General features: G+C 41.3%; 36 protein-coding genes and 2 pseudogenes (1 of these 38 only partly in view). 3 read left to right on the plus strand and 35 right to left on the minus strand.

Features of this window, described 5'->3' with window-relative positions; translation table 11 throughout:
• From ACK4HU_RS06785 to ACK4HU_RS06820, 8 genes are all read right to left on the minus strand, one after another.
• Positions 1 to 447: the 5' portion of a 4-hydroxy-3-methylbut-2-enyl diphosphate reductase gene (locus ACK4HU_RS06785; RefSeq protein WP_409804646.1), read on the minus strand. 399 nt of this gene lie to the left of the window's left edge; 447 of the gene's 846 nt are visible here — the first part of the coding sequence; it begins with the start codon at positions 445 to 447; the stop codon falls past the left edge of the window.
• Positions 444 to 1,163 carry a lycopene cyclase domain-containing protein gene (locus tag ACK4HU_RS06790; RefSeq protein WP_409804647.1) on the minus strand — a complete coding sequence of 240 codons (720 nt, stop codon included), beginning with the start codon at positions 1,161 to 1,163 and terminating at the stop codon, positions 444 to 446. The genes ACK4HU_RS06785 and ACK4HU_RS06790 overlap by 4 nt, the downstream gene beginning before the upstream one ends.
• The gene (locus tag ACK4HU_RS06795) at positions 1,163 to 2,005 is read right to left on the minus strand and encodes a phytoene/squalene synthase family protein (protein ID WP_409804649.1); all 843 of its coding nucleotides are present in this window, start codon (positions 2,003 to 2,005) and stop codon (positions 1,163 to 1,165) included. Before ACK4HU_RS06795 ends, ACK4HU_RS06790 begins: the two co-directional genes overlap by 1 nt.
• A 21-nt stretch (positions 2,006 to 2,026) precedes the next feature.
• Positions 2,027 to 3,511 carry a phytoene desaturase family protein gene (locus tag ACK4HU_RS06800; RefSeq protein ID WP_409804652.1) on the minus strand — a complete coding sequence of 495 codons (1,485 nt, stop codon included), beginning with the start codon at positions 3,509 to 3,511 and terminating at the stop codon, positions 2,027 to 2,029.
• A 4-nt stretch (positions 3,512 to 3,515) separates the two neighbouring features.
• A complete protein-coding gene (locus ACK4HU_RS06805) occupies positions 3,516 to 4,028 on the minus strand; it encodes an RNA polymerase sigma factor (protein ID WP_409804654.1) in 513 nt (170 codons plus the stop codon).
• A 199-nt stretch (positions 4,029 to 4,227) separates the two neighbouring features.
• The gene (locus tag ACK4HU_RS06810) at positions 4,228 to 5,118 is read right to left on the minus strand and encodes a MerR family transcriptional regulator (protein ID WP_409804657.1); all 891 of its coding nucleotides are present in this window, start codon (positions 5,116 to 5,118) and stop codon (positions 4,228 to 4,230) included.
• Positions 5,115 to 5,561, minus strand: a complete 447-nt coding sequence (locus ACK4HU_RS06815; protein ID WP_409804659.1) for a sterol desaturase family protein — start codon at positions 5,559 to 5,561, stop codon at positions 5,115 to 5,117. The genes ACK4HU_RS06810 and ACK4HU_RS06815 overlap by 4 nt, the downstream gene beginning before the upstream one ends.
• Before the next feature lie 98 nt (positions 5,562 to 5,659).
• Complete coding sequence (locus tag ACK4HU_RS06820; protein WP_409804661.1) at positions 5,660 to 6,325, minus strand: carotenoid biosynthesis protein; 666 nt, start codon at positions 6,323 to 6,325, stop codon at positions 5,660 to 5,662.
• Positions 6,326 to 6,420: 95 nt separating this feature from the next.
• On the opposite strand from ACK4HU_RS06820, the gene ACK4HU_RS06825 reads away from it, so the two are divergent.
• The 3 genes from ACK4HU_RS06825 to ACK4HU_RS06835 all read left to right on the plus strand — a co-directional run bounded on the left by ACK4HU_RS06825 (position 6,421) and on the right by ACK4HU_RS06835 (position 7,639).
• Complete coding sequence (locus ACK4HU_RS06825) at positions 6,421 to 6,723, plus strand: DUF4286 family protein (RefSeq protein ID WP_409804663.1); 303 nt, start codon at positions 6,421 to 6,423, stop codon at positions 6,721 to 6,723.
• A gap of 2 nt (positions 6,724 to 6,725) precedes the next feature.
• Positions 6,726 to 7,190, plus strand: coding sequence for a TspO/MBR family protein (locus ACK4HU_RS06830; RefSeq protein WP_409804665.1), 465 nt, complete (start codon positions 6,726 to 6,728; stop codon positions 7,188 to 7,190).
• An 89-nt stretch (positions 7,191 to 7,279) separates the two neighbouring features.
• Positions 7,280 to 7,639, plus strand: a complete 360-nt coding sequence (locus ACK4HU_RS06835) for a hypothetical protein (protein WP_409804667.1) — start codon at positions 7,280 to 7,282, stop codon at positions 7,637 to 7,639.
• Positions 7,640 to 7,890: 251 nt separating this feature from the next.
• Here ACK4HU_RS06835 and ACK4HU_RS06840 read toward each other — a convergent pair whose 3' ends face one another.
• From ACK4HU_RS06840 to ACK4HU_RS06970, 27 genes and pseudogenes are all read right to left on the minus strand, one after another.
• Positions 7,891 to 11,520: an amidohydrolase family protein gene (locus tag ACK4HU_RS06840; protein WP_409804670.1), complete on the minus strand. Its 3,630-nt coding sequence runs from the start codon at positions 11,518 to 11,520 to the stop codon at positions 7,891 to 7,893.
• Positions 11,521 to 11,824: 304 nt separating this feature from the next.
• The gene (locus tag ACK4HU_RS06845) at positions 11,825 to 12,568 is read right to left on the minus strand and encodes a DUF6090 family protein (protein ID WP_409804673.1); all 744 of its coding nucleotides are present in this window, start codon (positions 12,566 to 12,568) and stop codon (positions 11,825 to 11,827) included.
• Between the two features lie 12 nt (positions 12,569 to 12,580).
• Positions 12,581 to 13,627 carry an adenylate/guanylate cyclase domain-containing protein gene (locus ACK4HU_RS06850; protein ID WP_409804676.1) on the minus strand — a complete coding sequence of 349 codons (1,047 nt, stop codon included), beginning with the start codon at positions 13,625 to 13,627 and terminating at the stop codon, positions 12,581 to 12,583.
• A gap of 1 nt (position 13,628) precedes the next feature.
• Positions 13,629 to 14,009 (minus strand): response regulator, encoded by a 381-nt coding sequence (locus ACK4HU_RS06855; protein WP_409804678.1) that lies wholly within the window; start codon positions 14,007 to 14,009, stop codon positions 13,629 to 13,631.
• Positions 14,010 to 14,025: 16 nt separating this feature from the next.
• On the minus strand, positions 14,026 to 15,351 hold the full coding sequence (locus ACK4HU_RS06860; RefSeq protein WP_409804681.1) for a sensor histidine kinase: 1,326 nt from the start codon (positions 15,349 to 15,351) through the stop codon (positions 14,026 to 14,028).
• Between the two features lie 38 nt (positions 15,352 to 15,389).
• Entirely contained in the window at positions 15,390 to 15,770 is a 381-nt protein-coding gene (locus ACK4HU_RS06865) for a response regulator (protein ID WP_409804684.1), read from the minus strand.
• 7 nt (positions 15,771 to 15,777) lie between these two features.
• Positions 15,778 to 19,032 (minus strand): ATP-binding protein, encoded by a 3,255-nt coding sequence (locus tag ACK4HU_RS06870; RefSeq protein ID WP_409804687.1) that lies wholly within the window; start codon positions 19,030 to 19,032, stop codon positions 15,778 to 15,780.
• 105 nt (positions 19,033 to 19,137) lie between these two features.
• Positions 19,138 to 20,916, minus strand: a complete 1,779-nt coding sequence (locus ACK4HU_RS06875; protein ID WP_409804690.1) for a patatin-like phospholipase family protein — start codon at positions 20,914 to 20,916, stop codon at positions 19,138 to 19,140.
• A 134-nt stretch (positions 20,917 to 21,050) separates the two neighbouring features.
• On the minus strand, positions 21,051 to 22,415 hold the full coding sequence (locus tag ACK4HU_RS06880; RefSeq protein ID WP_409804693.1) for a sensor histidine kinase: 1,365 nt from the start codon (positions 22,413 to 22,415) through the stop codon (positions 21,051 to 21,053).
• A gap of 63 nt (positions 22,416 to 22,478) precedes the next feature.
• Entirely contained in the window at positions 22,479 to 22,862 is a 384-nt protein-coding gene (locus ACK4HU_RS06885) for a response regulator (RefSeq protein ID WP_409804696.1), read from the minus strand.
• Between the two features lie 20 nt (positions 22,863 to 22,882).
• Entirely contained in the window at positions 22,883 to 25,138 is a 2,256-nt protein-coding gene (locus ACK4HU_RS06890) for an ATP-binding protein (RefSeq protein WP_409804698.1), read from the minus strand.
• Between the two features lie 107 nt (positions 25,139 to 25,245).
• A pseudogene (locus ACK4HU_RS06895) lies at positions 25,246 to 25,461 on the minus strand (sensor histidine kinase); the annotation flags it as partial.
• Positions 25,462 to 25,749: 288 nt separating this feature from the next.
• Positions 25,750 to 28,242 (minus strand): hypothetical protein, encoded by a 2,493-nt coding sequence (locus tag ACK4HU_RS06900; protein ID WP_409804701.1) that lies wholly within the window; start codon positions 28,240 to 28,242, stop codon positions 25,750 to 25,752.
• Positions 28,243 to 28,304: 62 nt separating this feature from the next.
• Positions 28,305 to 31,508 carry a CHAT domain-containing protein gene (locus ACK4HU_RS06905; protein ID WP_409804703.1) on the minus strand — a complete coding sequence of 1,068 codons (3,204 nt, stop codon included), beginning with the start codon at positions 31,506 to 31,508 and terminating at the stop codon, positions 28,305 to 28,307.
• On the minus strand, positions 31,505 to 32,245 hold the full coding sequence (locus tag ACK4HU_RS06910; protein ID WP_409804706.1) for a tetratricopeptide repeat protein: 741 nt from the start codon (positions 32,243 to 32,245) through the stop codon (positions 31,505 to 31,507). Before ACK4HU_RS06910 ends, ACK4HU_RS06905 begins: the two co-directional genes overlap by 4 nt.
• A complete protein-coding gene (locus ACK4HU_RS06915) occupies positions 32,242 to 32,814 on the minus strand; it encodes an RNA polymerase sigma factor (protein WP_409804709.1) in 573 nt (190 codons plus the stop codon). Before ACK4HU_RS06915 ends, ACK4HU_RS06910 begins: the two co-directional genes overlap by 4 nt.
• Before the next feature lie 109 nt (positions 32,815 to 32,923).
• Entirely contained in the window at positions 32,924 to 33,379 is a 456-nt protein-coding gene (locus ACK4HU_RS06920) for a hypothetical protein (protein WP_409804711.1), read from the minus strand.
• Between the two features lie 123 nt (positions 33,380 to 33,502).
• Positions 33,503 to 34,705 carry a serine hydrolase domain-containing protein gene (locus ACK4HU_RS06925; protein WP_409804714.1) on the minus strand — a complete coding sequence of 401 codons (1,203 nt, stop codon included), beginning with the start codon at positions 34,703 to 34,705 and terminating at the stop codon, positions 33,503 to 33,505.
• Positions 34,706 to 35,046: 341 nt separating this feature from the next.
• Positions 35,047 to 35,409 (minus strand): CHAT domain-containing protein, encoded by a 363-nt coding sequence (locus ACK4HU_RS06930; RefSeq protein ID WP_409804736.1) that lies wholly within the window; start codon positions 35,407 to 35,409, stop codon positions 35,047 to 35,049.
• A 95-nt stretch (positions 35,410 to 35,504) separates the two neighbouring features.
• Entirely contained in the window at positions 35,505 to 37,661 is a 2,157-nt protein-coding gene (locus ACK4HU_RS06935; RefSeq protein ID WP_409804716.1) for an ATP-binding protein, read from the minus strand.
• 2 nt (positions 37,662 to 37,663) lie between these two features.
• Entirely contained in the window at positions 37,664 to 37,852 is a 189-nt protein-coding gene (locus tag ACK4HU_RS06940; protein ID WP_409804719.1) for an ATP-binding protein, read from the minus strand.
• Positions 37,845 to 38,564 carry a DUF1016 N-terminal domain-containing protein gene (locus ACK4HU_RS06945; RefSeq protein ID WP_409804721.1) on the minus strand — a complete coding sequence of 240 codons (720 nt, stop codon included), beginning with the start codon at positions 38,562 to 38,564 and terminating at the stop codon, positions 37,845 to 37,847. Before ACK4HU_RS06945 ends, ACK4HU_RS06940 begins: the two co-directional genes overlap by 8 nt.
• Positions 38,565 to 38,574: 10 nt before the next feature.
• Positions 38,575 to 40,605, minus strand: coding sequence for an ATP-binding protein (locus ACK4HU_RS06950; protein ID WP_409804723.1), 2,031 nt, complete (start codon positions 40,603 to 40,605; stop codon positions 38,575 to 38,577).
• Positions 40,606 to 40,607: 2 nt separating this feature from the next.
• Positions 40,608 to 40,802, minus strand: a pseudogene (locus ACK4HU_RS06955) (sensor histidine kinase); the annotation flags it as partial.
• Positions 40,803 to 41,038: 236 nt separating this feature from the next.
• Positions 41,039 to 43,609: an ATP-binding protein gene (locus tag ACK4HU_RS06960; RefSeq protein ID WP_409804725.1), complete on the minus strand. Its 2,571-nt coding sequence runs from the start codon at positions 43,607 to 43,609 to the stop codon at positions 41,039 to 41,041.
• Positions 43,610 to 43,699: 90 nt separating this feature from the next.
• Positions 43,700 to 44,305, minus strand: coding sequence for a hypothetical protein (locus ACK4HU_RS06965; RefSeq protein WP_409804728.1), 606 nt, complete (start codon positions 44,303 to 44,305; stop codon positions 43,700 to 43,702).
• On the minus strand, positions 44,299 to 44,397 hold the full coding sequence (locus tag ACK4HU_RS06970) for a hypothetical protein (protein ID WP_409804739.1): 99 nt from the start codon (positions 44,395 to 44,397) through the stop codon (positions 44,299 to 44,301). The genes ACK4HU_RS06965 and ACK4HU_RS06970 overlap by 7 nt, the downstream gene beginning before the upstream one ends.
• Positions 44,398 to 44,436: the final 39 nt, after the last annotated feature.

A 44,436-nucleotide genomic window follows, 5' to 3' on the forward strand; every position in this document is an offset into this window, starting at 1 on the left:
CTCCGAAATGTCCTGAAAAACTACCGCTTTGTTGTTTGTCTGTCCAAGGAGTCCGATCACTTCCGCATGGCCGTGCTTGCCATAGATGTAGATCGTTTCGTCTTTGTCGAAGGAATTCTTGATCCTGTTTTGAAGTTTTAAGACCACAGGACAACTCGCATCGATCAAGGTTAAATTATTATTAATCGCCAATTCGTAGGTGGAAGGCGGTTCCCCGTGAGCTCGAATAAGGACCTTTTCATTTTTTAATCCAAGTAATTCTTCATGATCAATGATCTTGAGACCTTTACGAGTCAATCTGCTTACTTCCTCATCATTGTGCACGATGTCACCCAGACAAAATAAATATCCTTGCTCCTCCAAAATCTCTTCTGCCATTTCTATGGCATAGACTACACCGAAGCAAAAGCCCGAATGATCGTCAATTTTAACCTGGAGATTTTTCATAAGCTTTTAAACTTCTTTAGACTGGAATTGTTTTTTCGGCTTCGTAGGTACTCGAAGATACTGATATTCATGAGAAAGAGAGACATAGAATAAATAGTGTCTTCTATAGGCACGGTCCAAATCCGAATTCCAAGATTTTCCGCATTGTTGTAGATAACGACTGGTTCTTCCGTCATTCCACCTGTAAGCACACCATTACATAGCAATAGTGGAACCAAATGAACGAGATAGGCAAAAAGGAACCTCCCCAGATATTTATCATTGAAAATCAGGAAGTGGACCAAGAGAACCAATGCTCCAAACAAGAAGTTAACTGAGGTATACCATTTGTCCAAATGAAGTAGGCCCAGCCCAATCAGGAAAGGAATCATTACAAATATAAAAGGCTTGGCCAGAGGCAAGAAGTAGTCCTTTGGAAAGAAATAAATCAATACCTCATAGATAAAAACACAGGCGAAAGGAACCGTGATAAAAAACAGCCATTCCTCCAGTGGGAGGTCAAAGAAATAGATTCCCAACAAATAGGTTGGATTGAATTCCCAAACACCCATTTGTGTAAACCAATAATCCCAAATCAGGAAAAGTCCCCCGGTAATTGCAATCGCTGGGAAAAGGGCAAACCAATTGGATGAAAATTTGATTCGGCGTTCGAAAGATTGCGCCAAAGGGTATGATATCGCAAACAGATTTACGCCCAAATAGAGGTACTTTTCCATTAGGTGAGTCCGAGTTTGGATTCAAAATATGTTCCGACCAAAAGGGAGATTTTTTGAGAATTCGGTATTCGAATTCGCTTTTGGGTAATCGTCTCAGCTGGAAGTCCTTTGATCTTGTCAAAGAGTTTCTGATAATACAGATAAGCAACTTTCACCCCCAGTTTAGCGCATTTGGGCAGTTGCTCTATTCCAATGAGGGAATCGTTAAAGTCTTTTTGGATATCCTCTTCAATCAGGGTCTTGACAGTTTTGTCAAACTGATTAAAATCCACTCCTGGGAAGTACACTCTTCCACGCTCTTCGTAATCACTTTTGATATCTCTAAGGAAATTTACTTTCTGGAAGGCAGCACCCAATTTACAGGCAGGAACTTTGAGCTTTTGGTACATCGCTTCATCGCCGTCACAGAATACTCGAAGACACATTAGTCCTACTACTTCGGCAGACCCATAAATGTATTCATGGTATTTGGAGTCGTTGTATGTTTTGAAGTCAAGGTCCATTTCCATGCTATAAAGGAAAGCCTCGATCAAATCCAAATCAATTTTGTAACGGTTGACGATCAGTTGGAATGCATGAAGCACTGGATTGAGCGAAATGCGGGATTCGATTGCTTCGTAGGTATCTTTTTTGAAACGCTCCAAAAGCGCTTGCTTGTCATGATCATGGAAAGTATCTACAATCTCATCAGCATATCGGACGAATCCGTAAACCGCGTAGATCGGTAGGTGTAACTTCTTGTCAAGCGTCTTGATTCCAAGAGTAAAACTGGTACTGTAGCGCTGGGTGATGAGTCGACTACACTCCAAGGTCGTTTGGTCAAATAGCGCAATTGCATCCATTGCAGTAATATACCATTTTGTCTACAAATTGTTTTCTTTCATCACTTCCCTAGCCACTACTCCACCTGAAATGAGGGAAGGAGGAACACCGGGTCCCGGGACGGTCAACTGACCTGTATAATATAGATTTTTGACTTTTTTGTTCTTCAGTGCGGGTTTCAGGATCGCCGTTTGGAGTAGCGTGTTGGCCAAACCATAGGCATTCCCTTTGAACGCATGGTAATCAGACTTGAAATCGCTATGTGCATAGGATCGCTTGTAGATCACATGGCTGCGCACTTCCTGTCCGGTGATTTTCTCCAAACGATCCATGATAATATTATAATATTTCTCTCGCATCGCCTCGGAGTCTTCCAAGTCTGGTGCCAAAGGAATTAACAAAAACATATTTTCCATTCCTTCGGGAGCTACTGTTGGATCTGTCACAGAAGGAACAGAAGCATAGAAAAGTGGCTTATCGGGCCATCTGGGATTAGTATATATCGCATCAGCATGTGGGCCGAGTGGCTCATCAAAGAAAAGGTTATGGTGTCGGAGGTTTTTGAGGCGTTTGTCAATGCCGAGGTAAAAGAGCAAACTTGATGGTGCCATCACCCGCTTATCCCAGTATTTTTCAGAATAATTACTGTATTGAGGATCAAGCAAATGCTTGTCTACGTGATGGTAATCAGCCCCAGCGACAATAATATCCGCCTGAATAAGCTCACCCGATTTCAAACGAACGCTATTTGCGAGTCCGTTTTCAATTTCAATTTTTTCAACTTCTGAAGAATATCGGATTTTTACGCCTTTTTCCTCTGCCAAAGTGGCCATTCCTTTGATGATCTCATGCATACCTTTCTTTGGATACCAAGTCCCAAGGGCAATGTCGGCATAGTTCATCAAGCTGTAAAGTGCAGGAATATTTTGGGCGGTTTCCCCAAGGAAAAGCACAGGAAACTCCATCAGCCGGATGATTTTATCGTGGGTAAAAAACTTCCGGACATGCTTTGACATGGACTGAAAAATATCCATCCGAATCATGTCTACCAACAGGCCAGGAGAAGCAAATTCAAATATCGACCGACTTGGTTTCTTTACTAAATCGTGAATTCCGACTTGGTATTTATATTTTGCCTGAGCTAAAAATTTATCCAATTGAGCACCAGCACCTGATTCGATACCGTCTAGCATTTTCTTAAATGCCTTCAAATCAGCCGGAATATCCAATACATCATTTTCCCCATAGATCACAACATAGGATGGATCTAAGCGAATCAGATCGTAGTAGTCGGATGGTTTTTTTCCAAAGTGAGAGAAATAATCCTCAAACACGTCCGGCATCCAATACCAACTTGGGCCCATATCAAAAACAAACCCCTGATGTTCGAACTTGCGTGCTCGACCACCTGGGGAATCGTTCTTTTCAATCAGGGTAACTAAACAACTTGTAGTACTTGCGAGATGTGTGGCCGCTGAAAGTCCTGCAAAACCAGACCCTATAACTACCACATGTTTCTTTGGCATTGGATTAATTTTTATGCTTGTAGACCATCAAGTCTTCCTTGAGCAGTTTACGAGCAATATGAATCCTATTTTTAACAGTTCCAATTGGAATTTGAAGCTTATCCGCAATTTCGTGATACTTGAAACCACGGAAGTGCATCATGAAAGGTGTTTTGTAGACATCGTCCAACTTTTCAATTGCTTCATTGATATCATCCATGGTAAAGTTACCGAAGACACCATTTTCGATCAATGAATCGCTGGAGTTGATGTAGTGTAAATTATCTGTGGTATCAACAAAAGTGCCTCTTCTCACCATACGTTGGTAATTGGTGATGAAGGTGTTTTTCATGATAGTATACAGCCATGCTTTTAAGTTCGTGCCTTCGGTAAACTTGTCTTTGTTTGTGAAGGCTTTTACCATTGTGTCTTGCAAAAGATCATTTGCATCGTCCACATCTCTTGTCAACTTCATGGCAAAAGGTTTTAACGAGCTGGAGAGCTTGTTAAGTGAGTAGCTAAATTCTAGAGTCGTCATGGCTGTTTGTTTTTGTTGAATCAAATCTAGCAATGATTAAACAAAATCCAAACATAATGTTGAATTATTTTTCAAAAAGATTCAACAAAAAATCATTAATTTTTTCTTGAAGATAGAAAAACCTTCTAAAAAACGAAAAAAGGCATTTTTTGGGAAAAATGCCTTTGTTTAATTAAATCAATTTAATCTTAAACTATTTCTAATTATTTCTCAGGTTCAAATCATCGAGGAGTTCCTTGATGTCTCGGATGTAATTCATCAAGGTCATATTCTGAGGCATTTCGAAGTCTTGGCCGATAACTTGATATCCGGTGACAAGAATTTTTGTTTCTGAAAAACGAGCTGCTAGAGTATTCAAATATTCTTGAGCATACTCAGAAGACGGAGAGGTTGTAATAATGGTGAGCATATAATCCGGCTGATGGATCTTATACACAGCAAGCAAATCTTCATTAGGCGTATTTTGACCCAAGTAGATCACTTTATTTCCTTTGCTTTTAATCAGATAAGATGCAAAAAGAAGAGAAATCTCATGAAGTTCACCCTCTGGAAGAAACAAAAGAAACTTTTTTCCGTCACCGCTTGCCACTTGTCCATCGATGGCCACAATTAATTTTTGGCGGACGAGATTAGATATAAAATGCTCATGAGCAGGGTTTATAGCACCTGTCTGCCACAGTACGCCTATTTTGGACATGAAGGGATAAATGATATTCATCATAGTCTGCTCAAAACCCAGCTTCAAAATATTGGTCGAAAGCACTTTGTCAAAGCGCTCTTCGTCCATCTCGATCATGCAAATGGTCAGGGCGTGGATTTGATCATCGTGGGTAAGGGTACGTTCTGTTAGCTTCATCACTTCACCTCGCATCTCCTCCGATGCCATGGAAGCTATCTTGCTTATTTTATATCCGTTGTCATTAAGCAAAGCAACATTGAGAATGAGCTTGAGGTCATCATCATCATAAAAACGAATGTTGGTATCGGTTCGCTTCGGGTTCAGAAGATTATAGCGTTGTTCCCAAATTCGGAGGGTATGGGCTTTAATACCCGACAACTGTTCCAGATCCTTTATTGAATAAGTGCTCAATTTTCCTCGCTTTTAAAGAATTTTTTGGGGACTACAAATAAACCAAAAGATACAGCATCCTCTTTTTGGTTGGTTCGGTGGTGAGCTTGGTGAGCTTTGAAAATTCCTTTTAATAGGGAATTTTTCGGTCGATCAAACCATTTCAGCCGTCGGTGTACCAGAACATCATGTAGTACGAAGTAAAGTACTCCATAAAGGCTGATTCCCACGCCTATCCAAAAACGATAATCTAAACTGTCTACTCCTGTGAAGATCAAAATCAAAGCAATACTCCCAAACAATACAGAAAACAGATCATTCAGCTCAAAAAAGGTTTTCGAGGGCTGATGATGCGTTTTGTGAATCATCCAAAGAGGTCCATGCATTAGGTATTTATGAATAAACCAGCCGGAAAACTCCATGGCGGCAAATCCTAAAACTGTAAACCCTATTGCTGTGATCATTACCGAGACAACTTGATTTTAAATATTTTGTTAAAGAATTAATTGAAATCAGAAAGATATCTTGGAAACCGTCCAGCTCAATTTGAAATAAAATTTGCTCAAACCTCCAAAGTGAAGTTTAAAACTGCAAAGAAAATGATTAATGCCATTAGAAGAAATGCGGAAATCGGGTTTTCCTTTTCAAAATTGGCTTTACGGTATATCAGGTGAATTAGGAATGAAACTGCCACCCATCCCAGGTAATTTGTTGGGGGAATGGTGTCATATTTCCAAGCCCAGAAATCCAGTTCAACGGCTACAGGTTCGATGATGTAATCTAAAGAAGTCATCGCAATTGCACCAAGGAAAGCGGCATAGTAATCGTTTTTGATTTTGCGAAAGAGCGATCCGGTGAGATAACTCAGGATAAACCAATTCACACCTATAATGAGTGGAACGTCCCAAAGCTTCGGCCCCAATGTAGGTCCATAGACATAGTCACCGTAGAGATAGCCTGTATGGATCCCAATGATCTCCGATCCAAATCCTATCCAAAAAGCTGCGGCGGCATATATTGGAAAAGCATCTGTCCAACCTCTATGAAAAATCAATATTATTATTAAGGAAGACAATAACTGGGCTGGAGTCAAAGTCAAAAATAAATCTTGGTATTCGGGAATGCTGAGTCCAATGATCCCTACCAGGTGCAGTGCAACAATAACAATCTTAGCAATAATCAGTTTGGAGAACCGAGATTCGGCTTGGCTTGGTACTTGGTTAAGCATATTTAATGGACTAGTCGGCGATTCGTTTCGGGATTTTTAACTTTACAGTCCCATATTTGTTAGCCACAAAAGTAATAAAACCCAGCGCACTCATTATGATCCTCTACAATATTACCATAAACGTATCCCCAGACATTGAACAGGACTTTATTTTATGGATGAAAAGCACTCATATTCCAGAAGTGATGGATACGGGGATTTTTCATGAGCATAAGTTCTTTAGGTTAATTCATGATACCGACGACGGATCCACTAATTACTGCATCCAATATTTCACAGATAGTCTAAAGCTGATGATGGAGTATGAAAGCAAGCATGCAGCAGGGCTAAGGGCTAAAACCCAAGAACGCTATAAAGATAAAGCTATTGCTTTTCGTACCCTACTTGAAACTATCTGACCATGCCCAACTACCTTAAGTTGATTATCAGCTTGGCCCTGCCACAATTATTGGGCGGATTGGGTGCATTTTTCACACTCTCTTCGGTCAATAGTTGGTTTGTAATGCTCAATAAGCCAAGTTGGAATCCGCCGAGTTGGCTGTTTGGTCCGGTTTGGACCTTGCTTTATGTGCTCATGGGAATTGCTTGCTATCTGATTTGGAAAAGTGATCACCCTCAGAAAAAAGCATTGCTCAAGCTTTATACGGTACAATTAATTCTGAATGCACTTTGGTCACCGGCTTTCTTTGGAATGCAATCTCCATTTCTTGGACTTATGGTGATTATTCCACTTTGGATAGCGATTGTACTTTGTATTGTTCAGTTTAAAAAGGTTAGTCCGCTCGCATCAGGACTGATGGTACCCTACTTGTTATGGGTGACTTTTGCGACTGCGCTGAATACGACGATTTGGGTTATGAATTGAATCTGTAGATAAGCTTCCTGGAATTGAGATCTTTTTACAATTATAAAATCCCTTATCTTTAAATATAGGATTACCCAAAAAACACAAATATGAAACGGATGCTTTTTCTTATTCTTTTTGGAATATCTACCCTAGCAGAAGGCTTTTATCATGATCCGAAAAAAGTTGTGGATAGAATTAAAGTTAATAAAGGAAAAGAAATTTTACTTCCTCAAGGGGCAAAGCGAATTGGTAAACTCAAGCATAAAACTCCAACTTTGATTTTCTGTGCCAGGGAAGATAAAACAACTAAAACGGAGGATTCATTAGCGTTTTCTAAACGAAACCAAGTGACAATCATCGAATTTGATGGTGGTCATTTAGAGGGAATGAATGTTTTGAAAAAGAACGAGTATGGAGACGAATACTTAAAAACAATAATTGGGTTTCTTGATAAAAATGGAGTCTAAATTCAAATTCCAATTTCTTCTAAAATATCCCTCTTAGCAGAATTTTCTTTGAATTTTGTCAATTCTCAGCGTTGAGACTCTAGTTATACAAAGTCAATTTATGCCACTTTAAAAGCTTAGATTTGTTTGGACTTTTAGACTCATTACATTTTATAAAAAGTCTCACAGACGGCTCATATAAACTCAGATATTTTTCAAAAAAAATAACCCCCACCTATTTAGTGGAGGTTATCAATTCTGCGGATTTCTGCTTATTCCTTGATCGAAGTTGTAACCTTTGGAGCCTCTTTTGTCCAAGAACTTACATCCAATTTTCTAGGCGTTGGGAGGATTTCATCCAAGGTATTTCCGTCGTACACGCGGCCATTTTTCACCACATGTGAGATCGTATTGGTGTTTCGGATATTTTCCAGTGGATTTTTATCCATGATCACCAAGTCAGCCAATTTTCCGGTTTCGATACTTCCCAGTTCTTTGTCCAGTCCCAGTGATTCCGCACCAAGAATCGTGGCGACTCGCATCGCATCAAGATTGCTCATTCCTCCGCTTGCCACGGACCAGAGTTCCCAATGGTAACCCAAGCCTTGCAGCTGACCATGAGAACCTACACCGGCAAGCCCGCCTTGAGTGACGATTGAGTTTACTCCTTTTGCATGCTTTTCAAAGACATGATCTTCAGGTGAAAACCATCCACCCAGACCACCGACTCTTCGTCGGGCTTTGGAATTCATCTCATTGTATGGGGTGAATCGGTTAAGCTTTGGATCTTTGAGGGGGCTTTCTGTGATGTAGTAGTGGTTTTCTGCCCATGGGCCTCCGTAAGAAACCAGCAAAGTAGAGGTATAAGCCATTTTGCTCTCAGCAATCGTCTTGGTAACATCGGAATAGAGCGGATAAATGGGAATTGCATGCTCATGTCCTGGATAGCCATCAAACAGCTGTGTCATGTTCAGTTTGTAATCCAAACCACCCTCAGTCGTTGGCATCAGCTTTTGCTCATTAGCGGCCATGATGACCCACTGCCGATGCTGACGATTTCCTACAAGGTACATTTTGATGTACTGCGTGTTATAATATTTGCTGTACTGTTTCAATACACTTTTTGCCTGATCCAATGATTTTAGGTTATACATCCAAAAGCCCACACCAGGTCCTGTGGAATAGACTCGAGGTCCGGGAACCATACCCGCCTCGACCATGTCGCCATAGGTCAGCACGTCGGTAGTTGCAGTCTGAGGATCGCGAGTTGTCGTCACTCCGTAAGCGAGGTTAGCCGCATAGATCCAAACTGAGTTTTTGTGGAGGTTCCAAGTTGGCCACATGTGAGCGTGGGTATCAATGAATCCAGGCGTGATCGTTTTGCCGGAGGCGTCGATAACTTTGGCATTTCCGGCATCCAGAGTTCCTGTTGCTCCGACTGCTTTGATTCGGTTGTTTTCGATCAGGATGTCTCCATTTTCAATAACCTCTGAACCTTTCATCGTGACGATTCTGGCATTTTTCAAAAGAATGCTACCGCTTGGAGTATCTTTTGCGAAATAGACTTTTACCTGATGCTCGGCAGGTTTATAGGATTCTTTTTCCTTCAGCTCAGCTTTATAAATGCTATCAGCCTTTGCTTTTTCTTTATCAGCTTTGAAAAGCTCCTTGATACGTTCCTTTTCAGCTTTTGCCAAGGAATCAGCCAATTTCACGGCATCTGCACCTTTAGCTTTCAATGTGGAAACACTGTCTGCATCGGTAAGAACTTTAGCCTTTTTGGCAGATTTCACTGAATCTTCTACAAACTCAGCACGATCGAGGTCATAGACCCAATGCCCATTTCCGAGTGACCAGTGGACTTTTTTGCCATTCGCTTCCCAAGCCGGAAATTCCCCACCGATTTCGGTTAGTTGTCTTGATGGGAAATTGCTCGAAGCAGGATCCCCAACATTGATGGTTGGCACCTTACCGACGGTAGGGATGGTGACGACATAGACGTTGTTGTTAACTTTTGCCAAGGCCTTATTTCCAACCGGAGCCATCAAAATGGTACTCGCACTCGCAGGTGTCATCTGTGGTTCGCGGGAATTGGATCCTTCAGGCAGCATGCAATAGTTGACTGCATCTGCTGTGGAAACAGGCATTCCCATGACGTAACGAACCGTTGAAATTTCTTCCAAGCTTGCATGCCCGTGATCATCATGCGGATCTGCTGCTGAGCCAAAAGGTGTGATTCCTGTGATTTTGGCATAGACTTTCTCGTCTGTCCCGTCCCACCTCACACTTAATAGTGCTCCGCCTGGGCCGTTCAGGAAAACCCGTGTTGTGTCCTGAGTGAAGTGGGCATTTCCGTAGTTACCCGCGTTCATGATTTTTCGCAAAGCTCCACCTGAGGCTGGTATCCAAACCAATTCAGCTTCAGCCCCACTCACTCCCGGACCCTCAGCCTCCTGAAGCAATCGATTAGACCCTTTGAAAGCTGTAATTTTATTATTCGGCCCCCACTTTGGAGCCATGTATAAGGCCGATTCGCTTGTAAGTTTTGTGATAGCAGATTTGGAGCCTAATGATGCCTTGTAAAGATGTCCGCCGAGCTTTTCATCCCAGGTTGTGAATACGAGTTGAGTACCGTCAGGACTCCAAGTTGGCATCGCCTCAGTGAATGAATGAGTAGTGACACGGGTAGGATTACCATTAGGATAATCCATGACATATAACCTGTTCAACACGGTGAAAGCCAGTTTTTTTCCGTTTGGAGAAGGAACAGCATCCCGGATTTGGGTAGCAAGTTTTGCTGTGGTGTCTTTGATTTCATAGTTGAAATAGAGTCGAGGTCCCATTGCCAGTTTGACATCAGCTTCAAAAGGAATTTCCACTGCCGGACTTCCGTCTATGGCGAGTTTCCAGATTTTGCCTCCATAGGACGCAATTACAAATTTGCTGTCGGGAGTGAAAGCCATTGAGGGCAATACGCCTTGAGGAGCGATAGATTCCTGTTCGTCTCGTTGGACGGGATAGGCTAGCCAGTTTTCCTCACCGGTTTTCAGGTTTCTAAGGACCAATCCCGTTTTATCATCCCATCGGGAGCCGTAGACCATCCATTTGCCGTCTTTGCTAAGCGTCGGAGTAAATGCCGACCCATATCTGGAAGTGATGCTGCTGATTTCACCTTTGTCGAAATCATAGGTTCCGATTTGATACTGAGGCAAAAGCGCATTGTAGTTCCAAGCTCCAGTTCGGTGAGAGAAGTAGACTTTTTTTCCGTCAGGACTCACGAAAGGATCGATGGTTTTCATTTGGGCTGGATTTTCATTCAGCTGAATTCCTCCTCCGCCATCTTTGTGATACATCCAAAGTTTGGAAATTCTACGGCCTTTGGATACTACGATGTATTCACCATCCGGAGTCCAATGCGCTCCAGGCACGTCACCATTTTTGTCTTTTGTGACCTGTACGGTGTCTTTTTTCACTAAATCGATGTACCAAAGGTTGTCGTTTCCGGCACGGTCAGAGGTGAAGAGGATTTTATTTCCATCCGGAGAATACCTCGGATGCGTCTCATATGCGATCCCTGTAGTGATTGGGGTTGCTTTTCCACCTTCAATTGGGATGGTGTAAATGTCTCCCATCAAATCAAAGGCGATGGTCTTACCGTCCGGACTGATATCCACACTCATCCAAGTTCCTTCCTTGGTAGTGAATTTGACTTCCCGCTCTGGCTTTAGTGGGAGATCCTTGAATTTTGGGTAGTTTAAGCTGTCTTTTTTGACGCTATCGGCAATTACTTTGGACTCCTCGTTCAATGGAAGTAGGTCTCCATGGGATGAAGGAACCAAAGCTGCAAAGCTTACTGATACGCCTAAGGCCAGCAGCAGTGCAGGGTGGGCAAGTTTGATCATAGAATATTGGTTAGGGCAATTAAACTAATGGTAATCTTTGAGATTTTTCATCAAGCTGTAGATCTCGAGGAAAAATAGTTCGAGAGCGGACATTTTTTAGGGGGTATATAGAAAGGTTAAATTAATTTTTATAGATATACGGAATTCTGCCACTCAACAAATTAACTCCTTAAAATCGGATGGAAGACTGGAGACCGAAGACCGAAGAGAGCCTGAAATCAGAATTGAAGTCTGTTTCCGTTGGTTGGATTCATCCACTGGCAAAGAAGCGGATATTCATATTAATTTTTTGTGGAAGTGATTTTCATTCGGGTTTTTCCTTCAACTCTTCCTCGAGCAATTGAATGAGTTCATCCAGAGGACTTAGAAGACTTTCCAAGCGACTTTTTGTAACGAATGTGTTTCTTTTTTGAATTTGGATGAGATGTAAAAATTCATCTCGGTAGATAGCTTTTGGATCCGAGAATTTATTTTGAATAGTTTTTTCCCGGCCCTCTGGCGATAAGATAACTCGCTTTGTCAGTGCTTCAACCAACTTATCTTCTGTTTCTTCTGAATGACTTAAGTTTTCAAAAATCTTCTCACTTCTCGGGATCAAAAATTCATAGATCCCCGCCATTTTTGCCCGAATAGAGTCATTTGATATCTTATCGATTCCACCTGACTTGATGGATCCATAGGCTCCAGAGTTGTATTGGAAAAGTACTTCAAACCTTAGATTCGTAAAATATCTATTTAAAGTATCCAGATTTTCTTCCTTGTTTTCCAGCATTGAAAGGAGTCGGTTTGCCGCATTTTGCTTGATGGTTAAGCGAGGAATTTGGGAAGAAAAATACCTTCGATCCTTTTCTAAAGTAGACTTTAGCTCTTTGAGCATTTTTACTTCGTATTGTCTTGTTTTTCGCAGTTCATTCCAAGTATTGATTTGAAGTGCAATTAGGATTCCGATAACCACCAAAAAAATCTCGCCAACAGCATAAGCAAGGTATTGAGTTATTTTTTGCTGCTTGAGGAGTGATTGACGGATTTTTCGAAAAAGTGAAATCATATTAATCAATGATTAATCTTTCTTGCCCACTTCAAATACGATCACAGAATTGGCTTTGTTTTTTAGTGCCATTTCTCCTATTCGGTTGAAATTGAATTTATCCGGGATTTGGGTTTGGCAATGTTCCATAATTAAGATCTGTCCCGGATTGGCTTTTGCCTGAAGCCTCGCTGCCACATTCACGGTGTCTCCGATGACCGTGTAATCGAGGCGCTTTAGTGATTTCGAACCGATATTTCCAGAGACCATTTCTCCGGAGTTGATCCCAATGGACACACGGGGTTTGAAATGAGTGGCTTCTGAATATTCCGGGATAGCTTCCATCTTGTCACGAATAGCAATGCAGCTGGAAATGGTACGTTGGAGGTGGTCAGGTCCTTGGAAAACAGCCATCACTGCGTCACCGATGAACTTGTCCACACTGCCTTTTTCATCAATAATCTCACGGACCATTAGGTCAAAATATTCATTGAGTAAGCCAACTACCGTATTTGGAGCTTCATTTTCTGAGATTCTGGTAAATCCGCAAAGGTCAATAAAGGCGACCGTACCTTCGATGATTTCATTCTCCATCAAGGCAGATTCAATCTCCTTTCCTCCCATGAAATTCAGCACAGTTTCATCCACATACATTTTGAGGATGTCATTTTCTCTGATCGCTTTGATATTGGATTTGATCTGATTAATGTAGCTCAGCGTTTTTTCTACGGTAATTTCAAGATCCTGAAAATCCACCGGTTTGGTGACAAAGTCAAAAGCACCCAAGTTCATGGCTTTGCGGATATTTTCCATATCGCCATAAGCTGATATGATCACTGTTTTCAAAAGTGGGTTTTGTTCCTTGGTATTGGAAAGCAAGGTCAAGCCGTCCATCACGGGCATATTGATGTCACTGAGAATCATGTCCATATCCGGATGCTCCTTCAACGTGTCCAGTGCAAGCTGACCATTCAGCGCAAAAAACATTTCGTATTCCCCCGAACGAATTTTTTGTCTATACTTCTGGCGGAAGAGCATCTCCAAATCTTCCTCGTCATCCACTACCAGGATTTTTGCCATTCTATTTGTCGGTAAGCAATTCGGCTATTTCATTTTTGAGGGATTCAAAATCCACCGGTTTCGTGAAGAAACCTTTTGCTCCGGATTTGATCGCTTTGTTGTAATTGTCTTTGTCACCGTAAGCGGAAATCATGCTCACTTGGATATGAGGAAATCTATCTTTGATATTTTCCAAAAGCTCCAATCCACTCATCCCCGGCATATTGATATCGGAAAAAACATACACGACATCCGGTGAGCCCGATTGACCTAGGTAATCCAAGGCCTGTTGTCCAGAAAAAGCAAATTCAACCTCGAGTAGCTTACTCTTGATTTCTCTCCTGAATTTCTGCAAGAACATGATCTCCACATCCTGCTCGTCATCTACTATTAAAATTTTCATGCGAAAAAAGTTAAGTTTAAGTACTTGGTAACTCTATACTGAATTTGGTAAATTCTCCTACCCTTGATTCAAGTGCCAACGTGCCTAGATGGGATTTGATGATATCATGGGTGATACTCAGTCCTAATCCAGTTCCTTCGGTACCTTTCTTGGTGGTAAAAAAAGGCATTAAAAGTTTGTCACGTATCTCTTCCGGAACACCCGGTCCATTGTCTTCTACCTCTACCAAAACCCTGTTGGTTAAGTTTTTGGTTCGGATTACCAATTTAGCTTTATAATTTGATCCTACCATACTTATTTTGTCGCGCATGGCATCAAAAGCGTTTTTTGTCAAATTAAGTATCACTCGACTAAAGTCCTCAGCGTTCAAAGAAATTAGTCCAAGGCTTTCGTCCAAGTTCAATTGAATATCTACATTAATTGGGTTTTTGTTTGCACGCATTCCGTGAAAGGCCAAATTGGAATATTCTTGGATCAGTGCATTGAGATCTGTAGGTTCAACAGTACCTGTACCGCCCCGTGAATGCATCAGCATGGACTTGACAATGCTGTCAGCCCGCGAACCATGATGACGGATTTTTCCAAGATTGGATTTGACATCTTCCAGGAGATCTTTGATGTTTTCTCTTTCCAAACTGTCCGCTGTCTTGTCTAATTCTTCCTCGATTTCCTCAATGAAATCCTGACTGAGTTCGGAGAAGTTGTTGACGAAGTTTAGTGGGTTCTTGATTTCGTGAGCGATGCCCGCTGTCAGTTGACCCAAGGAAGCCAATTTTTCCTGCTGCAGGAGCTGGTCTTGGGTGTCTTTTATAGTTTGAATGGCAGCATCAAGTGCCTCATTTTTTTGTATTAAGTCTGCTGTTTTTTCCTCGACCAGTTTTTGAAGGGCTTCGTTTTTTTTGACCAGTTCATTTCTATGCCAAGTGTCTCCCTCCGAATCCACAGCTTGTGAGCCATGCCAGTGAACCAATTTCCATTGATCGCCAAAATATTCAAACACGTTACTAAATCGTAAGGGAAGAACGTTTTCTTCGCCTCCCATATTCATGGTGATGGTGAGGTCATGTGAAAAAAAGGCGGCATTTTCCTCCGCAAAAATCCGCCGGTGGATGAGTTGGGTCTCAAATCGAATGTCTAAATCTTTTGATTGTTCCTGTTGATCTTTTATCAATTTTCTTACTCCCTCAATCCCAGTGATTTTCTCATCTACAGTGGTTCCAAATCCCATCACATCAGAAACAACATAATCGCCTATGGTGTCCAGAGGGAAATTATCCGTGACAGTCATATCCAGGACTTTTTGAAGTGCTTCAGATAAAAGTTTCTCTTTTAGAGCATCCATGGTTTTCCTTCTGGAAAATTTATTTTTTGGGATGGTAATTATTGGTTTTTGACCATTTCGGCAATTTCTTTTTTCAATCGTTCAAAATCCACGGGTTTGGTAAAAAACCCTTTGGCACCGGAACTCATAGCCCGATCGTAGTTTTCACTATCCCCATAAGCAGAAATCATACTTACCTGAATATCTGGAAACCGAGTTTTTATTTGATCTAATAATTCCAATCCGCTCATTCCTGGCATATTGATATCGGAGAAAACATAGACAAATTTTGGCGGGTTTTCTTCCCCCAAAACATTCAAGGCATCCTTACCTGAAAATGCAAATGCCAGTTCAATTTCTCCTGATTTGATTTCCTTTCGAAACTTTTGACGGAACAAAGCCTCTACATCTTTCTCGTCGTCTACAAATAATATCTTCATAAGTTTATTAGGTTTTTTTTGGTAAAAAAATGATGAATTGCGTTCCTCTTCCCAACTGGGAATTGATTGTCAGACTGCCGTCGTGGCGTTTGATAATGTCGTGGGTAATACTTAGCCCTAGCCCTGTGCCTTCGGTTCCTTTTTTGGTGGTAAAGAACGGCTGTAAAATCTTATCCCGAATTTCCTCTGGGATTCCTGGCCCATTATCGGCAAAGACCATTTCGACACCGTCTTCCAATGATTTGGTGCTTATTGTCAGCTCGGGTGTATATTTTTTTGATTGATTTTCTTCCGAACCCAATTTATCACGCATCGCGTCGAAAGCATTATTGCATAGGTTGAGAATCACTCGGCTAAAGTCATCGGTAAAGAGTGGAATTGTTCCAATACTTTCATCCAAATTCAGCTGGATTTCAACGCTAATTGGGTTTTTGGTTGCCCGCATACCATGGAAAGCAAGATTGGAGAATTCCTGAACCATCGCATTAAGGTCCGTCGGTTCCATTTTTCCACTCCCTCCTCGACTGTGGAGCAGCATGGATTTGACAATATTATCGGCTCTGGTGCCATGTAGATGGATCTTGAGCAGGTTACTTTTGATGTCTTCGGAAAGTGAAAGCGCCTCAGCCTTATTATCATTTGCAAGTTCCTCCCGCATATCATCGATGAGTTCCATACTCACATCGGCGAAATTGTTGACAAAGTTGAGCGGGTTTTTGATCTCATGTGCGATACCGGCTGTGAGTTGACCGAGTGAGGCCAGTTTTTCCTGCTGGAGTAATTGATCTTGAGTAGCTTTTAGATTTTGATAGGCTTCTTCGATCTCCCGTGCATGCTCGAGTTCTTTTTCCTGGGCGCGCTTTTTTTCGATGGCTACCAATCGTCCGGACTGGATTTTTACCAAGGCAAAGACCAGTAATCCGAATGCAAGGACATAGAGCAAATATGCCCACCATGTCGCATACCAAGGAGGAAGGATGATGAATTCGTAGGAGATTTCATCAGAGATGGAATTATAGATGTTTTTGGCCCGAACTTTAAAGGTGTATTTTCCATGAGGGAGATTGGTGAATTCCCGAAAAGAGTTATCCTCCCATTTTCCCCAGTCCTTGTCGAAGCCTTCTAAGTATGTCTGGTATTTGGTCAGTTTTTCCTGAATGTAAAATGGTGCAGCGTAAGAAAAACGGATGGAATTGTTCTTAAACTCCATTTCATGGAAATCTTTTTTTTCTTTTTGAATTTTATGGATTAAAGTATCTGAATTGGAAATAATCCGATTGAAATAGAGCGGAAAAGGAATGTCCGTGTTTGCTGTTTTTTCATTGTCAATGCGTATCAAACCTTCATCAGTTCCAAGCCACATGACACCATTGGGTTCGGAATAAAATGCGGAAATATTTTGTCCTGTAAAGAGGTTTATTGGGTAATCATGAAGCGTATACTTTCCGTTTTCATCAGGTACTGCGAGTTTTTTTTCGTCTTTGAAGACAATCAGAACCCGATCCAAGGCATCAGATTGAAGAGCAAATGCATCACTATTGATATTTGCAACCTCATCTGAGAAACTGAAAACTGGGTCTCTTTGGAATGAATTGGATGCTCTGTCAAAATAATAAAAGCCTCTTACTCCCGAGACATAAATTCGCTCTTGGATTTTGGAAACTCGCCCAACGAAGCCAGGAATTCCATCCTCCTCACTAAATCGGCGGACTGTTGAATTGGCAGGGTCAATATTTCCTGTTGCGGTTTTCGCCCAAGTGATTTGGTAGGTGTCTCCAGCTTGAGTTCCTGCCCAAAGGTCACCCAAGGAATCCTCCTCCATCGTGTAAATAAACCGTTCAATTTGGCTTAACTGCCCCACAGCTTCATATTCATAGGGCTGAACGATTGAATTTGAGACTTTCTTTCTCTTGAATATATCGACGCCGAATGATCCACTTAGGAAGACATAACCCGGATGTTTCTCAGACACCAAAATTCGAAGCAGTTGGAGCTTTTCAGTGCCTTGGACTATGACAGCTTTTCCATTCTTGATGGAGTAAAGTCCCAGATTGCTAAACAATATCCGGTCTTCATCTTTCTTGATATCAAAAACTTGGGAATTGGGGATTTCAGGTACCTTTTTAATTTCTCCGTCTTGCTTATCGACGAACAATATTTCCTTGGATCCGCCAATAAATAGTTCATCATCCAAGTCATTTAGGGATAGGATACTACCCACATTCAAATCCTCAGGTATAAAACGTGTTAAGGGAGATGAAATCTCGATTTTTGAAATTCCATTGTTAGTTCCAACCCATAGGGTACCACTCATATCCAGGAGCAAAGAATAAACACCGTCATCGATTAGACCTTTTTTGACCGTGTATTCACTCACTTTTTTACCATTATGGTCAATGATTAAAAGTCCGCTCCCCACTGTGCCTAATGCATAAGTTTTGTCGGGAAGAACTATTCCTTTGTATAGGCGGGAGAATTTGAAAGCGTCATCTACCTCAGTTTTGAAAGGGATGAAACTTTTGCCGTCGAAACGATACAATCCTCCGGAAAAACCTCCGACTAAAAACTGCCCGGGAGATTTGAAGGGTAACATAACCTGTACTCTCGTTTCTCCTAAAAATTCACTCCCACCGATCAATTCTAATTTTCCATTTACTGCTTTAAAAAGTCCCAAATCCATTTGATGGGTAAAAAACACTCCATCAATCTCCCAAGCATACATGAATTGAGTATCTGGTTTCCAGATTTCAATTTGAGCTTCTTGTTTCCCTTTTTCAGGTGAATAAATAAAAATTGCCTCGCGAGCCTGAAAGTAAATTTTTCCACCCACTTCACTGATTGACCAGATATCATTAAATAATAAATCTGAGGGTATAAGGTTTGTTAATGAATACTGAATGGTATTACCGATTTCATCCTCCCCGATGTACCCAATATCCCCTAATGATCCATAATAAAGAACACCAGATTTAGATTTGTGCATCGCTCTGGTATTAGTGTTAAAACCTTTGATTGGAGATATCAGTAATTCCCAATTATTTCCATCATACTGAACTATCCCCTGACTTGAACCTAAGTAGAAAAATCCTCGCTGATCTTGACCCATACTCCAGACCTGACCACCAGTTCGAAATTCCCTAGCTGTGTAGTTAGTAATCGTCGGGATTCCTTGCGATGCGTTGATCTGAGAAAATCCCTCGATTTGGGCGATTGAAAAAAATAGAGCAATCAAAAAAGCTTTCAACAAGAATGTTTTTTGCATAAAAATATGAGAGATTGGACTATTTCTTGAAAATAGGAAAAAGATCTTGATTATTTGGGAGTTACAATCAATTCCAATCTATTTCCTTTGAAATTTTTGAAATGATCACCAAAAGCGCTCTTGTTCCGGCACTTTTTCAAGTGCCTCCTTCATTTGATCATGCCCTTTTTGCATGATTTCTTCCCACTTGCTATCATCTAGCATTCCGATTCCCTTCAGTTCCATTTCCACATAAATTGCCACACCGGATTTGCTCATTTCCTGTTTTTGCCGGCTATTCAGAGTTAGCGAATTGACTAGAATAGAGGCAATGTCCGGAAGCCTATATTTTTTTCCTCCGGTGATTTTATCCCAAAGTAAACTCGATGAACTTGGCGTTTCTGTAAAGTTCACCGGACGGGATTTCAGTTGGGTAAGTGAAATAGCGATGATTTGGCTGACTGGATAGTTGTACATGGTCTCGATCGGGAGATTGTCCACCACACCTCCATCGACGTGAAGCTGATTGTCAATTACCACCGGAGGATAAATTCCTGGGATGGCCATACTAGCCCCGATTTGCTTCCATGCAAGTCCTCGGTCATGTACCCGTGTGGTGGCATTGGAATAGTTGGTCGATACACAATAACTTCCCACCCAAAAGTCCTCAAGGTAGGAATCGCCCATTATTTTTTTGAGGTAATTGCTCATCTTTTTCCCCGACATGAAGGAAATCAAGGGAAAGGTAAAGTCATTTTTCGTCAGTTTATTCTGAGCGGAATCTTTACTGTAAAAGTCGATTTTTTCCCGGTCAAAGTCACAATATGCACATGTCAAACCATATAATGCACCTGCACTAGTTCCGCCTAAAAAGTCAATGTCCACACCCTCTTCGCCCAAAGCTTTGATCACTCCTAAATGTGCAAATCCTTTGGCTCCGCCACCTCCTAGAACCAATCCGATGGCTTTATTTGCCAGAATTCGTGCAAAGCGACGGATGTCAGGATTATAATTTTTTCGGTAGTGAATGTGGAGGTCAATTTTTCGGTCAACAAACCAGCGTCTTGTGTTTTCAGGAAATTTGGCTTCCTCGGGATGAAGGAGCAACAGGTAGATTTTTTTGTTTAAGATACTTTGGGAGTAAAGATTCAAGTATTTTTCGATGGCTTGAATATCACTTTCCGCGTAAAAGTCCGTGGCCAAAACCACCAAATCTGCATAGATGATGCATTGTTTTGACCAGTTCAAATCTGCATCGCTACATACCAGAAAGTTTAACCCATTGTGTTGCTCCAAGGTGTCATACATGGTCTGGGTTTCCAGATTGGCGTGGGATTCGTGATCCAGGATTTGGATACTTACATCGAGTGATTCAAACTCCTTTTTGACAGCCTCTGTGTATTCTGTTATATCATTATCCGCTTGAAGATTTATAACGGCAATGTTTTTTGCTGAGGTCTCCAAGTGCTGCTGAAGTGCATTCCTACGTAAGCGATTGACTACGAATCGGGTAAGCTTGCTGGAAAACTCGGGGTGTTTGGAGACAATATCCAGGTATTGGCTTTCCTTGAGTTCCAATACAATGGATTTACGAATGGCAACCACGGTAGCCGACCGGGGCTCTGCCATAAAAAGTGCAAATTCCCCGATAGGTTCGCCCTCTCCAATATCCCCAAGTGCATGAAGTGAACCATCTTCTTGCTTAGCCAATGCCCGGAATCTGCCGGAAATGACGATGTAAAGGGAGTTGTCCCGATCTCCTTGATGAAAAAGAAAATCGCCTGTCTCAAGTTCGAGGCTTTTTCCATTTTGTAGTATCTGTGTGATCAGGTCTTCTTCAAGATTACCAAAAAGGCGGAGAAGAATTTTCCTGTTGTGGTCATTTTTGCTGACGTTTAAGTTCAAAGTAAGGGCGATTAAAGTTTGGGTTTGCTTTCTAGTTAAACTTTAAAATAACAATTAGTCTAAAATAATAATTAATTGAAATACAGCAAATAATCTTTTTATTTCCAGCTTAAGCTGACAAAGGTTGGCAAAGCTTATAGCTTTTCTTTGGGCAACGAAATTCGAAAACGGGTGAACTCACCTACGGTCGATTCAATTTCCAGTTTACCCTCGTGGGACTTAATGATATCATGGGTGATGCTGAGTCCCAGCCCAGTGCCTTCAGTTCCCTTTTTGGTGGTAAAAAATGGCATCAATAATTTATCCTTAATCTCATCAGGTACGCCTGGACCATTGTCCTCCACTTCGATCAGAATCTGATATCCAAGGTCTTTGGTCATTATTTTTACAGCGGCTTTATAGTCATTCCCAACCTCGTTGATCTTGTCGCGCATGGCGTCGAAGGCATTTTTGACGAGATTGAGAATCACGCGACTGAAGTCTTCTGCGTTAAGCTTGATTAGGGGAAGAGTTTCATCCAAATCCAACTTAATATCCACATTGATTGGATTGGGATTGGCACGCATTCCATGAAATGCAAGGTTGGCATATTCCCGAATCAAGGCATTGAGATCCGTTGGATCCACACTTCCGGTTCCTCCTCGGGAATGCATCAGCATGGACCTGACGATGCTGTCAGCCCGTGAACCGTGATGGCGGATCTTGACTAGATTGGACTTGACATCTTCTAGGAGTTCGAGGATATTTTCTTTTTCAGCGCTTTCCGAAAATTTTGCCATCTCTTCTCCGATTTCCTCCAGGAAGTCCACGCTGAGTTCTGAGAAATTGTTGACAAAGTTGAGCGGGTTTTTGATTTCGTGAGCAATGCCTGCGGTCAGCTGACCGAGAGAGGCAAGTTTCTCCTGTTGGATGAGTTGGGCTTGAGTGGATTGGAGATGGTCAAGCGCATCTTGGAGCTCTTCTTTTTGTTTGAGGATTTCGGAGGTTCGCTCCGCTACTAAGGTTTCCAGCTGGGATTTCTGTTGAGCAGTAGCCTTTAACTGACGCTCCTGTTCCTTTAGAAAAATCCGCTCGATCTCCAATTCTTTCATCTGCTTGCGGTGATTCAACCACATGGTTACCGCCCAGATTAGCGCAAAAAATCCAGCTGCATCCAGGTAGTTTTCCAGCGTGTCGTAAATGGAGGGGCTGATCCTTTCGATTACATATTCCAAGAGCTTCACTCCGACAATGGGAAGTGGAGTGATGGCCAACGTTTTAAGATATTCGAGCTCAGGAGTATTTAAAATGACATAAATAATAGCCCCAACCAGAACAAAGGAAAGTAGCTGGTAAAGAAACTCAGGCGGAAGGTGGCTAGCTCCCAGGATAATTAGTACCCCGGCAGCGATCATTCCATATTTAAAATAGCGATTGAGATAAACAGGAAATCCCTGCGGACCACTACTTTTTTTCAAGTAGTAAAGGAGAAAAAGTGAAATGATATTAATCAGGATCATGGAGGAGTGCTGATTTTTTTATTGGGTGAAAAGTAGCTTAGGGTGGAGTTAATCTTGGTTTTGTCAGCTGATGGATCTTGCAATCTCAGCTATCTCTAATTTGAGGTTTTCAAAATTTACTGGTTTTGTATAGAATTCCTTGGCTCCGGAATCCATCGCTTTTTTATAGTTGGCCTCGTCGCCATAGGCAGAGATCATCGAAACCTGAATCTGAGGAAAACGCGTTTTGATGATATCCAGCATCTCCAATCCGCTCATTCCAGGCATATTGATGTCGGAAAAGACATAGACAAATTTGGGAGGATTGTCGCTTGCCAGGATTTCTAGAGCTTGCTTGCCGGAGAATGCAAACTCAAGTTCCAAGGCTCCACTTCGGATTTCTTTTCTCAATTTTTGACGAAAGAGATCTTCCACATCTCGTTCATCGTCGACGATTAAAATTTTCATAGGGTAAAAGTTAAGAGTTTTTAGACAGGTAATAAAATTTCGAAAGTAGTAAACTCACCTTGCTTTGACTCTGCTTTGATTTCGCCCCCATGCGCTTTGATAATGTCATAGCTCAAACTCAATCCTAATCCCGTCCCTTGCCCGGTAGGTTTGGTGGTAAAAAATGGCTGGAAGATTTTTTCTTTAATAGAGTCGGGGATGCCATTTCCATTGTCTCTAATTGTCAGCGTGATTCCACCTTTAGTTTTTTTGCTGCCGACACGGACTTCCGGATTATATCCCTCGATTCCCTGTTTTGCTTTTTCATTTACTGCGTAAAATGCATTGTTGATCAGGTTGAGTATCACGCGACCGACATCCTGTGCCACTAGATCAATTTTTGGAAGATTTGGCTCAAAATCAGTAGTGAAACTTGCCTCAAAAGTTTTGTCCTTTGCTCTCAGCCCATGATAGGAAAGCCGAAGGTATTCATCTGCCAGTAAATTAAGATCGGTGGATACTTTCTGACCGGAACTGGATCGGCTGTGTTGCAGCATACCTTTGACGATCGCATCTGCCCGTTTGCCATGGTGGTTGATCTTTTCCAAGTTCTGCTTGATATCCTCCAGAATCTCCTCCTCCAACTGCTCCACTGTCGTAATCTCGGTCCCTGAGCTTTGTCGAAGGGCTTGTTTCTTGGCTCTTGTCTCTTGTATCTCTTCCACCAACTCTGCACTCAGTTCAGAGAAATTATTCACAAAATTCAGCGGATTCTGGATCTCATGGGCAATTCCAGCAGTAAGTTCTCCAAGCGAAGCCATTTTTTCTGATTGTATAAGTTGGGCCTGGGTGGATTTGAGATCTGAAAGCGTGGTTTCCAATACCCTGTTTGTCTTTTGCTTTTGACGGTTGTTTCGATAAAAAACAAAAGCAAGTCCCGAAAAGAACGTTAGCCCCACGAGTAAACTTGCCATTTTGACTTTGTTTTTTCCAGCGATGACTTCCTGTGTTGTTTTTTCTAACTGCATTTGCTCTTCAAAATTTGCATTTTGAAACTGGGTAAATTTTTCTTTTTGGTCTATGTTGAGACTATCTCCTATTATTTTAGCAATTGATAGATAGGCAAAGGCACTATCGACATTCCCTTTCCTATCAAAGGCATTAGATAGAAGTTTTGAGGAGGCTTCTATACCTCCCTTCGCTTTTAATTTTGAAGCCATTTGGTAAGCTGAGCTTGCGTAGTATTGCATTGAATCAACTTGTGACAAGCTTTCATACATCTTGGCCAAAGAAAGGAAGGTAATGATTTTGGCAGCCAGATTATTTTGCTCCGAATTTACATGGATTGATTTCCAATAATTGACTTTTGCGGAATCGAGGTTATTCTCCTTAAAATGAATATCCCCAAGATCTCTTAACATAGCCCCCTGATAGGTTTTATAACCTGTCTTTTCGGAATAAAACAAGCCTCTATTGGTATAGATCTTGGCGGAGTCCAATCTGTTTAATTCCAGATAAATGCTTCCTATATTCATATTACTGTTTACCAGCGAAAATTCATTGTTATGCTCTTCTCCCAAACGAATTACTTCTTTATAAGATGAGATTGCCTTTTCCATATTTCCCGCAGTAGCATAGGTGTTACCAAACTGATGAAAAACACTAGTCAAAAGTGATAATCGGAACTCTCTTGGACTGCTGTAAATAGAGAATGCATCTCCCAGATAGGCATTTTTTTCATTCTTTTCTTCTATAACAAGTGCCCTTGCCTCATTGATGGTTTTGAAGACTAATACCAGATCTCCTCGTCTTTGTAGAAGATAAGCCTTGCCGAGTAATGTACCGGCGACCCAAAGTGGCTGGTTCAACTTTTTGGCTATGGCTAAAGAATACTCCGTGTAAAATATCGCACTGTCGCGGTCTGTTTCTGCATAAAAATCCATGATTCTAAGCCCAACAGTCATCTTGAAGGTGTCATTTCTGGTCTCAGACCAAACTGTTTTCAGGCTGTCTAATTGCTGCGGTGCTTGGGAGAAAGCCTTTGAAACAATCAAAAACAGGATTCCTGCAAGTAATAATTTTTTCATGTATAATATAATTATGAATTCACTTCCATTAACCTCTTTACTTTCCACTCTAATCTCCCCTCCATGTGCCTTCACAATATCATAGCTCAATGACAATCCAAGTCCCGTTCCCTGACCAGTAGGTTTGGTGTTAAAGAAGGGTTGGAATTTTTTTTCTTTGATCGTTAATGTGATTCCCTCTTGAGTTTTTCTGCTACTTACATTTGACATGCGAGTTCAAATATCATAGCTCTAACCTATCCCGTTCATTGTCCAGTAGCGTTAGTTGTAAAGAAAGCTTGGTTTACAGTTTTTTCCTATTTTGAAGACCAAAGATTTTAGGAAAACTCAGGAATAGTTATGGTGAACTTTGTCCATTCACCTAATTTGGTCATGATTTCCAACGAACCTTTGTCTGCCTTAATTATGTCATAAGTGATGGATAGACCAAGGCCGGTTCCCTGACCAGTCGGCTTGGTGGTAAAGAAAGGCTGGAAGATTTTGTCTTTGATGGAGTCGGGGATGCCGGGGCCGTTGTCAGAAACTGAGATTTTCCTGAACCTTGATTTTATCAGAGGTTTGGTCATAAAATCTGATCCCTTCATCAGGAAATATATGCTCTTGTTAATTCCCGTCCTGAAAGGCATTAGTCTGCAAAGTATTTGGGCTGATTCTGAATATTCCGGCTATTGTTGGTGGGTTAGTGCCGAAATTGAAATTGATACCCACGTCTTTTAAAATTACCTGATTTTGTTCGGGGACCACATCGGCTATTTTTTGCAGCTAAAAAAAGCCCGGAAGAATCCATTCCTCCGGGCATGATCAAAAAAGGGTAAATCGGCTTATTTTTTAAGTGTTATTACGACCTTGGCAATTCCTTTTCTTGAATTGGCATTGGCAATCCAAGGGGCACAGGAACTGGAATTAAATAACCAGGTTGGGGTGCTTGCTGCTCCTGCGGATCTTTCCGCAAACTCATAAAACCCATCCTTCAATAAATCGGGATTCTCGAGCCAGGTCCTTGTAGTGCCTTCCGGATGGGGATTAAGCCTTGGAGAGAAGGAAATAATCGTAGCGGTATAACTTACAGCATTTTCCTGCGGTGGAATCAGGAATAAGGTAGAGGCACCACAATTGGTATAGACTCCTGATTCTGTCGGACCCCATGGTCTTGGGGTAAGGGTAACATAAATCACCTTTTTTAACTCATCATTATCTATGAGGACAGTTCCTTCAATGTCATCATATCGGATCCAAACCTCGGAATCTTTTGATTTTATATATGCTTTTAATTTGATGTTCTCAACTGCATTTTTTACCTCTTCATCCAATGCCTGATAGGTGATACTAGGAACATGTGTTATTGCACTGCTCACACCACCTACAAAGTTCCCATACTTTGCCCCGGTAGACCATTCAAACTTATAATCAAAAGTTGGATCATTTGCTTTGTAAAATTCATCCCCATTGGCCCATTCCACATATAGCTTTACTTTTTGTTTATCCTTACCACTAAGGGTTACATTCTTGGGTTTGATCTCCAGCCTAGCAGGCTTGACGGCTATGGTCGCCTTGGCTTCCCCGATTTTAGTAAGGTTTACTCCCTGCTTGACATAGGCGATTACGGTCACTGTCTCTACGGCATTGTCCGGTAAATTGGCTGAGGAGGTTTCTGCTTTGTAGGAAATGGTCTTTTGGCCGCTTTCAATTTCAGTTCCTTTATTTCCCAGGTTATCCCTTAAGTGTCCATATTTGCCTGAAGTGGACCATTTATATAGGAATGCCTGGCCATCTCCAAGTTCAGTTTTTGTTTGTACGGTCAGTTCCTCCGCTGCAAAATTAGTGACAGAGGCTTCCATGGGACTTAAGACGATGTCGTGGTCTTTGGCTATCACCTCGAATATTTCCAAAGGAGAAGAAAGGGAAATCTCACCGATCATCTTGACAAAATCAGCTCCTTTGATTGCCAAATCGATGTATTGAAGCAATTTTAAAAATCTTGCTTTTTTCATTTCCGCTCTGTATTCCTTATTGAGGTCCACATCCCAAGAGGATTTTTTCATGGCATTTTGGGCAAGAAGATCAGCCAAAACCTCTTGAAAATCACCGCTGACTTTGTCGCTGATAAAGTAGTCCAAGACATCGGACACAAATTTGGTGAGGTCTTTTGTTTCCGAAAGTTCTTTGATAAATGGAGTAAAATCCACCACTTTCTTGACAGCAGCGGCAATGGTTTTGGCATTTTCCTCGGTGGCCATATCTCCGGCAGCAGCAAATGCCTCCGACATCAGAGGGATAACCATATCCATGAAGAGGGTCTCGATCATCAGGTCTTCCCACTTTGCTTTTTCAGCATCTGTGTGCTCTCTGCCGAGCCAACTGACTCCCGGAGAGGCACCGATTACCCTTACTTTATATTTCGCCTCAGACTCATTTGCAGCAAGTGGGATATTGATCGGAGGAGAATCCTCATAAATAAACCTCGCTCCTTGACCGGCAAGCCCAACGGCGAGCGTCCCTAGAAACCCATCCAATGCCGTTGGAGAATTAACAGCTTGTTGTCCATCAGCTGGATCGCTCCCTTCAAAACTGCTTTTGAGTATTGTTTCATTCCCGTCTTTATCCTTAAATGAAGACTTGTAAACAAAGGCATGCGCCCGTCTTCTGTAAGAATTTCTCAGTATTACAGATTGAAAGTTATTGTCCATTACCTGAATCCCGCTCCTTACCCCGTTTGGATCAAAGTTGATCTGTCTGGCCTTGATGTCCAAAGGATCATTTTTCGGGATTAATTTTGCGAGGAATTCATCGAGCAAAGGAAGGTATATTCCCGATGAGAAATTAATAGGGTTTTGTTTGAAGAGGGCCTCCAGCTTCCCTATCAATGCATCAAATTCCTTGACGGTTGATATTTCAGCTATATACTTTTCCCTAAATCCAAATGGTAGGATAAAAGCACCTGAACGGAAATAAATCAAAACCTCTGCAGTGGAGGCAACAGAAAGTTTTTTGTTGGCATCACTGATAAATCCTGAAAAAATCACCCTGTCCTGCGCATCCATCAGAAATGCCATCTGAGGTTGACCGGGCTGAAAAGCGATTTTTGATTTACCTGAATCACCAACCGGAAAACTGAAGGTATTTGCCACCACTTTCATCCCGTTAAGGTTTAGAGTAGTACCCTCAGGAATTTCAATTGAAATTTCGGCTGTCGGTACATTAACCGGAACAGGATCATTATTGACCGGATCATTGTTAGGTGTCTCGATTTCTTTGCAAGAACTGACAGCCAGAAAAATAGAAAGCAGCAAAATGAGGGTAGAATTTAATTTCATGATAAAGAGGTTAGGTGTAACACCTATCCATCCAAACCCTTAAAAAATGTCATCAAAAAAAATTACAGATTTTGACCTCTTTTTTTCTTAAACAGTACAATGAAGATTAATAAAAGAAATAATCCCAATATCAAGTATATCCAGTTGAGGTTTCTCCCCAAATCAGGTATGGGCTCAGTATCTCCGATCAACACCAATCCTGCCCAATATTGGGGGGAAAGTGTCCGTCCTTTTGCTGTGGAAAGGTATTTTAATTTGGCTTCCTTCAATGCTTTATCCTTTGCCATTCCTTCGGATAAGAACTCTAGAAAATAACCGGTTATTTCCATACTGGATTTTTCATCCACTTTCCAAAGACTGGTCAAGAGACTTTCGGAACCGGCATATTGGAATGCATGGGATAGTGATACCATTCCTTCACCGGGCTGATAGACCGGTTTTCCTGTTTCGCATGCAGTAAGTAAAGTAAGGTTAGACTGCATGTTGGTGTTGTAAATCTGGTAGGCATATAAGGCATTGTCTTCTTCCAAGAGATCCCCATTTTTGGCAAAAATAAGTTTGGAAAAAACCGGGCTTATATTGTTGGATTCCGCATGGGTGCCGATATGGATGATTTTGTTTTTGGCAGCTTTTTCACGGAATGCAACAGCGGTGGATTCTTCAAAGGCAAAGATGTTACCTCCTAATGTTTTTGCAACTTTAATTGCCAGGTTTATAGTAAATGGCTGAGGCAAAAGAGAAAGATAGGCCTTGTCCAAATTGAAAGAATCGTTTACCGATTTGAGGTAATTTTCTTTCATCCGATCCAAAAAACCAGGAGTAAATGCAATATAGTTGCCACGCATTTCTTTCGAACTTTTTGTAAAACCCAACCACATACTAAACTGGTAAGAGATATCATGTTTGACAAGCAAGCTGTGCAAGAGGAACTCTTCATAAGTTTTGATTTCTTTTTGGGTCAATAAATCGAAGCTCAAATTGAACAGCATGCCATCGGGTATGATCAATACACTGGATTCATTCAAGTTGCCGCCAAATGGTTGCCAAAGCTGCTGATAAAGTTGGAAAGTAACGGCACCTAAGGCTTTTTGGTCCTGCCAAAGGGAAGGTAGTTTTTTGACCAATTCTGGATTGAAATCCAATGAATAAAGTTCCTTTTTACCATTTTTGATCACAATGGCTTTGAGATTCTCCCCTATGAAAAGATATCGGACAATTTGCCTTTCCTTCGGAAATGCCAACTCTCTTTCATGAATATCCCCATACCTGGAATGGTAATAGTCAGGAAAATCTGATTTGAGCATTTTCAAATGATTTTCCCATTTTGCGGAAGCTTCGATGAATTCCTCCATATCCCCTCCCTCAGAAAGGATATATCCCAATTTATCCCTGATCATTGACTCTTCCTCTATGATGGATACCGGTATCCCACTGAATTTGACCTGTCTTTGTTGGTTGAGTTGGGCTCTGATTTTAGCATACATGCTTGATTCATGCGTTGCGATCAATTGAAGCAAGTATTTTTCTTCTCCTGTCTTATCATATAGCTCCAATTCAATCTGCTTTATAAAATTGATGAGTTCCTGATTTTGGGAAAGCAATACGCCCAAATCCTTACTGTCGGAAAGCATTGCTTTTCTTTTTCCTAAAAGTTGAATTCCCTGTTGCAATTCATCCAACATTGATTCCAGGTAAGGAATGGAACGTTCTTTTGTGATTTTGTAATCTGACTTCCACTTAAGCAAAAATGCCATTGGTTTTTCGTACTCAATTCTTACTGAATCTGTAAGATTGGTTACAGAAACCAAAAGATTTTCAAGAATTCCGATTCCGTCCTCCGCCTCTGACTTTGCCGAAGAAAAATTCCCCAAATTATAGGATACACGACTTTTGTTGATTACCTGATGAAAACCTGGAAGTGATTTGATTCCATTGGTTTTTTTGGTGTATTCATATCCAATATTTGACAATTGTTGCGCTATTTTTGGCTCACCGTGAAGTGAAAAAAAATCAGCGGCATGACCCAAAAAACCCAGGTATACAAAATCCAAGGACTCTTTATTGGTCTGTTGAAAATAAGCCAAAGAAGTATGATAATAAGCTTTTGCGGCATCAATATTATTTTCCCCTTCTGAAATTAATGCGAGCGTGTAATAAATATTTGCCAAACGCAAGGGGAATTTTTCTTCTGTTGCATTGAGATCATCAATGGCCCGAAACAGGTAGTTTTTTGCTTCGCCATAATTCATTAAATAATTATGGACCTGACCCACCATGATAAGACTTTCTGTGATTTCAGGGTGTCCCGCCGGGAAATACTTCTCTTTCTCCTTTAGCGTATATTCATGGATTTGAAGGGCTTGGAGATAGTTCCCCATACTTTTATAGGTGATTCCCAGGTTCATCGAACTGTAAAAAATGGAAAACATCGCACGATCCCGCTTGGGATCATCAATTGCCTGTTCGGCAAAGGCTTTACTGTTCGCGATGGATGACTTGACCATTTTAACACTTTCATCAAGCTTGCCTTTCACGTCATACACGGCTGCAAGATTCCCTTCTATCATTGCCTTTCGGTACAATCGGTTGGTAGGATTGTCCTCCATTCGGTCCAAATAAGCAATACCCTCTTTCCAGTAATATTCCGCAGAATCCCACATGGAGGCATACCAATAGGAGACACCCAAATCATTGAGGATATTGAAGCGGCTCTCAGAACTGGTATTTGGATCATTATCAAAGCCCTCTAAGGCCTTGAGGGTATGAGATCGGGCTAGTCCAAAATCATTCAGTCTAGTGGCAATAACTCCAAGATTTCGCTCAATGATCGCCCATTCTGAAGGGGTATGTTCAGGGATTTGGTAGGTAAGAGCCAAGGCTTTTTTATTGGCATCATAAGCCATTTGAATCTTTCCTGCAAACATAAAATACCGATGTGACTCCAAATGGGCCTGTCTCAAAACTCTTGGATCCTGACTTTTTTTACCGAGAAAATCCAACCAAAACCGGACCCTGGCCATCCCAAATTCCATGTCATTTTGTTTGTTGCCAATAAATCCTGCCATGGGTACAAAATAGCTTAGATTTAAAAAATCATAATTTCCAATATAATAGCTTGTATGGGTATCGAATAAAATAACTGCACTGTCCAACTTGTCCTTATTGATCGCTTTTTGGACTTCAGCCAATCGCTCATCGACAGTTTGCCCAAATAGTAGAATAGGCAAAATAATCCATAAGAAACTTAAGAAAGCTGTCTTTTTCACTTCACCGTTAGTTCTTTCAACAATTCAATTGCCCGGTAATCTTGGCTTTGTTCCAAGACTTCTACTGCTTGATCATTTTTTCCTTCAAGGATATAAGCCAAGCCCAAATACCAAATAGCATCTTTTTGGAAGAAAGATATTTCATTATTCGCCACAGCCTCAAAATAAGTAATGGCTGGATCAGCGTTTTTGAGTGCCAAATGGGAAGCTCCCAGAAAATATTGTATGGTGTCGTTTTCGGGTCTTACCTGGATCAATTTTTCCCATCGCCCAATGGCCTCCTTATAATTTGCTGATTTATAGTCCACCATCGCCCTGTCAAATTCATAATTTGTCTCTGAACTCATGGCAGTCACCAATCCCGGGTCTTCTTGATAATATTGAGCAAAGAGACTTCTAGCGTCTGATTGCTGAGGATATAAGACCCAAACAGCAGTGGCAATGCACAGTGCAATAGCAGCTGCTGCAACCCAAGGCCAAAAGTTTATGCTTCTGTTTGGTGAAATGATTTGGTTTTCAGTATCTATTTCCTGATGGAAAATTTCCAGATTGTTACGAAGAGCTACTTCCTCGATACCCGAAATAATCTTTTTTACTTCAAGGTATTTTTGCCTCAGATCAGCATTTTTTTTCATCTCTGATTCGAAAGCGTCGATTTCCTCGGGACTTACATTACCCAGGATATATTCCTCTATCCTTTCAAACTCTTCTTGCGGTATATAATTTGGGTTTTTCAATTTCCTGTCTCGGTTTTAGTTTTCCATTTTTCTTTTAGGCGTTGGATACACCTGTATTTATTGTTTCTGGCTGTTGCAGGGGTCCAGTTAAAGGAGTCAGCAATTTGTTCCATGCTTTCCTTTTGGTAGTAGAACCTTTTGAGGATTTCTTTGCAGTTATCTCCTAGATTCTGAAAGGCCATCGTCACCCACTCATGATTTGCTTCTAGATCCGGATCGTTATCCTCTGACCTGTCCGGTATATTGTCAAGTAGTACAGTTTTTGTTTTGTTTTTTAATGAGCGGAGCTTATCCAACCATTTATTTTTGGCAATCTGATAGAGATAACCGTTGATTGCAGTTCCATTATCCGGTGTAAATTTCCCAGACCGAACATTGTTCCAAACAGCTACAAAGGCTTCTTGATAAATATCTTTCGCATCTTCCTGGTTTCCGTTGTTCGCCAGAATAAACTGCTCTGTTTTTTTGAATTCTGTTTGGTAGATTTGCCGGATTATCTCGGAATTATTGGATTTAATTCCTTTTATTATTTCTTCCTGGGAGTATTTTCTAAAAGTATATTCCTGCATGATTAAGACGCTTACAGAAATATACAATTAAATGCCTTTTATCCTAAAATCACTTTGCCAGAAAATCAATTTTCTGCTTTGACCCAGATGTATATTTGATTTTCGATCATCAATTTTCAAGTACTGTCACTTCTATCGCTTTATAATTTGGTTTTGCATTTTGCAACTGTGTTTGAAAGGTTTGAAACATTTGGTCTTTTACTGTGGAAGAAACCCCAATGCCTGCATAGGGTGTACCTATCATTACTACGAAGAATAGTTTGTCACCTCTTTTTTCCAACTGGTTGGCCCTTCTTACATTGGTACTACCGAAAGTCCCATCTTCCTTCACTATTTTGATTTCATAGCCGTTGACATTTGCTCTTTCGGGAAAGCCGGCTTCAAACCTTGCATTGGAAATATTAAAAGTACCGTCATTATTTGCCAATAGAGGGATAATCCCCTCGAAAGGCACTCTGAAAACTTTTGCGTTTAGCAAGTCATCGTTCGGTTCTTCAGTTTCAGTGCATGAAACTGAGATAAGGATAAGAAACAGAAAGGCAAATAATTTTGATGGATATTTCATTATGTTCTTTTTTAGATTCTAACCATACATCGAATACATTATTAAATTGTCATCAAAAAAACTTAGCCAAATTTCTTTGGCTAAGCCAAATTACACTCCATTAAAAAAAATAACCCTTAATACTTAGAACTGGTCAATATCCTGATAGGCGTTGAGGTTGTTGTTCAACAAATCAACCAATAGGGCTTGATGTGCCTGTGCAAATATGTTATAAACGGGACCGTTGGTGTAATCAGCATTGCCGTTAAAAATCAGCACTACCGCCATACCGTTGCTTTCAGTCATAAAAGAAGATCTGGTGCCTGGAAGTGCCCCATAGAAATAATATCTGGTATTCCATTTGACAATTCCGTTACCAAAGTTTGGATTCAATGGAGAAGGCCCTGAACCCTGAATGAATTGTTGATAGGTAGTGGCATTCAAAATGTCAGGTCGGCTTGGATTCCCGTCAATAGCCAAGACAAACTTCAACAAGTCACTCGCATTTATAACAAGGCCCCCATCTCCATCCCTTCGCTCTATGTTCAGGTTATATTCAAATCCCTTGGTTCCCCCTTGTCCATAATATTTGGTTTCATCAGGATGGAGATTGGCCATAGCTGATTTTCCAAATACAGCCGAATTGATTCCTAAGGGAGTAAGAAAATCGTCCTTCATAAACTGGTAAAACGACTTTCCTGTTACTTTTTCAATGATTCTGGCAGCAACGAAATAGTTGGTATTGACATACCAATATCTTGTTCCAGGGTCATGTTTTAATAATGCATTATCCATCATCCAATTGAAGAAAGCGATATTGTTCATGGTAGGATTGAAATCGATCGCATCCCTGTCATTGGCCAATACCCAACCTCCGGTAGTCATCTGAAGGAGGTGCCTAACAGTCACATTTAGTATCCTGTCATTGTAGGCTTTGGTGCCAAATTCTGATCCTAAGATGCCTCCCTGCCCAAACACTCTGTCATCAAGACTGAGTTGCCCTGCTTGCACCAGGCGCATAATAGCTACACCTGTAAAAGTTTTGGACACACTTGCAACTCGCATGCGGTGCTTGGTGGTCATATCTATGTTGCCCTCTACGTCTGCTTTGCCATAGGCTTTTTTATAGACCAATTTACCGTTTTTGCTGATCGCCAAAGAAGCACCGGGTATTTTTTGGGCTGTCATAAAATCGATGATTTTGGAATCGATGACATCGATATCTTTTTGGGTTTGCAAGGGAGGGGTAGGATCGTTTTCTTTTGGATCACAGGCGGTCCACAACATCGAAGCTGCTACTAATAATGTCCAAATGAAGGCGGGACGGATAATTTTAGAAGGTTTCATATTTGATGTATTTGGAAGATTTGTTGGAAAAATTGGAGTTGTAATCGGGAATTAACCCTTCATCGGAATAAAGAATGTATGTCATCATTTTTTGTGCGATGTTTTTAAAAAAATACCCGGAAATGTGTTAAGCTGGAACTTGGAAAATCAATCCACAGATAAAATATTCAGAGTCGAAATAAATAACAGAGTCAGTGCAGATCGTTTAAGCAGTTACAATTGAATATCGTGCTGAATCAACCATCCACCGCTGGAATCCTAACTTTCATTTTGTGGGCAGATACATATCTCCAAATCAATTCTGCAGCAAGAAAAATAGCCAAGCCTTAAAAAAAATATTTTCACGAAATAATAGTCTCCAAATAAATCGGGCTATTGTCATCGATCAAAATGATTCCAGCCCAAAACTCAGGGGACAGAGCCTTCCTATTGGCATAACGTAGGTAATACATTTTTGCTTCTCCCAAAGCCGAAGCGATGTCTTTCCCTTCGGTCAGTTTTTGATAAAAGATTTCAGTGATCTGACTGCCTGCTTTTTCATTGATTTTCCAAAAGCCCACCGATAAGCTTTCGCTCCCTGAATAAGGAAAAGCATGGGCAAGGGACAACATCCCTTCTCTGGGAACTATTGTTCTCCGGCCCATTTTGCAGGCTGTCAGGACCGCCAATTGTGAGTTGAGGTGAAGGTTGTAATCCCTGTAGATAGATTCCTGGAATGGCTTCTATTTCTGATTTTGATTCTGAGATAAATATCAAAATAAATCAGGAGCTGAGTTTATGGAAAGGCCTGAATTTTATCTTAAATGGGTAAGGCAATCTCAAATATGGTTTCTCCCGGTTTGGAAGATACCGATAGCTTCCCTCCATGCGCCTTCACAATATCATAAGATAAAGACAATCCCAATCCCGTTCCTTGCCCCGTTGGCTTGGTAGTAAAGAAAGGCTGGAAGATTTTGTCCTTGATGGAGTCGGGGATGCCGGGGCCGTTGTCTTTTATAGAAATTTCTATTTTGTCGTCGAGGTTTTTGGTGGAGAGGGTGACTTGGGGCGTAAGACCTGCCAGGTTTTCAAAACCTTGCAGGTCTCTCCTGGAACAGGCATAAAAAGCATTGTTGAGGATATTGAGCAGGACTTTTCCTATTTCAGGCCTAACGAGTTCCAATTGTGGAAGAGTCGGGTCGAAATCGGTGATAAGTTCTATTTCAATATCCTTGTTTTTGGATTTGAAGCTTTGGTAAGCGAGGTTCAGATATTCCTTTGTCAAGGTATTGATGTCAGTCAGTTCTTTGACACCAGAACCTGTTTTGCTATGCTCGAGCATGCCTTTCACGATCGCATCTGCCCGCTTCCCGTGATGATTGATCTTTTCTAAGTTTTGCTTAATATCCTCTAGGATCTCATCTTCTTCACTAGCGGTTTGTTTGTCTTGTGTCTTGCGTCTTATGTCTTGAATCTCATCCAATAATTCCGCACTTACCTCCGAAAAATTATTCACAAAATTCAGCGGGTTCTGAATCTCATGAGCTATACCAGCAGTGAGTTCACCGAGGGATGCCATCTTCTCGGATTGGATGAGTTGGGCTTGGGTGGATTTGAGGTTTTCGAGAGACTGATTCAGTTCTCTGGTGCGCTCTTTTACCTTTTTTTCGAGGGTTTCATTTTGTGAGTATAAAATGGACTCCTTTTCTTTTGAGAGTTTCAGTACCCTGTCCAGGTTAAGCCTTAATTCCTGACTTCGCTTGCCAAAGGCGTATCCTAAGTAAATAGCTAAACCAACGGAATTGAGCATTTGGGCAAAAGGAATATAGTCGTTTATATAAAAATCTGTTATACCAATATCGTTCTGTATTACACCAATACCGGTTAAAATAATTATCGCCCAGAATACTATTGAAATAAAACTAGAACTCAGAAATAAGATACTAGCCACTCTATTTTTGTTCCAGGATTTTAAAGCTATTCTTATAGTGGCCACCATAAGAAGAAGTGCCCAAGCTGTGGTTAATGTAAGAGGGTCGTATAAAAAGTAACAGCCAATAGCGATAAGACCTAAAAATGTTACTGCTTTATAGGTAAAATCTATGGGCTGCTCCACAATGCTGTACAAGCAATACAGTAAGATTGAAGAGGAAAATACAAGACAGGTGGCATATAGGAAGGAATTCCAAAACTCATCTACATAATAACCATTCGACCAGATTATTCCAGTGTAAAACAGACTCAAAAAAAGATTAGAAATGGCGAAGTATCCATTGATTTTTTCATTGGGGAAGACCAAGTAAAAGGATATGAATATGATAAACATTAAGAGCGCGATGCCTAAAGCGATGTGATAGTTTTTTATATACCGTTGAAAGCCAGCGATTCGTCTATTTTTTATTGTATCGGTGGATGTGGCATTGCTAAGGGTTGAAACTGAAAGTCCAATGTCCCCATTGGTATTCGTATACAGGGGGTACTTATATTGTGCGTTGACATAGCGCACAGCCAACACATGTTCCTTTCCTTTTTCCAGTGGCAATTGAAGAATTTGCCTCAGAGGATTATTAAAAATGATTTCGTCTTTGTTAGCACTTACTTTCCCCAATTCATGAATCAGCTTCCCCTCTAAATAAACCTCCGAGGCTCCTAGCTGCCTGATATTTAAAACAATAGTCTGTGTTAAGCTGCCATCCGCTTTAATGCGTTTTCTGAACCAGGCAATTTCACCGCGGTTGGCGATGGCATGTTCACCATCGGGCATGTTTAGATTGTAAGCACTGACTTCGTTCCATGAAGCGTCATCAAAATCCGGATTGGCCCAAGCTGGATCATCTCCTTTTTGATAAAGCCAGTCCTCTGTTAAATTCTTCCAACCCTCTGAAAAAGTAGTGTCTGAGATTACAAACACTCTTTCTGACTGACCAAAAAGTGTCAGCGGAAGAAGTAGAAAGATTAGAGCGTAAAATTGTTTCATAGCTAAGAATTATTGACTGGTATTAACATCATAAAAGTACTTCCAACTCCTTCTTGAGTTTCCACTTTCAATTCCCCTCCATGCGCCTTCACAATATCATAGCTCAAACTCAATCCAGTTCCCGAACCCGTTGGTTTGGTGGTGAAGAAGGGTTGCAGGATTTTGTCAGCTATTTTTCCACAATTATTCATTGCCGTCCTCTTTTCTTTGAAGCGTATTGTTGACAAGTTTGATTAAATCATTTCTATCAGGCAGGTACAATTGGTACTTGCTCACAAATAGCTGGCTATTCATGCCATAAGTTTCAGAAGGAAGTTGTTCTTCCGGGATCTTCAAGAATTCAAAAACATATGGGTCCTTTAAGATATCTCTGGGATTGGCTATTTCAAGACCCTGCGAGGCAAGCTTCAAAATTTCCTCCTTGTTTTTGCTGAGTGCTAGTCGCTGGAAAAGTGCAGATTTTTTTTGTCTTTTCAATTGTGGTATTGACCATTTTTCAGCTATGGATTGATTTTCATAAAACTTCCTTTCCAAGTCATCTTCTATTTTCAATAGTTCCACAAAATGCGACCAGCTCAATTGGTGAGAAGGCTTCTGACTTATTGGGTATCGAAGGTATAAAAGTCTCATATACACAACATTACTCCTACTGAATCCTTTGCCATGAATGAGAGAAAGGTCTTTAGATAAATTGCTTATGAGTGCCTTTCCATATTCTGCCCGGGCAATTCCTCCCTGCTCAAACTCTACAATATGCCGGCCTATTTCCCAATAGGTTTCCAGTAATTGGGTGTTTACAGCATGTGTAGCTTTTACTTGCCCTGAAACATAAGTATTGGAAATAGCTGCCAACAAATGCTGATAATCGGGCTGGGAAGTATTTTTCAAGATATCTTTTTCCATAAAAGAAATTTTAAGATATAGTCATTGGCAAGATGATGGTGAATGTTGAACCTTCCCCCTCCTTCGTCTCCACCCTCAACTCCCCTCCATGCGCCTTCACGATATCATAGCTCAAGCTTAACCCCAGTCCAGTTCCCGAACCTGTCGGTTTGGTGGTAAAGAAAGGTTGGAAGATTTTTTCTTTGATGGAGGAGGGGATGCCAGGGCCGTTGTCGGAAACTGAGATTTCAATATACCCCCCCTTGCCCCTCCCGATTTCTCGGGACAGGCTCTCAGGGGGGAGTTGTTTTGTGCAAACCTTGATTTGTGGTGTATAATCTGAACCAGAGGTGTTCGGTTTTTCAGCGACCGCACTTCGACTTCGCTCCGCACAGGCGTAGAAAGCATTGCTATACAAGTTGAGCAGGACCTTGCCGATATCCTGGGGAATGACTGAAATCTTCGGAAGATCGGGATCCAGATTTGTCTGAAACTCAACTTTGAAATTGGGATCTTTCGCTAGAAATGACTGGTAGGTCATCCGAAGGAAATCATCTGCAAGGGCGTTGATGTCGGTTGGTTCTTTCTGTCCGGAGCCTCTTTTGCTATGCTCGAGCATTCCCTTCACTATCGCATCTGCCCGCTTGCCGTGGAGGGTGATTTTAGAGAGATTTTCCTTGATGTCTGTTGAAATAATCTTTGCTTCCTGAATGTCCCCTTTATCCAACTCTTCATTCAACTCATCCATGAGCTCGTTACTTACTTCCGAAAAATTATTAACAAAATTCAGCGGATTCTGAATCTCATGGGCGATACCGGCGGTGAGTTCTCCAAGCGAGGCCATCTTTTCGGATTGGATGAGTTGGGCTTGGGTGGATTTTAATTCATGTAAAGTGCTTTCAACTTTTTGTTTTTGTTCCTGTAAAACTGTGTTCGCTTTTTTTCTGTTGAGATTGTTCCTGTAAAGCAGCAAGGCAATGAGTAAGAATACGCCCAAACTTACTAGCAATGCATACTGCTTCACCTGTGCCTGATAAGCAGCTTTTGCTGCTGCCATTTCCTGTTGCCGGGCATCCTCCTGTGCTACCAAAGCTAGTATTGCCTGTAAATTTCCGGCACCAAACGTGCCTTCCTTTGTTGCTGCAGCTATTTTGTAATACCGCAGTGCTTCTGAAGGATTGGTGGATTCAAACATTTCAGCTAAAAGGTTTCCACAAGCAAGAACCCCCCTCGGATTGCTACCCTTCTGCGCATATTCCAATCCGATTTGGGCACAATAAATACTTGAATCCGCTCTTCCTTCATCCTTGTACATTTTGGCCATTTCTGAATAAGTAGAGGAAGCAACCCAATAATCCTTCAGATAATCAGCAGCCTGAATGCTCTCTTTGAAATAACGCAAGGCCATAGGCTTGTTTCCTTTCTTAATTTCAAGGGTCGCCAAATTCCGGCACACATCTGCCGTTAGGTCACTAATCAGGTACATATTATCATATGCTAACTTCGCATAATAATAGGCAGAATCTACCAGGTCCAACCTTTCATATGCATTTCCTAAATTAAGCCAGTTGAGCGCATTGGATCTAACCAGATGGTCAGTCCCTATAATCCCGATAGCATTATGATAGAAACGCACCGCTTTTGCATGTTGACCCAAATCATTGAAAACACCTCCTATCCGCATAATACATAAGGCCATTTCATTCCTGTAGTTGTTTTCCTCAGCAATGTGCAGGCTTTTGTACATATTTTTTAATGCTGTTGAATAATCTCCTTTATATCGGCTAATAAGGCCCATGATTTGATAGGCCAAGGATTCCCCCCGCAGAAATTTTATCTTTTGGGCTAATTGAAGTGCTTCCTGACTATAAGCGAAGGCAATATCAAAATTTTGGTAGCGATGATAGTATCCCAATTCGGCCAATATCAATACTTTGCTCGTATCATCTTTTGCTTTCGCCAATTCTATACTCAAACTATCGGTGTATTTGCTTTGACCTGATAAATTTGAAGCAATGATGGTTGTAAATAATAATGATAAAACAATTTTATGTATATGCATACTTATACAGGAATTTGAATGGTAAATATACTTCCCTTCTCTTCTTCAGTTTCTACTTGTAATGAACCACCGTGGGCTTTCATTATATCATAACTCAATGATAAACCCAATCCTGTTCCCTGTCCGGTGGGTTTGGTGGTGAAGAAAGGCTGGAAGATTTTGTCTTTGATGGAGGCGGGGATGCCGGGGCCGTTTTCATCTTCCATGTTAGGATTTAAGGCAGTGGGATTCATTCTTTCCCATGCACTCAAATCTATATCCGGATTTGCCCAATTAGGATCATGGCCTTGTTTGAAATGCCAACCATCAAGTGGGGCTAAAAAAATTCGTTGGTGGGTTTGAAATTGACCAGCGGATAGCAATATTGACTCTTCTTGGGCAAAACCGGTTAATGCTAAAGCCTCAAAAGCAAAAAGAAATATCAGCAGCCTCTTCATATCACAGTGTTTTTTGAAAGAGAGATTAAAAAACTTGTCCCTTCTCCGACTCTTGAATAAACCTGCAACTCCCCCCCATGCGCCTTCAAAATATCATGCGTAATACTCAACCCTAATCCCGTTCCTTCAGTCCCTTTTTTGGTAGTAAAGAAAGGCTGCAGGATTTTGTCCTTGATGTCGTCTGGGATGCCAGGGCCATTATCTTCGATTTCGATGGTGATGTTACCATCGAGTTTTTTTGTGCGCACTTTGAGAGACGCAAGGTGCTGCGTCTTTAAAGACTTAAGGGCATCAAACGCATTGTTACAAAGGTTTAGAATCACCCGGCTAAAATCTTCTCCTATCAGGTTTATCTTACCGATGGAATCATCTAAATCCAATTGAATATCAACCTCGATCGGATTCTTCCCTGCCCGCATCCCATGAAAACTCAAGTTCACATATTCCTTAATGAGCGCATTCAAATCAGTAGGTTCTTTTTTACCGGAACCTCCACGGGAATGCTGTAGCATAGATGTTACAATGCCATTTGCCCTAGAACCATGTTCATGTATTTTTCCTAAATTGGACTGGATATCTTCCAGGATTTCGTCCACCAACGTCTCGTCTCTTGTTTCTTGGCTCTTGGCTCTTTCTTCTTTTATCTCCTCAATCATCTCCATCGATACCTCCGAGAAGTTATTCACAAAATTCAGCGGATTCTTGATCTCGTGGGCGATGCCGGCGGTGAGTTGGCCGAGGGAGGCGAGTTTTTCCTGTTGGACTAATTGATCCTGGGCTGATTTCAGATTGGTGTGGGCAACTTCCAGATTTCGGTATGCTTTCTCAATTTCCCGTGCCTGCTCAAGCTCTTTTTCTTTTGCACGCTCTCGTTCTTTGCGGACCAATCGCTGATGCTGAAAATGATTTGCACTGTACAATATAATGGCAAGCAGCAATGCATACAATCCGTACGCCCACCAAGTTCTCCACCATGGCGGGGTGATGGTAAAACTGAGCTTTGCACCTTCCTCATTCCAAATCCCGTCGTTGTTGCTTGCGATCACCTGAAAGGTATATTCTCCAAAAGGTAGATTGGTGTAGATAGCCCGACGATCACCTGATGGAATGATCCAATCCTCGTCATAGCCAATAAGTCGGAATTTGAACGCCACTTTTTCGGGTGCGGTCAGACTGAGCGCACTGTATTCAAATACAAGCCGGTGATTGCCGGGTGGCAATTTTTGAGGATCGGTCAGATTAAGCGATTCGCCGTTCCAACCGAAGCCGTGAATAACCACAGGTGGAGGGACAGGATTACTTGACAGATTTGCAGGGTCGATTTCAAGAAGGCCATCGAATGTCGGAATAAGGATTTTTCCCTCAGGGCTGATCGCAGAATGTCTCGAACCAACGCTGGCTCGGCTTCGCATGCCATCCCCTTGATCAAACAATCGCCAGTTAATCTGCTCTGTTTTATTATCCAGATAATCATTGATTTCTTGCTTCTTTGCTCTAATGACGCCTTTGTTGGTCGGGAACCAGACGTAACCAAGCTTATCAGGCAAAAAATTGAAAACCGAAATTTCCGGCATACCTGATTCATACCCGGTGCGGGTGAGTATTTCGTTTTTGTACCTGTATAAACCTGAACTTGTTGTCAACCAGACAACACCATCTTCATCCTCATAAGAAGTGAAAACCGTGGCATTTTTTAATTCTTCGGTAGCCTCATTTATTACCAGGTTGCCATCAGGGTCTATCAGTAATATTCCATCATCGAATGTGGTAACAAGCCAGTTTTGGTTAGCTAGTTTCCGTATAGAGCTTATGAAAACCACGGTGAAATCAACATTCGGAAATTTTAGGAATTCGAGTTCATCATTGTCATTTAGAAAGGAAATACCTTTAAAGGGGACGCCAAACCAAATCATATTCTCGTAGTCTTCAAATACATATCTAATTTGCTCATTAAATCTTTTTTCTCCATTTATTGAAATCCTGACTGATCCGATACTGGCACCAACCCAGATATTTTGCTTAGAGTCCGTTAAAATCATGAAGATGTTTACCAAGTTTGCCTGTATTTCAGGGTCTTGGATACGAATTGGAAGTACTGCGCCATCTTTAATCTCGTAAAGGCGATGTTCATCTGTGCCAACAATATATCCTCCATCTTTGAAGGTTGACACACCGCGAATATTTCTACTACCTAAACCCTCTTCCATGGAATAAATGGAAAATTTCCCTTTACTGAATCTATATAAACCACTCAATGATGAAAGCCAGATATTTCCTTCTCGGTCTTCTATCATATCCGTGATGGAAATGTCACGAAGTGGATGATTGTCAGGAAGATGTGAGAAGTTATCATCGTCAGGAGCCAAATATGACAGCCCATTGGCGTGAGCAATCCAGATTCCACCGGACTGGTCTTCAAGGAATAGTCTTGGTGCTTTATCAGCGTATCGACCGAAGGGGATTGGGTGGTCAGTACCATACCTCTTAAAGGTGCTGTCCTCTTTGATGAATAAATCTCTTGTGGTAGCTAGCCAGACTCTGTCCCGACTATCAACAAATAAATCCAATAACGATCCGTTCTCATTGAGACCATTTGAAAAAGGAAATAGCTGTGACTCTCCGACTGCGAAACGCTGGATTGAAGTCGGATTGCCTCCTCAGATTCCACCCTTACTATCAGTTCGGCGATTGATGTGAAGAGTTTGGTTTATAAATAAAGAGTCCCGTTCATTCAGTGTTAAATTTTTAAAATCTCCTGTATTAGTGTCAACAATAATAAATGGTGTTAACGCATTATTTTGAGAAAGCAAATATCCGCCCGTTTTGGTTGTTGCGATGAAGTCTCTGAATCTGATATTCGGTATAAACTGTTGAAACACTCCGTGCTTATAATTCAATAAACCGGTGTTCCCCGTTGTAATCCAAAGCGTGCTGTCACTACTCTCGGTAACTGCACTGATGTTGTCGCTTTCCAATAAGGGGACATTTCGAGTCGTAAAAGAAGTGAAGGTCACCCCATCAAACCGAATCAGGCCCGTGTAACCTGTCAGCCATATAAATCCATCGCTTGATTGGAAGGCAGACAATACCAAATCGGAGGGTAGCCCGCTGTTGATGTCCCAATGCTCAAGGGTGTATTGTCCAAAAAAATTTGAATTGGGTTTTAAATTTTGGGAATAGGAATGAGAAATCGAAAAATTCCCAAGGATGAGAATTAGAAGAATGCTCCTAATGTATATCAGTTTATTTCGTTTTTTTAGCATGGCAAAATTATTTTAAATACTGACCCCTCCGTTCCTGATTCGATTTCGAGGCTACCCCCATGCGCCTTCAAAATATCATGCGTAATACTCAACCCTAATCCCGTTCCTTCAGTCCCTTTTTTGGTAGTAAA

Source organism: Algoriphagus sp., from assembly GCF_046296635.1.
GTDB lineage: Bacteria > Bacteroidota > Bacteroidia > Cytophagales > Cyclobacteriaceae > Algoriphagus.

Coding starts and splice junctions, on each gene's coding strand:
- ACK4HU_RS06790 (WP_409804647.1), bottom strand. CDS start 1,163: ATGGAAAAGTACCTCTATTTGGGCGTAAATCTGTTTGCGATATCATAC.
- ACK4HU_RS06915 (WP_409804709.1), bottom strand. CDS start 32,814: ATGCAGGAATATACTTTTAGAAAATACTCCCAGGAAGAAATAATAAAA.
- ACK4HU_RS06935 (WP_409804716.1), bottom strand. CDS start 37,661: ATGAAACAATTTTACGCTCTAATCTTTCTACTTCTTCCGCTGACACTT.
- ACK4HU_RS06840 (WP_409804670.1), bottom strand. CDS start 11,520: ATGATCAAACTTGCCCACCCTGCACTGCTGCTGGCCTTAGGCGTATCA.
- ACK4HU_RS06870 (WP_409804687.1), bottom strand. CDS start 19,032: ATGCAAAAAACATTCTTGTTGAAAGCTTTTTTGATTGCTCTATTTTTT.
- ACK4HU_RS06795 (WP_409804649.1), bottom strand. CDS start 2,005: ATGGATGCAATTGCGCTATTTGACCAAACGACCTTGGAGTGTAGTCGA.
- ACK4HU_RS06885 (WP_409804696.1), bottom strand. CDS start 22,862: ATGAAAATTTTAATCGTCGACGATGAACGAGATGTGGAAGATCTCTTT.
- ACK4HU_RS06945 (WP_409804721.1), bottom strand. CDS start 38,564: ATGGAAAAAGATATCTTGAAAAATACTTCCCAGCCCGATTATCAGCAT.
- ACK4HU_RS06830 (WP_409804665.1), top strand. CDS start 6,726: ATGCCCAACTACCTTAAGTTGATTATCAGCTTGGCCCTGCCACAATTA.
- ACK4HU_RS06890 (WP_409804698.1), bottom strand. CDS start 25,138: ATGTCAAATGTAAGTAGCAGAAAAACTCAAGAGGGAATCACATTAACG.
- ACK4HU_RS06900 (WP_409804701.1), bottom strand. CDS start 28,242: ATGAAATTAAATTCTACCCTCATTTTGCTGCTTTCTATTTTTCTGGCT.
- ACK4HU_RS06845 (WP_409804673.1), bottom strand. CDS start 12,568: ATGATTTCACTTTTTCGAAAAATCCGTCAATCACTCCTCAAGCAGCAA.
- ACK4HU_RS06820 (WP_409804661.1), bottom strand. CDS start 6,325: ATGCTTAACCAAGTACCAAGCCAAGCCGAATCTCGGTTCTCCAAACTG.
- ACK4HU_RS06825 (WP_409804663.1), top strand. CDS start 6,421: ATGATCCTCTACAATATTACCATAAACGTATCCCCAGACATTGAACAG.
- ACK4HU_RS06940 (WP_409804719.1), bottom strand. CDS start 37,852: ATGAATAATTGTGGAAAAATAGCTGACAAAATCCTGCAACCCTTCTTC.
- ACK4HU_RS06880 (WP_409804693.1), bottom strand. CDS start 22,415: ATGATCCTGATTAATATCATTTCACTTTTTCTCCTTTACTACTTGAAA.
- ACK4HU_RS06815 (WP_409804659.1), bottom strand. CDS start 5,561: ATGATCACAGCAATAGGGTTTACAGTTTTAGGATTTGCCGCCATGGAG.
- ACK4HU_RS06855 (WP_409804678.1), bottom strand. CDS start 14,009: ATGAAAATTTTAATAGTAGATGACGAGCAGGATGTGGAGATCATGTTC.
- ACK4HU_RS06865 (WP_409804684.1), bottom strand. CDS start 15,770: ATGAAGATATTATTTGTAGACGACGAGAAAGATGTAGAGGCTTTGTTC.
- ACK4HU_RS06800 (WP_409804652.1), bottom strand. CDS start 3,511: ATGCCAAAGAAACATGTGGTAGTTATAGGGTCTGGTTTTGCAGGACTT.
- ACK4HU_RS06860 (WP_409804681.1), bottom strand. CDS start 15,351: ATGGATGCTCTAAAAGAGAAACTTTTATCTGAAGCACTTCAAAAAGTC.
- ACK4HU_RS06950 (WP_409804723.1), bottom strand. CDS start 40,605: ATGCATATACATAAAATTGTTTTATCATTATTATTTACAACCATCATT.
- ACK4HU_RS06835 (WP_409804667.1), top strand. CDS start 7,280: ATGAAACGGATGCTTTTTCTTATTCTTTTTGGAATATCTACCCTAGCA.
- ACK4HU_RS06805 (WP_409804654.1), bottom strand. CDS start 4,028: ATGACGACTCTAGAATTTAGCTACTCACTTAACAAGCTCTCCAGCTCG.
- ACK4HU_RS06850 (WP_409804676.1), bottom strand. CDS start 13,627: ATGGCAAAAATCCTGGTAGTGGATGACGAGGAAGATTTGGAGATGCTC.
- ACK4HU_RS06965 (WP_409804728.1), bottom strand. CDS start 44,305: ATGCTAAAAAAACGAAATAAACTGATATACATTAGGAGCATTCTTCTA.
- ACK4HU_RS06920 (WP_409804711.1), bottom strand. CDS start 33,379: ATGAAATATCCATCAAAATTATTTGCCTTTCTGTTTCTTATCCTTATC.
- ACK4HU_RS06925 (WP_409804714.1), bottom strand. CDS start 34,705: ATGAAACCTTCTAAAATTATCCGTCCCGCCTTCATTTGGACATTATTA.